This window comes from Streptomyces sp. ActVer (assembly GCF_027270795.1).
In the GTDB taxonomy this organism is placed as follows: domain Bacteria; phylum Actinomycetota; class Actinomycetes; order Streptomycetales; family Streptomycetaceae; genus Streptomyces; species Streptomyces umbrinus_A.
In genome coordinates this window covers 1-41,015 of record NZ_JAPWHT010000026.1, presented here as the reverse complement: position 1 = coordinate 41,015, position 41,015 = coordinate 1, and the positions used below count along the sequence as shown (strand labels likewise).

General features: G+C 69.9%; 38 protein-coding genes. 18 read left to right on the top strand and 20 right to left on the bottom strand.

The window, feature by feature from the left end; all coding sequences use genetic code 11:
• On the bottom strand, positions 1–432 hold a 432-nt coding region (locus O3Q52_RS07090; RefSeq protein ID WP_269647928.1), incomplete at its 3' end, for a PH domain-containing protein.
• 280 nt (positions 433–712) lie between these two features.
• Between O3Q52_RS07090 and deoC the strand changes: the two genes are divergently transcribed.
• From deoC to O3Q52_RS07075, 3 genes are read left to right on the top strand one after another with little or no spacing between them, the layout of a single operon-like run.
• Positions 713–1,669, top strand: a complete 957-nt coding sequence (deoC, locus tag O3Q52_RS07085) for a deoxyribose-phosphate aldolase (RefSeq protein WP_269647933.1) — start codon at positions 713–715, stop codon at positions 1,667–1,669.
• A gap of 5 nt (positions 1,670–1,674) precedes the next feature.
• Positions 1,675–3,135 (top strand): aldehyde dehydrogenase family protein, encoded by a 1,461-nt coding sequence (locus O3Q52_RS07080; protein ID WP_269647927.1) that lies wholly within the window; start codon positions 1,675–1,677, stop codon positions 3,133–3,135.
• Entirely contained in the window at positions 3,128–4,063 is a 936-nt protein-coding gene (locus O3Q52_RS07075) for an aldehyde dehydrogenase family protein (RefSeq protein ID WP_269647926.1), read from the top strand. Before O3Q52_RS07080 ends, O3Q52_RS07075 begins: the two co-directional genes overlap by 8 nt.
• Before the next feature lie 146 nt (positions 4,064–4,209).
• Here O3Q52_RS07075 and O3Q52_RS07070 read toward each other — a convergent pair whose 3' ends face one another.
• A complete protein-coding gene (locus O3Q52_RS07070) occupies positions 4,210–4,611 on the bottom strand; it encodes a hypothetical protein (protein ID WP_269647925.1) in 402 nt (133 codons plus the stop codon).
• Positions 4,612–4,738: 127 nt separating this feature from the next.
• On the opposite strand from O3Q52_RS07070, the gene O3Q52_RS07065 reads away from it, so the two are divergent.
• A complete protein-coding gene (locus O3Q52_RS07065) occupies positions 4,739–5,386 on the top strand; it encodes a uridine kinase (RefSeq protein WP_269647924.1) in 648 nt (215 codons plus the stop codon).
• 262 nt (positions 5,387–5,648) lie between these two features.
• Here O3Q52_RS07065 and O3Q52_RS07060 read toward each other — a convergent pair whose 3' ends face one another.
• Positions 5,649–6,407 carry a SigE family RNA polymerase sigma factor gene (locus O3Q52_RS07060; protein WP_269647923.1) on the bottom strand — a complete coding sequence of 253 codons (759 nt, stop codon included), beginning with the start codon at positions 6,405–6,407 and terminating at the stop codon, positions 5,649–5,651.
• Positions 6,408–6,682: 275 nt separating this feature from the next.
• Between O3Q52_RS07060 and afsQ1 the strand changes: the two genes are divergently transcribed.
• From afsQ1 to O3Q52_RS07035, 5 genes are all read left to right on the top strand, one after another.
• Entirely contained in the window at positions 6,683–7,360 is a 678-nt protein-coding gene (gene afsQ1 / locus O3Q52_RS07055; RefSeq protein WP_055611283.1) for a two-component system response regulator AfsQ1, read from the top strand.
• The gene (locus tag O3Q52_RS07050) at positions 7,357–8,940 is read left to right on the top strand and encodes a HAMP domain-containing sensor histidine kinase (RefSeq protein ID WP_269647922.1); all 1,584 of its coding nucleotides are present in this window, start codon (positions 7,357–7,359) and stop codon (positions 8,938–8,940) included. Before afsQ1 ends, O3Q52_RS07050 begins: the two co-directional genes overlap by 4 nt.
• Positions 8,941–9,005: 65 nt before the next feature.
• Positions 9,006–9,608, top strand: a complete 603-nt coding sequence (locus tag O3Q52_RS07045; protein WP_269647932.1) for a hypothetical protein — start codon at positions 9,006–9,008, stop codon at positions 9,606–9,608.
• Positions 9,609–9,721: 113 nt separating this feature from the next.
• The gene (locus O3Q52_RS07040; protein WP_269647921.1) at positions 9,722–10,291 is read left to right on the top strand and encodes a VanZ family protein; all 570 of its coding nucleotides are present in this window, start codon (positions 9,722–9,724) and stop codon (positions 10,289–10,291) included.
• A gap of 94 nt (positions 10,292–10,385) precedes the next feature.
• On the top strand, positions 10,386–10,592 hold the full coding sequence (locus O3Q52_RS07035) for a PspC domain-containing protein (RefSeq protein WP_269647920.1): 207 nt from the start codon (positions 10,386–10,388) through the stop codon (positions 10,590–10,592).
• 89 nt (positions 10,593–10,681) lie between these two features.
• Here O3Q52_RS07035 and O3Q52_RS07030 read toward each other — a convergent pair whose 3' ends face one another.
• Positions 10,682–11,035, bottom strand: coding sequence for an ATP-binding protein (locus O3Q52_RS07030; protein WP_269647919.1), 354 nt, complete (start codon positions 11,033–11,035; stop codon positions 10,682–10,684).
• Positions 11,036–11,160: 125 nt separating this feature from the next.
• On the bottom strand, positions 11,161–12,360 hold the full coding sequence (locus O3Q52_RS07025) for an adenosine deaminase (RefSeq protein WP_269647918.1): 1,200 nt from the start codon (positions 12,358–12,360) through the stop codon (positions 11,161–11,163).
• A 113-nt stretch (positions 12,361–12,473) separates the two neighbouring features.
• Here O3Q52_RS07025 and O3Q52_RS07020 point away from each other — a divergent pair, with 113 nt between their 5' ends.
• Positions 12,474–13,235: an alpha/beta hydrolase gene (locus tag O3Q52_RS07020; RefSeq protein WP_269647917.1), complete on the top strand. Its 762-nt coding sequence runs from the start codon at positions 12,474–12,476 to the stop codon at positions 13,233–13,235.
• 124 nt (positions 13,236–13,359) lie between these two features.
• On the opposite strand, the gene O3Q52_RS07015 is transcribed toward O3Q52_RS07020, so the two are convergent.
• Positions 13,360–14,313, bottom strand: a complete 954-nt coding sequence (locus O3Q52_RS07015) for a LysR family transcriptional regulator (RefSeq protein ID WP_269647916.1) — start codon at positions 14,311–14,313, stop codon at positions 13,360–13,362.
• 62 nt (positions 14,314–14,375) lie between these two features.
• Between O3Q52_RS07015 and O3Q52_RS07010 the strand changes: the two genes are divergently transcribed.
• On the top strand, positions 14,376–15,683 hold the full coding sequence (locus tag O3Q52_RS07010; protein ID WP_269647915.1) for an MFS transporter: 1,308 nt from the start codon (positions 14,376–14,378) through the stop codon (positions 15,681–15,683).
• A gap of 176 nt (positions 15,684–15,859) precedes the next feature.
• Positions 15,860–16,867: a sigma-70 family RNA polymerase sigma factor gene (locus O3Q52_RS07005; RefSeq protein ID WP_269647914.1), complete on the top strand. Its 1,008-nt coding sequence runs from the start codon at positions 15,860–15,862 to the stop codon at positions 16,865–16,867.
• Here the strand turns inward: O3Q52_RS07005 and O3Q52_RS07000 are convergent.
• A complete protein-coding gene (locus O3Q52_RS07000; RefSeq protein WP_269647931.1) occupies positions 16,760–17,146 on the bottom strand; it encodes an STAS domain-containing protein in 387 nt (128 codons plus the stop codon). The genes O3Q52_RS07005 and O3Q52_RS07000 overlap by 108 nt on opposite strands.
• A gap of 190 nt (positions 17,147–17,336) precedes the next feature.
• On the opposite strand from O3Q52_RS07000, the gene O3Q52_RS06995 reads away from it, so the two are divergent.
• The gene (locus O3Q52_RS06995) at positions 17,337–18,257 is read left to right on the top strand and encodes an AEC family transporter (protein ID WP_269647913.1); all 921 of its coding nucleotides are present in this window, start codon (positions 17,337–17,339) and stop codon (positions 18,255–18,257) included.
• Position 18,258: 1 nt separating this feature from the next.
• Here O3Q52_RS06995 and O3Q52_RS06990 read toward each other — a convergent pair whose 3' ends face one another.
• The 13 genes from O3Q52_RS06990 to O3Q52_RS06930 all read right to left on the bottom strand — a co-directional run bounded on the left by O3Q52_RS06990 (position 18,259) and on the right by O3Q52_RS06930 (position 34,887).
• Positions 18,259–18,843 carry a Uma2 family endonuclease gene (locus O3Q52_RS06990; RefSeq protein ID WP_269647912.1) on the bottom strand — a complete coding sequence of 195 codons (585 nt, stop codon included), beginning with the start codon at positions 18,841–18,843 and terminating at the stop codon, positions 18,259–18,261.
• 95 nt (positions 18,844–18,938) lie between these two features.
• Positions 18,939–20,222 carry a thymidine phosphorylase gene (locus tag O3Q52_RS06985; protein ID WP_269647930.1) on the bottom strand — a complete coding sequence of 428 codons (1,284 nt, stop codon included), beginning with the start codon at positions 20,220–20,222 and terminating at the stop codon, positions 18,939–18,941.
• Positions 20,223–20,313: 91 nt separating this feature from the next.
• The gene (locus O3Q52_RS06980) at positions 20,314–20,730 is read right to left on the bottom strand and encodes a cytidine deaminase (RefSeq protein ID WP_269647911.1); all 417 of its coding nucleotides are present in this window, start codon (positions 20,728–20,730) and stop codon (positions 20,314–20,316) included.
• A complete protein-coding gene (locus O3Q52_RS06975; protein WP_269647910.1) occupies positions 20,727–21,992 on the bottom strand; it encodes an ABC transporter permease in 1,266 nt (421 codons plus the stop codon). The genes O3Q52_RS06980 and O3Q52_RS06975 overlap by 4 nt, the downstream gene beginning before the upstream one ends.
• Complete coding sequence (locus O3Q52_RS06970) at positions 21,989–23,119, bottom strand: ABC transporter permease (protein ID WP_269647909.1); 1,131 nt, start codon at positions 23,117–23,119, stop codon at positions 21,989–21,991. Before O3Q52_RS06970 ends, O3Q52_RS06975 begins: the two co-directional genes overlap by 4 nt.
• The gene (locus O3Q52_RS06965; protein ID WP_269647908.1) at positions 23,119–24,741 is read right to left on the bottom strand and encodes an ABC transporter ATP-binding protein; all 1,623 of its coding nucleotides are present in this window, start codon (positions 24,739–24,741) and stop codon (positions 23,119–23,121) included. Before O3Q52_RS06965 ends, O3Q52_RS06970 begins: the two co-directional genes overlap by 1 nt.
• Before the next feature lie 255 nt (positions 24,742–24,996).
• Positions 24,997–26,046 (bottom strand): BMP family protein, encoded by a 1,050-nt coding sequence (locus tag O3Q52_RS06960; RefSeq protein ID WP_269647907.1) that lies wholly within the window; start codon positions 26,044–26,046, stop codon positions 24,997–24,999.
• 305 nt (positions 26,047–26,351) lie between these two features.
• The gene (locus tag O3Q52_RS06955) at positions 26,352–27,407 is read right to left on the bottom strand and encodes a BMP family protein (protein ID WP_266755644.1); all 1,056 of its coding nucleotides are present in this window, start codon (positions 27,405–27,407) and stop codon (positions 26,352–26,354) included.
• A gap of 302 nt (positions 27,408–27,709) precedes the next feature.
• Complete coding sequence (locus tag O3Q52_RS06950; RefSeq protein WP_269647906.1) at positions 27,710–28,978, bottom strand: amidohydrolase; 1,269 nt, start codon at positions 28,976–28,978, stop codon at positions 27,710–27,712.
• A gap of 898 nt (positions 28,979–29,876) precedes the next feature.
• A complete protein-coding gene (locus tag O3Q52_RS06945) occupies positions 29,877–31,115 on the bottom strand; it encodes a hypothetical protein (protein ID WP_269647905.1) in 1,239 nt (412 codons plus the stop codon).
• 51 nt (positions 31,116–31,166) lie between these two features.
• A complete protein-coding gene (locus tag O3Q52_RS06940) occupies positions 31,167–32,105 on the bottom strand; it encodes an N-acetylneuraminate synthase family protein (RefSeq protein WP_190229603.1) in 939 nt (312 codons plus the stop codon).
• A 14-nt stretch (positions 32,106–32,119) separates the two neighbouring features.
• Positions 32,120–33,433: an N-acylneuraminate cytidylyltransferase gene (locus tag O3Q52_RS06935; protein ID WP_269647904.1), complete on the bottom strand. Its 1,314-nt coding sequence runs from the start codon at positions 33,431–33,433 to the stop codon at positions 32,120–32,122.
• A gap of 62 nt (positions 33,434–33,495) precedes the next feature.
• Positions 33,496–34,887 (bottom strand): DUF6716 putative glycosyltransferase, encoded by a 1,392-nt coding sequence (locus O3Q52_RS06930; protein WP_269647903.1) that lies wholly within the window; start codon positions 34,885–34,887, stop codon positions 33,496–33,498.
• 198 nt (positions 34,888–35,085) lie between these two features.
• Here O3Q52_RS06930 and O3Q52_RS06925 point away from each other — a divergent pair, with 198 nt between their 5' ends.
• From O3Q52_RS06925 to O3Q52_RS06905, 5 genes are all read left to right on the top strand, one after another.
• On the top strand, positions 35,086–36,063 hold the full coding sequence (locus tag O3Q52_RS06925; protein ID WP_266755655.1) for a glycosyltransferase family 2 protein: 978 nt from the start codon (positions 35,086–35,088) through the stop codon (positions 36,061–36,063).
• Positions 36,060–37,394 (top strand): alpha-2,8-polysialyltransferase family protein, encoded by a 1,335-nt coding sequence (locus tag O3Q52_RS06920; RefSeq protein WP_269647902.1) that lies wholly within the window; start codon positions 36,060–36,062, stop codon positions 37,392–37,394. The genes O3Q52_RS06925 and O3Q52_RS06920 overlap by 4 nt, the downstream gene beginning before the upstream one ends.
• Before the next feature lie 241 nt (positions 37,395–37,635).
• Positions 37,636–38,754 carry an acyltransferase gene (locus tag O3Q52_RS06915; RefSeq protein ID WP_269647929.1) on the top strand — a complete coding sequence of 373 codons (1,119 nt, stop codon included), beginning with the start codon at positions 37,636–37,638 and terminating at the stop codon, positions 38,752–38,754.
• A 361-nt stretch (positions 38,755–39,115) separates the two neighbouring features.
• Positions 39,116–39,553 (top strand): hypothetical protein, encoded by a 438-nt coding sequence (locus tag O3Q52_RS06910; protein ID WP_269647901.1) that lies wholly within the window; start codon positions 39,116–39,118, stop codon positions 39,551–39,553.
• A gap of 440 nt (positions 39,554–39,993) precedes the next feature.
• Entirely contained in the window at positions 39,994–40,905 is a 912-nt protein-coding gene (locus tag O3Q52_RS06905; RefSeq protein WP_269647900.1) for a class I SAM-dependent methyltransferase, read from the top strand.
• Positions 40,906–41,015 lie beyond the last annotated feature (110 nt).

Here is a 41,015-nt window from a genome sequence, read left to right as displayed (position 1 = left end):
GGCCTCCCCGCGCGCCTCCCGCCGCGCCGCCCGCTTGCGGCCCCGCAGCGAGACGGGCACGGCCCACACCTGGTACTTGGCGCCGGCCTTGTCGAGCACCTCGTTCGAGTAGCCCGACCTGAACGTCTCGACCGTCCCCCAGGGCAGCACAATCACCCGGAAGGGGTTACGGACACGCAGCCGCTGCTCGTTGGCGTACACGGCCGGGCGCACGGTGAACGCGAGCACCAGCGGAACCAGAAAGAGCAACGCGGCCAGCGCCACCCACGGCGCCCGGCCCTCCCCGGTGACCAGCGCATCGATCCCGAGCCACCCCGCGATCGCGAGCAACAGCACCCCACCCGCAATACCGGAGGGCGACCGGTACACCCGATCCTTGAACTGGGGATCCGGTGTCTCCGGCGCGGTCGGCTGCTGGTCGGGCGTCGTCATACCCCCGATTCTGCCCGACGCGACCTGGGACCGATTTCCAGCCCCTCCGGCACGTGGCTTCCAGCCGCTGGGGCGCGCGTCCAATTCAGCCCCGCCGGCACTTGTCTTTTCAGCCCCTCCGGCGTTTGAGGAGCGGGGGTTCGGGGGCGGAGCCCCTGAGTAAGGGAAGGGAATGGGTAAGGGCGGCGGGGGCGAAACCCCACACACCCCCCACCCGCACCCTCACCCAACCCCAGGGCTGTACAGCCGCTACGCGCGTAGATATGCTCGTCTGGTGACCATGCCCACCACTGCACCCGCAGCACACGCACTCACAGACGTGACCGCGTCCGACAGCACACTGCGCCGCTTCCTCCACGGGCTCCCCGGCGTGGACGCGGTCGGTCTGGAGGCGCGCGCCGCCTCCCTCGGCACCCGTTCCATCAAGACCACCGCGAAGGCGTACGCCATCGACCTCGCCATCTCGATGGTCGACCTGACGACACTGGAAGGCTCGGACACCCCGGGCAAGGTCCGGGCGCTCGGCGCCAAGGCGGTCCGCCCGGACCCGACGGACCGCACGGCCCCGTCGACCGCCGCCGTCTGCGTCTACCCCGACATGGTGGCCACCGCCAAGGAGGCCGTCGCCGGCTCCGGCGTGAAGGTCGCCTCCGTCGCCACCGCCTTCCCGGCCGGCCGCGCCGCGCTCGACGTGAAGCTGGCCGACGTGCGGGACGCCGTCGCCGCGGGCGCCGACGAGATCGACATGGTCATCGACCGCGGAGCGTTCCTCGCGGGCAACTACGCGAAGGTGTACGAGGAGATCGTCGCCGTGAAGGAGGCCTCCGGGGCGGCCCGCCTCAAGGTCATCTTCGAGACGGGCGAGCTGTCGACGTACGACAACATCCGCCGCGCGAGCTGGCTCGGCATGCTGGCGGGGGCGGACTTCATCAAGACGTCCACCGGCAAGGTGGCGGTGAACGCGACTCCCTCGAACACCCTGCTGATGCTGGAGGCGGTCCGCGACTTCCGCGCCCAGACCGGTGTGCAGGTCGGTGTGAAGCCCGCCGGCGGCATCCGTACCAGCAAGGACGCCATCAAGTTCCTGGTCGTGGTCAACGAGACCGCGGGCGAGGACTGGCTGGACAACCACTGGTTCCGCTTCGGCGCGTCCTCGCTCCTGAACGATCTGCTGATGCAGCGGCAGAAGCTGGCCACCGGCCGCTACTCCGGCCCCGACTACGTGACGGTGGACTGATCACCATGACCACGGAAAACACCGAGAAGCGGTCGTCCGCTTTCGCGTACGCACCGGCGCCGGAGTCCCGCTCCGTCGTCGACATCGCGCCCTCGTACGGCCTGTTCGTCGACGGCGAGTTCGTGGAGGCGGCGGACGGCAAGGTCTTCAAGACCGTCTCCCCCTCCACCGAAGAGGTCCTCTCCGAGATCGCCCAGGCGGGCGAGGCGGACGTCGACCGCGCGGTGAAGGCGGCCCGCAGGGCCTTCGGGAAGTGGTCCGCGCTCCCCGGCTCCGAGCGCGCCAAGTACCTCTTCCGCATCGCCCGCGTCATCCAGGAGCGCAGCCGCGAACTGGCCGTCCTGGAGACGCTGGACAACGGCAAGCCGATCAAGGAGACCCGCGACGCGGACCTCCCCCTGGTCGCAGCGCACTTCTTCTACTACGCGGGCTGGGCCGACAAGCTCGACCACGCCGGCTTCGGCGCCAACCCGCGGCCCCTCGGCGTCGCGGGCCAGGTCATCCCCTGGAACTTCCCGCTCCTGATGCTGGCATGGAAGATCGCCCCGGCGCTGGCGACCGGCAACACGGTCGTCCTGAAGCCCGCCGAGACGACCCCCCTGTCCGCCCTGTTCTTCGCGGACATCTGCCGCCAGGCGGGCCTGCCCAAGGGCGTCGTCAACATCCTTCCGGGGTACGGCGACACGGGCGCGGCGCTCGTCGAGCACCCGGACGTGAACAAGGTGGCCTTCACCGGCTCCACCGCCGTCGGCAAGGCGATCGCCCGCCAGGTGGCGGGCTCCAGGAAGAAGGTCACGCTCGAACTGGGCGGCAAGGGCGCGAACATCGTCTTCGACGACGCCCCCATCGACCAGGCCGTCGAGGGCATCGTCTCCGGCATCTTCTTCAACCAGGGCCAGGTCTGCTGCGCGGGCTCCCGGCTCCTCGTCCAGGAGTCGATCCAGGACGAGCTGCTGGACTCGCTCAAGCGACGCCTGTCGACCCTGCGCCTCGGCGACCCGCTGGACAAGAACACGGACATCGGCGCGATCAACTCCGCCGAGCAGCTCTCGCGCATCACCACGCTCGTCGAGCAGGGCGAGGCCGAGGGCGCCGAGCGCTGGTCCCCGGCCTGTGAACTCCCCTCCTCCGGTTACTGGTTCGCCCCGACGCTCTTCACGAACGTCACCCAGGCGCACACGATCGCCCGCGACGAGATCTTCGGCCCGGTCCTGTCCGTCCTCTCCTTCCGCACGCCGGACGAGGCGGTCGCCAAGGCCAACAACAGCCAGTACGGCCTCTCCGCGGGCATCTGGACGGAGAAGGGCTCCCGGATCCTGGCCGTCGCGAACAAGCTGCGCGCGGGCGTGATCTGGTCCAACACGTTCAACAAGTTCGACCCCACGTCGCCGTTCGGCGGTTACAAGGAGTCGGGCTTCGGCCGCGAGGGCGGCCGCCACGGCCTGGAGGCGTACCTCGATGTCTGAGAAGCCCAAGAACACCGAGAAGCCCAAGAACACCGAGAAGGCGGAGCAGCAGCGCCTGAGCGTCTTCAAGACCTACAAGCTGTACGTCGGGGGCAAGTTCCCCCGCAGCGAGAGCGGCCGGGTGTACGAGGTGACGGACTCGAAGGGCGAGTGGCTGGCCAACGCGCCGCTGTCCTCCCGCAAGGACGCCCGTGACGCGGTCGTCGCCGCCCGCAAGGCCTTCGGCGGCTGGTCCGGTGCGACCGCGTACAACCGCGGCCAGGTCCTCTACCGCGTCGCGGAGATGCTGGAGGGCCGCAGGGACCAGTTCGTACGGGAGGTCGCAGACTCGGAAGGACTCTCGAAGTCCAAGGCCGCGGCGATCGTCGACGCGGCGATCGACCGCTGGGTCTGGTACGCGGGCTGGACCGACAAGATCGCCCAGGTCGTGGGCGGCGGCAACCCGGTCGCGGGCCCGTACTTCAACCTCTCCACCCCCGAGCCGACGGGTGTGGTGACGGTCCTGGCCCCCCAGGAGTCGTCGTTCCTCGGTCTGGTCTCGGTGATCGCCCCGGTGATCGCGACCGGCAACACGGTGATCGTGATCGCGAGCGAGAAGTCCCCGCTCCCGGCGCTGTCGCTGGGCGAGGTGCTGGCCACCTCCGACGTTCCGGGCGGGGTCGTCAACGTCCTCTCCGGAAGGACGGCGGAGATCGCGACCCCGCTGGCCGCGCACCAGGACGTCAACGCGATCGACCTCGCGGGCGCCGACGACGTACTCGCGAAGGAACTGGAGGTCGCGGCCGCGGACAACCTCAAGCGGGTCGTCCGTCCACAGGCTGTGGATTACTTTGCGGCACCGGGCATCGAGCGCCTGACCGCCTTCCTGGAGACGAAGACGGTCTGGCACCCGACGGGCGCACTGGGCGCCTCCGGCTCGTCCTACTGACGGCCACCGCGTCCGTCGCACCGACGGCCGCCGAAGACGGGAGAGGCGCGCTTCCCCACCGTCCGGGGGAGGCGCGGCTCTCTCTTCGGCCTTCGCGCGACTCGCCGCCGCACGGCCGCCTGTTGTACGACCGCCTGTTGTACGGCTCAGTGCAGCAGGCCCGTCACCTGTCCCAGTACCGGAACGGCGCCCAGCGACTGGGCCTGGGCGACCGGGGCCGTCAGCATGGTCGTGGCGAGCGGCGGGAAGTCGGCGACCTGGGTGGCGAGTCCGTTGTCGAGGGGGTCGACACCCGTGCCGGCCAGCGGGTTGGGCTTCAGGCCCGCGACCGGCCCGGTCACGTAACCGACGGTCCCGGTCAGTGCCTGGACGCCCGCCTGCGGGTTGACGTTGCCCACTGAGGTGGGCCGGGTGCGGACCACGTCGACGACGGGTTCGGTGTCCGCGGCCGCCGAGGTCGCTCCCACGCCCACCGCGATGCCCGCGGTCGTGAGGGCCAGCAACGCGCGCCGGGCGGTCGGGTTCTGGTGGGCCGGGAATCGTGCCATGGCTGCTGCCACCTTCTGCTGCGCAAAGTAATAAGGTCGACACGAAGGGTAGTTGAGGTGTGATGCCCGCTCCAAAGGCGACCCGCGGGGTCGGCCTGGGGCGCTCGATGCGTCAGACTGGTGTCTCGTGAGTTCACATCTCCCGAATTCCGCGACAACCGCCCGCGTCGTGCTGCTGTGCGGCCCCTCGGGCTCCGGCAAGTCCCTGGTCGCGGCCCGCTCCGGCCTTCCGGTACTGCGGCTCGACGACTTCTACAAAGAGGGCGACGACCCGACGCTGCCGCAGGTGGCGGGGAGTTCGGACATCGACTGGGACCACCCGCTGTCCTGGGACGCGGACGCCGCGGTCGCGGCGATATCCGAGCTGTGCCGGACGGGACGTACGAGCGTTCCGATGTACGACATCTCCCTCAGCGCGCGTACGGGCGAGGAGACCGTGGACATCGAGGGGTCGTCCGCCTTCATCGCGGAGGGCATCTTCGCCGCGGAGATCGTGGAGCGGTGCCGCGAGGCCGGAGTGCTGGCCGACTCGCTGTGCCTGAACCGGGGAGCGGTGGCCACGTTCCGGCGGCGGTTCCTGCGGGATCTGCGGGAGGGGCGCAAGTCCGTGCCGTTCCTGTTGCGTCGCGGCTGGCGGCTGATGCGGGCCGAGCGGTCGATCGTGACCCGGCAGACCGCACTGGGCGCGTTCCCCTGCGACAAGGACGAGGCCCTGGACCGGCTGGCCGCCGCGGCCGCCGGGCACTGCCCGGCACCACGACCGACGACGGCGTAGCGGCACTCCCCTCAAGCTCACCGCGGTGAACGAGCGCGCACACACGGCGCGAAAGACACAGGAAAAGGGGCCACAAACGAAAGAAGGCCCAGCCAGACCCCCCGGTCTGCCTGGACCCACTCTCGTTTTCCCCCGTGGTCCCCCGTGACCCCGTTGGTTCCCCCCGGTACTGCTCCCCCGTGCTGTCCGCCGCCTCCCCCCGGAGTGACGAACACCCTGCCCGCTACCTCCCCCCGGAGTGACGGGCATCCCCCCACACCCTTCAGGCGACAAGCTCCCCGAAGGACTCTTCCTCGTCACGGCCGAAGCTGAGGACCTGGTCCTCGCGCAGCCGGCGGAGCGACCGCCAGATGCTGGACTTCACCGTGCCGACACTGATGTCGAGGATCTCCGCGATCTCCGGGTCCGTGCGGCCCTCGTAGTAACGGAGGACCAGCATGGTGCGCTGGAGTTCGGGCAGCCGGGCGAGCGCCTGCCACAGGACGGCGCGCAGCTCGGTGCCACGCATCGCGTCCGTGTCGCCGGCCGTCTCCGGCAGCTCCTCGGTCGGGTACTCGTTCAGCTTGCGGCGGCGCCACGCGCTGATGTGCAGATTGGTCATCGTGCGGCGGAGGTAGCCCCCGACCGCGGCCTTGTCGCTGATCCGGTCCCACGCCCGGTAGGTCGAGAACAACGCGCTCTGCAGCAGGTCCTCGGCCTCGAAGCGGTCACCGGTCAGGTGGTAGGCGGTTGCGTACAGGGAGGCGCGGCGCTCCTGGACGTAGGCGGTGAACTCCGCCTCCGACACCGAACGACGCTCCCCCGTGACCTCCCCGTACGCTGCCCCCGTTCCCCCGTGGGCAACCCCCGTGCTGCTTCCCCCCGCATGTGCGTCGACCACCGTCATGTACCCGGTGTGCTGACGCCCGGTGCCGCGAGCGCACCCCCGCCCGCTCACGGCACCGGACTTCTCCGTGCTCCTCGTGACGTCGTGGAGCCGCGTGACAACTGCGCCAGTACTGGTGCTGTGCAGCGTGTTCATCTCGCGCCCCCCGTCGTGGAGTTCCGGTGATTCGGTACTTCGCTGTGGTGCTTCCTTGCCTGTGACCAGAAGCTTGCCGGGGCCACTTCATGACGGTGTCCGCCGACTGTCACAGACCTGTCACAGGGGCTTGCCCCAGCCGGCCCACAGACCGATCACAGAGAAGCGTCGTACGGCTACTCATCCGGCACACGGACCCCCACTCGTACGCGGGACATGTGTGGGAGCGCTCCAACAGTCGATACACGCCCATGTCATGGGACAGAATGACGTCCGTGCCTTCCCTGTTGCTGATCGAGGACGACGACGCCATCCGGACGGCCCTGGAGCTCTCTCTGACGCGCCAGGGACACCGGGTGGCCACCGCTGCCACCGGCGAGGACGGTCTGAAGCTGTTGCGCGAGCAACGGCCCGATCTGATCGTCCTCGATGTGATGCTGCCGGGCATCGACGGATTCGAGGTGTGCCGCCGCATCCGGCGTACGGACCAGCTGCCGATCATTCTGCTGACCGCGCGCAGTGACGACATCGACGTGGTGGTCGGGCTGGAGTCCGGCGCCGACGACTACGTGGTGAAACCCGTGCAGGGGCGTGTGCTCGACGCCCGTATCCGGGCCGTGCTGCGCCGCGGCGAACGCGAGGCGAACGACGCGGCGACCTTCGGTTCGCTGGTCATCGACCGTGCGGCGATGACCGTGACGAAGAACGGCGAGGATCTGCAGCTGACGCCGACCGAGCTGCGGCTGCTCCTCGAACTGAGCCGGCGGCCGGGGCAGGCGCTGTCCCGCCAGCAGTTGCTGCGGCTGGTGTGGGAGCACGACTACCTCGGCGACTCACGGCTCGTCGACGCGTGTGTGCAGCGGCTGCGCGCGAAGGTGGAGGACGTGCCGTCCTCCCCCACCCTGATCCGTACGGTTCGGGGAGTCGGCTACCGGCTGGACAGTCCTCAGTGACAAAACCGCAGGACAAGCTCCGCGGCTGGGCCGCGGCGCGCAAGACGATACTGGCGGGTCTGCGCTTCACCAGCCTGCGGCTGCGTCTGGTCGTGGTGTTCGGGCTCGTCGCGCTCACCGCCGCCGTGTCGGCGTCCGGGATCGCGTACTGGCTCAACCGCGAGGCGGTGCTCACCCGTACGCAGGACGCGGTGCTCGGCGACTTCCAGCAGGCGATGCAGACCCGCGCCAGCGCGCTGCGGCCGCAGCCCACGCAGGAGGAACTGCAGCGCGCCGCCGGGCAGATGGCGAACAGCAGCCAGCGCTTCAGCGTGCTGCTGATCGCCGAGGACGAGGCCGGCAGGACGGTCCGCGGGAACTCCGACCTGGACACCTTCACGCTGGAGGACGTACCGAAGTCCCTCCAGAAGGCGGTGAACAAGGAGCAGGAGATCTCCTCGAACAACAAGTACACGTACCACCTGTACTGGCAGCGGACAGTCCAGGGCGACAAGCCGTATCTCGTGGGCGGCGCGAAGGTCATCGGCGGCGGGCCCACCGGATACATGCTCAAGTCGCTGGAGCCGGAGGCGAAGGACCTCAACTCCCTCGCCTGGTCGCTGGGGATCGCGACCGGGCTCGCGCTGATCGGCTCGGCGCTGCTCGCGCAGGCCGCCGCGACGACCGTACTGAAGCCGGTGCACCGTCTTGGCACCGCGGCCCGGCGGCTCGGCGAGGGCAAGCTCGATACCCGGCTGCGGGTGTCGGGCACCGACGAACTCGCGGATCTGTCACGGACGTTCAACCGCACGGCGGAGTCGCTGGAGAAACGGGTCGAGGACATGAGCGCCCGTGAGCAGGCGTCCCGGCGGTTCGTGGCGGACATGTCGCACGAGCTGCGGACGCCGCTGACCGCGATCACCGCCGTGACGGAGGTGCTGGAGGAGGAGCTCGACGCGGAGACCGGCAGCGTCGACCCGATGATCGAGCCCGCCGTCCGGCTCGTCGTCAGCGAGACCCGGCGGCTGAACAACCTCGTGGAGAACCTCATGGAGGTCACCCGCTTCGACGCGGGCACGGCCCGGCTCGTCGTCGACAACGTCGACATCGTCGACCAGATCACCGCGTGCATCGACGCGCGGGCCTGGCTGGACGCCGTGGACCTGGACGCCGAGCGCGGCCTCATGGCGCGCGTCGACCCGCGCCGCCTGGACGTGATCATGGCGAACCTCATCGGCAACGCCCTCAAGCACGGCGGCTCCCCGGTGCGCGTGAGCGTGCGGGACGAGGGCAACGACCTGGTCATCGAGGTCCAGGACCACGGTCCCGGCATTCCCGAGGACGTCCTGCCGCACGTCTTCGACCGCTTCTACAAGGCGAGCGCCTCCCGGCCGCGTTCGGAGGGCAGCGGCCTCGGTCTGTCGATCGCCGTGGAGAACGCCCATATCCACGGTGGCGAGATCACCGCGGCGAACTCGCCCAAGGGCGGCGCGGTCTTCACCCTGCGTCTGCCGCGCGACGCCTCGGAGCTGGAAGACCCGGACAACCCCGGGGGCCCGGGTGCGGCCGTCGCCGACGGCCGCACCGAGGGGGGCGCGTGATGTCCGAACGCCACACATGGGGCGTACGCCGGACGCGTGCGGCCTACGAAGGGGGCGTACGCCGGATGCGTGCGGCTCGTGTCGCGCTCGCCGTGCCGTTGCTCGCCGTGACGCTCGCCGGGTGCGGGATCCGGGCGACGGAGGTGCCGACCGACTTCGGTCCCGCCCCCTCCCGGGTGCCGTGCACGCTCAACGAGCCCGACATCGGTACGCAGTCCTCGCGCGGGATCCTCGTCCAGGTCTTCCTGCTCTGTTCCTCGCAGCTGGCGCCGGTGGACCGGACCGTGCGCATCGAGGCCGGACCCGCCGCGACGGACCGTGTACGGGCCGCTCAGGCCCTCCTGGACGAGCTCTCCGAGTCCCCGTCGGACGCCGAGAAGCAAGCGAACTACACGACGGACGTGCCGCAGGGCCTCACGGTGAGCGGCCCGGGCCGCGGCGAACCGGACGACACGCTGCGCCTGAGCACCCCGCCCGCGGATCTGACGCCGTACGCGCTGGCCCAGGTCATCTGCACGTTCAGCGACTCGGCGGCCGCCTCGGACGGCGACTCGGTGACGCTCGGCGGGCCCGGCACGGACGCCCCGCGCCGCTACGAGTGCACGGAGTCGGTGCGCTCCCGCCCCGGCACGGAGACCCCGCCACAGTCGGAGGCCGAGGGGGCCTGAGCCCCCTGGCCCGACCCCTGCCGGACCCCGTCTGTGGCGCACGCCTCACCCGTGCGAGCCAAGCACCGCCGTCACACGGAACCGATCCTGCCGGTGCCCGCGTCTTGGGGATCGTGCAGCGTCAAGGCTCGAACGGCAGCAGCGCCGTGATCCGCTTTCGTGCGGCGGGGGGTGTCCTCCTCGTCGCACATCTCGCGCTTGTTGCCTGGGTCACGCTGCGGCCCCTGGACGTGCCGTGGGTGAGCGCCGCGAATCTGCGCCCGTTCGCGAGCATCCGGGCCGATCTGGCACTGGGCCCCGAGGCGGCCGCCCGCAACATCGGCAAGGGCCTGCTGCTGCTCGCCCCGCTCGGTGTGCTGCTGCCGATGGCGGGCGGCAGACTCGCCGTCTCCCCGCTGCTGTCCCTGATGCGTACGGTCGCCGCCGGCGCCCTGCTCTCGCTGGGCATCGAGCTCCTGCAGACCGGGGTGCCCGGGCAGGTCGTGGACGTCGACTCGCTGCTCCTGAACACCGTGGGCGTGGCGCTGGCCCATGTCGCCGTGGTGCCCGCCGCCCGGGCCCTGCTGCGCCGCCGGGCCGAGACCAGGCGCCGGATCGCCGCCGCCCTCCGCCGGAAACAGGCGGCCGAGGAGGCGACTCAGGGTCGGACCCCGACGATTCCCAGGGTCGGGATCGCCCCCTAGAGCGACGCTTTGCACCCTTCGTCTCCGTAGCGTTGACGACAGATGAGGCAGCCACACGGGAGGCCTCGGACCGACGCTCACGAAGGAGCCGTTCATGAACCGCCTTGCCCGCCCCACCAACGGCCGGATGATCGGCGGAGTGTGCGCAGCGCTGGCTCGGCGCTTCGGCACCTCCGCGACCACGATGCGGGTGATCTTCCTGGTGTCCTGCCTGCTGCCGGGCCCGCAGTTCCTGCTCTACATAGCGCTGTGGATCCTGTTCCCCTCCGAGGGCAAGGCCGGAGCCCGTACGGCCTGGTGACGCGCTCCGCACGCACAGACGCCGATGGGGCGCACCCGAGCGGGGTGCGCCCCATCGGCGCGTACGAGGATGGTGCTCAGGTGCCGGACTCAGCCCAGCGGAATCCCGTTCACCGGCAGGCCCTGCGTGGGCAGGCCCTGGAGCGGCAGACCCCCGAGCAGACCGGCGACCGGCGCGGCCGGACCCTCGGCGAGGAGGTTCGCGACGGCCGGCTGGGCGGCGGCGAGGCCACCGCCGAGCGCGTTCTGCCCCTGGGCGAGCGACTCGCCCGCGCCGGGCAGGGTCTTGGCGACCCCGTCCACCGGCAGCACGCTGGTGGCGGTGGAGAGCGCCGAGGAGGCATCCGGGACCGCCGGGGCCGCGTTGGCAGCACCCGCGCCCGCGGCGGCGAAGGCGGCACCGAGAGCGGCGACACCGAGGGTCTTGGCAGCAGACTGCTTCATCTTCGTCCTTGCATGCTGTGACGGGGATTTGAGCGGTCCGAAACGGTAATCACGTGCGAGCTCGCCCCGCAAACATCGAAAAGCGGCCGAGTCGTCATCACCCGGCCGCTTCCCGTCCTTCTTCCTCAGCCCTCCTCGCTCACAGAACCGCTGGTGGAAGCGGTCTGCTGGAACAGCCATTCGGACTTCAGCTCGGCATAACCGGGCTTGATGACGTCATTGATCATGGCCAGTCGTTCATCGAAAGGAATGAATGCTGATTTCATCGCATTGACTGTGAACCACTGCATGTCGTCGAGCGAATAGCCGAACGCGTCGACAAGGTGCTCGAATTCCCGGGTCATGCTGGTGCCGGACATCAGACGGTTGTCGGTGTTCACCGTCGCCCGGAAGTGCAGCCGCCGCAGCAGCCCGATGGGGTGCTCGGCGTACGAGTCGGCGGCGCCCGTCTGGAGGTTGGAACTGGGGCACAGCTCCAGGGGGATGCGCTTGTCGCGTACGTACGAGGCGAGGCGGCCGAGCTTCACGGAGCCGTCCTCGTGGACCTGGATGTCGTCGATGATGCGCACGCCGTGGCCGAGCCGGTCGGCGCCGCACCACTGGAGGGCCTGCCAGATGGACGGGAGCCCGAAGGCCTCGCCCGCGTGGATCGTGAAGTGGTTGTTCTCCCGCTTCAGATACTCGAAGGCGTCCAGATGACGGGTGGGCGGGAAGCCCGCCTCGGCGCCCGCGATGTCGAAGCCGACCACTCCGTTATTGGGGCCGGGGCCGCGGTAGCGGTTGGCGAGTTCGGCGATCTCCAGGGAACGGGCCGCGTGCCGCATGGCGGTCAGCAGGGCTCCGACGCGGATCCGGTGACCGTTCTCGCGGGCCAGCCGCTCGCCCTCCCGGAAGCCCTCGTTGACCGCCTCGACGACCTCTTCGAGGGTGAGCCCGGCTTCGAGGTGCTGCTCGGGCGCGTATCGCACCTCCGCGTAGACGACGCCGTCCTCGGCGAGGTCCTCGGCGCACTCGGCGGCCACGCGGACGAGCGCCTCGCGGGTCTGCATGACGGCGCAGGTGTGCGCGAAGGTCTCCAGGTACCGCTCCAGGGAACCGGAGTCGGCGGCCTCGCGGAACCAGATGCCGAGCTTGTCGGGATCCGTCTCGGGGAGGTTTTCGATGGGGGCACCTCCCGCGTCCTTAAGACTGCGGGGGACCGCCTCGCGGGCCAGGTCGACGATCGTCCCGGGGCGCAGGCCCCCGTCGAGGTGATCGTGCAGCAGGACCTTCGGCGCCCGGCGGATCTGCTCCGAGCTCGGGGTGTTCTTGGTCTGGCTCGTCATCTCCGCACTCTACCGCCTACGCGCGTAGATCTCCTGTTGTGCGAAACCGTCGATACGTAACGGTGACCGTGCGGACGGATGGCGTACACCATCGCTTCTGACACTGTTCTGTCATGGCACAGCAAGCGACGCCGGTTCGCACGGCCCGGCTCGGGCGGGCACTCGGAACGGAACCGACGGCGGTGAGCGGCGTGGTGCTGCTGCTGCCGGGCGGCGAGGAGACCTCGGCCCGCAGACCGTCACCGATGCTGGCGGCCGCGTCCGTACGGGCGTTGGGGCGCCGGCTGACCCGCGCGGGACGCGACGACGGCCTGGTGGTGCACGTGGTGCACTACCGGTTCCGGGGCTGGAACGGCACGCAGGCGGATCAGGCGCAGGACGCCTCGTGGGCCGCTGACGAGGTCGTACGGCGGTACGGGGACGTTCCCGTGTGTCTCGCGGGGATGGACATGGGCGGGCGGGCCGCTCTGCACTCGGGCGGGCACACCGCCGTCAACTCCGTGCTGGCGTTGTCCCCTTGGCTGCCCGAGGAGGATGTCGCCGCGCCGCCCGAACCGGTGAAGCAGCTTGTGGGGCGGCGGGTGTTGATCGTGCACGGCACGAACGACGAGCGGACCGATCCCGAGTTGTCGTTCCGGCTGGCGTCCCGGGCGAAGAAGGCGAACCGGGATGTGTGTCGGTTCGAGGTGCATTCCGACGGGCATGCGTTGCACGCGTTTCGCGATGAAGTGCACGCGTTGGCCGAGGACTTTGTGATGGGGGCGTTGTTCGGGCGGGCTTTTGCCCGGCCCGTGGAGGATGCGCTTGCGGCTCCGCCGCCTTTGGGGTTGCGGATGCCGCTTGCTTCTGGGTTTGGGCGGTCCCTTCGCCGTTGATGGTTGGGGGTTGTGGAGGGCTGCGGGTTCGTTGTGGCTGGTCGCGCCCACGCGGCGGAGCCGCATATCGACACAGCCCCGCGCCCCTGAAAGCCCACCGCTGGACCTGGTTGGCAAAGGACCCTCAGTTTGGGAGCAGGTTGCCTCTCCTTGACAGTAGGAATCTCTTGAACGCCGCCACCGGGGGCGTATCGGGATGCCCGTCCAGCCATGCCACGCCGATCTCCCGGGCCGCCCGTGGGGCCGTGACCGTCAGTTCGACAACTCCTGGGCGGGGTACGGCCGGTGGGGGCAGGAGGGCCACTCCCAGGCCCGCCGCCACCAGGCCCCGGAGGGTCTCCGCCTCCTCGCCCTCGAAGGCGACCCGGGGGCGGAAGCCCGCCTGTTGGCAGAGGTCGTCGGTGATGCGGCGGAGGCCGTAGCCGGGTTCCAGGGTGACGAAGGTTTCGTCGGCGGCCTCGGCCAGGCGGATGCGGCGGCGGGAGGCGAGGCGGTGGTCCGCGGGGACGACCAGGCGGAGTTTCTGTTCGTCGAGGCGGCGGGCGACGAGGTCGGGGGCGTCCGGGACGGGGGACGTGAGGCAGAGGTCCAGTTCGCCGGAGCGCAGGCGTTCGATCATGGCCTCGCCGTAGTTCTGGACGAGGCTGAAGCGGACGCGGGGGTGGTCGGCGCGGAAGGCGCGGATCAGGCCGGGGACCGTCTCGGAGCCCATGGTGTGCAGGAAGCCGAAGGCGACCTTGCCGGTGGCCGGGTCGGCGTCGGCGCGCACCTCGTCGGCGGCCCGCTCGATCTCGGCGAGGGCTCGCTCGACGGAGGCCAGGAACGTGCGGCCCGCCGGGGTGAGGGAGACCGTTCGGCCTCTGCGGGCGAACAGGTCCACGCCCAGGTCGTGTTCGAGTCGGACCATCGCTCGGGACAGGGTCGACTGCGGGACCTGCATCTCCTGGGCGGCCCGCGTGACGTGCTCGGTGCGGGCGACCCCGGCGAAGTACGCGAGGCGCGGGGCGAGGATCGCGACGATGTCTTCTGTGTCACTGGACGGTGACAGGCGAGGCTCCGACCTCTGCTGATGCATCACAGGAACGATTATGACGATTCCATGCATTGGACGGATGAGCGGGACGGTTTTAGGTTCGAAGCATGCCTTCCGCAAGTACCGGGGCGTCCACGATCGTGGGCGCCTCCGCAGCCACCGCCGTTCGCACCGAAGCCGCTCCCCTCGAAGTCGTTCCCGTCGATTCCCGTATGGCCCCCGGCGGGCCCGGCTACCGCCGGATGAGCCTCGCGCTCTTCCTCGCGGGTGTCGCGACCTTCGCGCTTCTCTACTCCACCCAGGCCCTTCTGCCGCTGATCTCCGGCGACTTCGGGGTCACGGCGAGCACGGCGAGCTGGACGGTGTCGGCGGCGACCGGAGCGCTGGCGCTGTTCGTCCTGCCGCTGAGCGCGCTCTCGGAGCGGTTCGGCCGGCGTACGTTGATGACGGTGTCCCTGGGGATCGCGGTGGCCGTCGGACTGCTGGTGCCCTTCGCCCCGTCGGTCGGCTGGCTGGTCGCGCTGCGGGCCGTGCAGGGTGCGGCGCTGGCCGGGCTGCCGGTCTCGGCGATGGCCTATCTCGCGGAGGAAGTACGGCCGAAGGCGCTGATCACCGCGATCGGTCTGTTCGTCGCGGGCAACAGCGTCGGCGGCATGAGCGGCCGGGTCATCACCGGCTGGGTCGCTCAGGAGTGGGGCTGGCGGGTCGCCCTCGGGACCATCGGGCTGATCGCGGTGGGCTGCGCGGTGGCCTTCCGGCTGCTGCTCCCGGCGCCGAAGCACTTCAAGGCCGGTTCGCTGCGGCCTGCGGTGTTGGTCCGCACGGTCCGCGGTCACCTCGCGAACCCGCTGCTGTGCAGGCTGTACGCGATCGGCGCGCTGTTCATGACGGTGTTCGGCGCCGTCTACACGGTGATCGGCTACCGCCTCACGGACGCCCCGTTCTCGCTGCCGCAGGGCGTCATCGGCTCGATCTTCCTCGTCTATCTGGTCGGCACGGTCTCGGCGTCGACCGCCGGAAAGCTGGTGGGACGGCTCGGCCGGCGCGGCTCCCTGTATCTGGCGGGCGGCACGACGACCGCGGGTCTGCTGGTCTCGCTGGCCGACTCCCTGCCGCTGATCCTGCTCGGCCTGGTCCTGATCACCGCTGGCTTCTTCGCGGGACACGCGGTCGCGTCCTCCTCGGTCAGCCACACCGCCAAGGAGGGCCGCGCGCAGGCCTCCGCCCTCTACCAGTCCGCCTACTACCTGGGCTCCAGCGCGGGCGGCACGCTCGGCGCGGTCGCCTTCCACGCCGGCGGCTGGGCCGGGACGGTGGCGCTCGGTCTGCTGGCGGTCCTCGGGGTCGTGACGATCACGGTGGTCGGGTCGCACGCGGCCAGGACGCAGCGGCGGCTGGTGGCCGTGCAGCACTGAGGCACGGCGGGTCGCCTTTCGACCGTACGGGTGCAGGTCAGGACAATAACTGTCCTGACCTGCACCTTTTTCATCTCGGGGGGTCATTGTCAGTGGGCTGCGGTAGCTTCCGAAGTGCCCGCATCGCAAAGAGGCGGTGAAGGTGACGACGAACATGCCACAGGGGTGGGTTGGCCATGAGCGACGGAACGACGACGGTGGAGGACCTCGACGTCCGGCTTGAGAAGCACCGGGTCGAGCTGACGGGGTACTGCTACCGCATGCTCGGCTCGTCCTTCGAGGCGGAGGACGCGGTCCAGGACACGCTCGTACGCGCCTGGAGGAGCTACGACAAGTTCGAGGGCCGTTCCTCGATGCGCTCGTGGCTGTACCGGATCGCGACGAACGTGTGCCTGGACATGCTGTCGGCGGGGAACAAGCGGGCCCGCCCCATGGACCTGACGGACTCGACACCGCTCACACAGGCGGCGCTGAATCCGCGCCCCGACCACACCTGGCTGGAGCCGATGCCCGACGCGCGTGTGCTGCCCGTGGTCGAGGACCCGGCCGAGGCCGCCGTCGCCAAGGAGTCGGTGCGCCTCGCCTTCATGGCCACCCTGCAGCAACTGCCGCCCAAGCAGCGGGCCGTGCTCATCCTGCGCGAGGTGCTGGCCTGGAAGGCGAGCGAGGTCGCCGAGCTGCTCGGCACGACGGTCGCCTCGGTCAACAGCGCGCTCCAGCGGGCCCGTGCGACGCTCGCCGAGAGCGACGGCGCCGCGGCCCGGGCCGCCACCTCCGACCCGCTCGACGAGGAGCAGCAGAAGCTCCTGGAGCGCTATGTGGCAGCCTTCGAGGGGTACGACATGACGGCCCTCACGGCGCTCCTGCACGAGGACGCCGTGATGACGATGCCGCCGTTCGACCTGTGGCTGTCCGGCCCCGAGGACATCACGGGCTTCATGACGACACTCGGCGCGCCCTGTGCGAACTCGCATCTGGTGCCGGTCGCGGTGAACGGCCTGCCGGGCTTCGCCCAGTACAAGCCGGACCCGGAGACGGGCGGCTACACGGCGTGGGCCGTGCAGGTCCTGGAGACGTCAGAGGGCCGGATCACCGGGTTCCACTGCTTCCTCGACACGAAGCGGTGGTTCCCGCTGTTCGGGCTGCCCCTCGACCTCGAAGGGGATGCCGACAAGACCGAGTAGCGCACGGAGGGCGGGGTCCGGGTCGCGCAGTCTGATCCGGCCCCCGGCGCGACGGGCGGCGAGCTGCATCCTGGCGAGCGCGTCGACGGTGGTCAGACCTGGTGGTCCGAGACCGGCGACGTCGCAGACCAGGACGCCGGCTCTGCTGCTCATCAGCCGTGCGCGCACGTCCTCGCAGAGCCTCGGCACCTCGTCTCGGGTGACGGGGCCGGGCAGTACGAGTACAGCAGGTGTCATGGCGTCCACGTGCGGTAGACCGGCGGGCGGCGCGGAACTCATCGCTGCGTGCTCACCGAGCACGAAGTTCAGGTGGCGCAAGGTCACATTGACCTGGGCAGGGCCTACCCAAGAGGGTTCGGTGTATGCCCCACGAATTGGCGCCCCTCCGCCTGCCCGCGCTGCTCCCCGACCGAATACGCGACCGCCTCCGCGCAGCCCCCGGCCACCCCCGGGAGCTCGGGGAGGTGCCGTGCAGGGGGTGCTGAACGGCTTCGCGGTGATCGCCGTCGTCATCGGCGTCGGCTATCTGATCGGCCGCCGCGGCCATCTCGGGGACAACGGCCGGGAGGTGCTGACCAAGCTCGCGTTCCACGTGGCCACCCCCGCGCTCCTGTTCACCACACTCGCTCAGGCCGACCTGTCGGTGATCCTCTCCAACCGGCTGCTGGTGACGGCGATCAGTACGTTCGCGGTGGCCGGGGTGTTCGTCGCGGTCGGTGCCGTACGCCGCTGGGGCGTGGGCCGTACGACGATCGGCGCCCTGTGCTCCAGTTACGTGAACGCGGGCAATCTCGGCATCCCGATCGCGGTCTACGTGCTGGGCGACGCCTCACTCGTGGCCCCCGTGCTCCTCTTCCAGCAGATCGTGATGACCCCGGTGGCCCTGACGGTCCTCGACCTCTCCGGCCCGGGCGAGAAGACCTCCCTGTGGCGGCGGGTGACCACTCCCGTCCGCAACCCGGTCGGCATCGGCTCCCTGTCCGGCGTCGCCGTCTCCGCGTCCGGCCTGACGGTCCCGGGCCCGGTCCTCGACCCGCTCACCCTGATCGGCAACATGTCGGTCCCGGCCGTCCTCCTGGCCTTCGGCATCTCCCTCTGCGGCAGCACGATGCCGGGCCGCGGCCCCGACCGGACCCCCGTCCTGCTCTCCGTCGCCCTGAAGTCGGTGGGCCAGCCCCTGGCGGCCTGGGCCCTGGCGGCGGGAGTCTTCGGCCTGCGGGGCGCCCCGCTGCTCGACGTGGTGGTGACCTCGGCGCTGCCCGCCGCGCAGAACCTCTTCACGTACGCGTCGCGGTATCGGGTGGGCGAGGTGCTGGCGCGGGAGTCGATCCTGCTGTCGACGATGGCTGCGGTGCCTGTGCTCGTGGTGGTGGCGGCCGTGCTTGGGTGATTCAACGTTCGGGGAACTCGCTGGTGTCGATGGCGAGGTCGAAGGGGGCGGGCAGCTTGATGGTCTCGCCGAACTTGGTGATGCTCAGAGGGCGGTAGACGTCGCCCATCGGTTCTCCGTAGAGCGTCGCGGTGGGGCCTTCGGGTGCCCAGCGGTCGACAAGGATGTACAGAGGGATGCCTGCGGTGGCGTAGGCGGCGGGCTTGCTGATGCGGTCGTGGCGAGCGTTGGACTTGGAGGTGACCTCGACGACGAGTTCGGCGAGAGCAGCCGGAATGTGAGTGTCCGACTCGGCGTCATCCCGCACAGGGGCCACCACGATGTCCGGGATGAGCATGCCCAGGCGCGACGGCACGGCGATGGCCAGTGTTTGGAAGACTCCCCAGTCCTCGGGGATCACTGAGTAGAGACGGCGCTGGATTCGTTCCGCGATCACGTTGTGACGGTAGGCGGGAGCAGGTGACACGGTGATGATCCCCTCGATGATCTCCACCTTGCTGCCCTCGGGCCATTCCATCTCCTCCCAGAACCGGACGAGGTCGTCCCAGCTCTGCTCGGGGTCGTGGCCGACGGTGAGTGCGCTCATGGCGGTCTCCATTCGTTGCGTCACCGAGTCCAGCATGCCGAACGGGACCGGCGCCGGTCCACCGGTCCCGTTCACCCGAACGATGAAAGTCCAGGTCAGGCGATACGTTCCAGCACCACCGGCGCGGCCGTGAAGTCCGTCCCCGGGGCCGCCACGTCGTACGAACCCTCGATCGCCTCCAGCGCGTACGCGAAGCGCTCAGGGGTGTCCGTGTGGAGGGTCAGCAGCGGCTGGCCCTCCGTCACCGTGTCGCCCGGCTTGGCGTGCATTTCGATGCCCGCGGCTGCCTGGACCGGGTCCTCCTTGCGGGCGCGGCCCGCGCCGAGGCGCCAGGCGGCGATGCCGATGTCGTAGGCGTCCAGGCGGGTCAGTACGCCCGTGGCCCCCGCCTTGATCACGTGCTGTTCCCTCGATGTCGGGAGCGGGGCGTCCGGGTCGCCGCCCTGGGCCGCGATCATGCGGCGCCAGGCGTCCATCGCCGAGCCGTCGGCCAGTGCCTTCGCGGGGTCGGCGTCCTTCACGCCCGCAGCGTCGAGCATCTCGCGGGCCAGGGCGAGGGTCAGTTCGACGACGTCCGCGGGGCCGCCGCCGGCCAGCACCTCCACCGACTCGCGGACCTCCAGGGCGTTGCCCGCCGTCAGGCCCAGCGGGGTCGACATGTCCGTCAGGAGCGCGACCGTCCTCACACCGTGGTCCGTGCCCAACCCGACCATCGTGGAGGCCAGTTCGCGCGCGTCCTCGATCGTCTTCATGAAGGCGCCCGTGCCCACCTTCACGTCCAGGACGAGCGAGCCCGTTCCCTCCGCGATCTTCTTCGACATGATGGACGAGGCGATCAGCGGGATCGCCTCCACCGTGCCCGTGACGTCCCGGAGCGCGTACAGCTTCTTGTCCGCCGGGGCCAGGCCGTCGCCCGCCGCGCAGATCACCGCGCCGACCTCGTCGAGTACGGAGAGCATCTCCTCGTTCGAGAGGAGGGCGCGCCAGCCCGGGATCGACTCCAGCTTGTCGAGGGTGCCGCCGGTGTGGCCGAGACCCCGGCCCGAGAGCTGCGGGACGGCCGCGCCGCAGGCCGCTACGAGCGGGGCCAGCGGGAGGGTGATCTTGTCGCCGACGCCGCCCGTGGAGTGCTTGTCGGCGGTCGGGCGGGACAGGGACGAGAAGTCCATGCGCTCGCCGGAGGCGATCATCGCGGCCGTCCAGCGGGCGATCTCGCCGCGGTTCATGCCGTTGAGCAGGATCGCCATGTTCAGGGCGGCCATCTGGTAGTCGGCGACCTCGCCGCGTGTGTACGCGTCGATGACCCAGTCGATCTGCTCGTCGCTCAGCTCGCCGCGGTCGCGCTTGGTGCGGATGACGGAGATGGCATCCATCGACAACAAAGCCATGGCCTTTCCTTCCGAAGTGCAGCGGCCCCTCCCGGTGCCCTGGAGGCACAGGGACTCCGAACTCCGAGGGGCCGACCGTGAATTACTTGCGCAGATGCCCCGGCCCGAAGGCCTGCGGAAGCATCTCCGAGAGCGGCAGGATCCCGGCCGGCGTCTCCAGGATCAGATCGGGGCCGCCGAACTCGTACAGCAGCTGGCGGCAGCGGCCGCACGGGACCAGGATCTCGCCGCGGCCGTCCACGCAGGTGAAGTGCGTGAGCCGGCCGCCCCCGGTGTTGTGGAGCTGCGAGACCAGTCCGCACTCGGCGCACAGCCCGAGCCCGTACGAGGCGTTCTCGACGTTGCACCCGGAGATCACCCGGCCGTCGTCGACCAGGGCCGCGACACCGACCGGGAAGCCCGAGTACGGGGCGTACGCACGGGACATGGCCTCGCGGGCCACCTCCCGCAGGGCCTCCCAGTCGACCTCGGCCGCGGATCCGGTTCCGGCGGACGTCACTTCCCCTGCCCCCGCCGGTACGGCATGCCGTCCGCCTTCGGCATCCGCAGCCGCTGCGCGGACAGGGAGAGGACGAGCAGCGTGATGACGTACGGCGTGGCGGAGACGACCTGGTTCGGCACCTCGTCGGTGAGTGAGTACCAGGTGAACATCAGCACGCCGACGGCAAAGGTGATCACGGCGGGCACGTACCTCTTCTTGACCAGCAGCCAGATCGCGCCGATGGCCAGCAGTATGGCGCCGAGCAGCAGCAGCGCGTGGACGTTCTCGGCGCCGCCGCGCAGGTTGAGGCTGTCGGTGTAGCCGAACAGGCCCGCGCCGATGGCGAGTCCGCCCGGCATCCAGTTGCCGAAGATCATCGCCGCGAGACCGATGTAGCCGCGGCCGCTGGTCTGGCCCTCCAGGTAGAAGGGGTTGGCGACGATGGAGAGGAAGACACCGCCGAGGCCGGCCAGACCGCCGGAGATGATCACGGCCAGGTACTTGTACTTGTAGACGTTGACGCCGAGCGACTCGGCCGCGACCGGGTTCTCGCCGCAGGACCGCAGCCGCAGACCGAAGGCGGTGCGCCACAGGATCCACCAGGTGGCCGGGATCAGCGCGATCGCGATCAGGGTCAGCCAGGACACGTTGGTGACCAGACCGCCGAGCAGACCGGCGAGGTCCGAGATGAAGAACCAGCCCTTGTCGTTGAGGTCGACGAGCGCGTCGGACAGTCCCGGCACCGTGAAGTTGCCGATCGACTCGACCGGCGGGGACTGCTTGGCCGAGCCGCCCTGCACGCCCTCGAAGGCGAGCGGGGCGAGGTAGCGGGTGGCCCCGAGGGCCAGGATGTTGATCGCCACACCGGAGACGATGTGGTTGACGTTGAAGGTGACGGTGACGATCGCGTGCAGCAGACCGCCGAGGCAGCCGCCGATGATGCCGATGATGACGCCGTTCCACGGGCCCCACTGGTAGCCGGCCCAGGCGCCGAACCAGGTGCCGAGGATCATCATGCCTTCGAGGCCGATGTTGACGACGCCCGCGCGCTCGGCCCACAGACCGCCGAGACCGGCCAGGCCGATCGGAACGGCCAGTTCGAGCGCGGTCGACATCTGGCTGACGTTGGTGATGCCGTCGGCGCCGGTGATGATGCGGACGATCGAGGTCAGCGCGAGGCCGCCCGCGATGACCAGCAGGAGGACGGGGAGCGTGAGCCGGCGGCCCTTGGGCGCCGTGGGCTGCAGCGAGGGCTGGTTGAGGTCGGTCACGGTGGTCATCGTCCGGCCACCTCCTTCTGGATCGAGTTGTCGGAGGTGGCGCCGAGCACGTGGCCCGCCGCGAGTTCGGCGCCGACGCGGCGCTGCTGGCGGCGCAGACCCCACTCGCGCACGGCCTCGTACGAGACGACGACCGCGATCACGATCAGGCCCTGCATGATGACCGCGATCTCCTTGTCGTACCCGTAGAAGTCGAGCTCGGGCGAGGCCTTGTCCAGCCAGGCCCACAGGAGGGCCGCGAAGGCGATGCCCGTCGGGTTGTTGCGGCCGAGCAGGGCGATGCCGATACCGAGGAAGCCGATGCCGGTCGGGAAGTTCAGGCTGTACGTGTGCGAGTCGCCGAGCAGGATCGGCAGGCCCGCGAGACCGGCGAGGCCGCCGGAGATCAGCATGGCGGTGAGGACCATGCGCTTGGGGTTCACACCGCTGGCCGCGGCGGCGGTCTCCGAGGCGCCGGAGGCGCGCAGGTCGAAGCCGAAGCGGGTGCGGTTGAGGACGACCCAGTAGCCGATGCCGAGCAGGACCGCGAGGACGACGAGGCCGTAGATCTCGCCGGCGTCGCCCATGTCGAAGCCGGGGATCCAGCCGGACTCGTGCATCTCGCCGGTGGTGTTGTTGTTGCCGACCTTGACGCCGAAGACGTTGGGCAGCCAGAAGTAGGCGATGACGGAGGTCGCGATCGCGTTCAGCATGATCGTCGCGACGACCTCGCTGACCCCTCGGGTGACCTTGAGGACACCGGCGATGCCGGCCCAGAAGGCGCCGGTGAGCACGGCGGTGAGGAGCAGCAGCGGGACCTGCAGGACCGCCGGCAGGCCGGCGTGGGCGCCGACCACCGCGGCCATCATGGCGGCGAGCTGGTACTGGCCGTCCACACCGATGTTGAACAGGTTCATCCGGAAGCCGATGGCCACCGCGAGCGCCGCGATGTAGTACAGCGAGGCCTGGTTGATGATCAGGACCTGGATGTCGGAGAACGTGGCCTGCTCGAACATGATCGAGTACGGCTCGAACGGGTTCTTCCCCGAGGCGATCAGCACGACCGAGGTCAGCGCCACGGCCACGACGAGCGCGATGACCGGTCCGGCCACCGCGAGGAGCAGTCGCTCCTTGTCGAACTTCTTCATCAGCGGGCCTCGTCTTCCGGGGCGTCTGCCGGGCCGTCCGCCGGCGTCTCGGCAGGCTCTTCGAGCTCTGCCTGCTCTTCTTCCAGCTGTTCCACGAGCTCTTCGTTCTCAAGGTGTCCGGAGGCGGCGCCGGTCATGGCCGAGCCGAGCTCCTCCGGGGTGATGGTCGCCGGATCGGCGTCCGCGACCAGCTTGCCGTTGTAGATCACCCGGAGGGTGTCGGAGAGGCCGATGAGCTCGTCCAGGTCGGCGGAGATCAGCAGGACGGCCAGGCCCTCGCGGCGGGCCTCGCGGATGTGGTCCCAGATCGCGGCCTGCGCGCCGACGTCCACACCCCGGGTGGGGTGGGCGGCGATCAGGAAGCGCGGCTTGTGGGTCATCTCGCGGCCGACGATCAGCTTCTGCTGGTTGCCGCCGGACAGCGAGGCGGCGGTGACGTCGATGCCGGGCGTGCGGACGTCGTACGCCTCGACGATGCGGCGGGTGTCGTCCTGGGCGCCCTTGATGTCGAGCCAGACACCCCGACTGCCGCGAGTGTTGGGCTTCTCGGTGACGTGGCCGAGGATGCGGTTCTCCCAGAGCGGGGCCTCCAGGAGCAGGCCGTGGCGGTGGCGGTCCTCGGGGATGTAGCCGATGCCCTGTTCGCGGCGCCTGCGGGTGGCCCAGGAGGTGATCTCCTCGGCGGCCAGCGCGATCGTGCCGGAGTCGGCGGCCTTGAGGCCGATGAGGGCCTCGATCAGTTCGGTCTGGCCGTTGCCCTCGACACCGGCCAGGCCGAGGATCTCGCCCTCGTGGATGGTGAAGCTGATGTCGTCGAGCAGGGCCTTGCCGCCCGGGGCGACCAGGCGCAGCTTCTCGACGGTCAGCACCGGCCGGTCGGTGACCGTGGACTCGGCGGTCTCCGGGGTGGGCAGTTCGCTGCCGACCATCAGCTCGGCGAGCTGGCGCGAGGTGGTCTCGGAGGGGACGGCCGTGCCGACCGTCGTGCCCCGGCGGATCACCGTGATGTCGTCGGCGACCGACAGGACCTCGCCCAGCTTGTGCGAGATGAAGATGACCGACAGGCCCTCGGACTTGAGCTCGCGCAGGTTGGCGAAGAGCGCGTCGACCTCCTGCGGCACGAGGACCGCGGTGGGCTCGTCCAGGATGAGGATCCGGGCGCCGCGGTAGAGGACCTTGAGGATCTCCACGCGCTGGCGGTCGGCGACACCGAGCTCCTCGACGAGGGCGTCGGGGCGCACGCCGAGGCCGTAGCGCTCGGAGAGCTCCACGATCCGGCGACGGGCCCTGGCGCCGATGCCGTACGACTTCTCGCTGCCCAGGACGACGTTCTCCAGGACGGTGAGGTTGTCGGCGAGCATGAAGTGCTGGTGCACCATGCCGATGCCGCGGGCGATGGCGTCGGCGGGCGACGAGAAGGTGACCTGGTCCCCGTCGACGGCGATGGTCCCCTCGTCCGGCTTCTGCATGCCGTAGAGGATCTTCATCAGCGTCGACTTGCCGGCGCCGTTCTCGCCGACGAGGGCGTGGACCGTGCCCTTGCGGACGCTGAGGTGGATGTCGTGGTTGGCCACGACGCCGGGGAACCGTTTGGTGATCCCGGCGAGTTCGACTGCGGTCACCGATCCGTTGACCGCGCCGGCCGGAGGACTGCTGGACGCGTTGATGGCGCACTCTCCTGAAGGGAAAGGGGGTCGTCTACGCGCGTAGCGCCCCTACGGCAACATGAGGGGCCGACGCGCCGCGAGAACGGGGTACGGGGAGCCAGGCTCCCCGTACCCCGTTGAGCGGACGTAACCCCGCGGTTACGAGCGGCTCCGGGGAAGATCGGTATCCGAACTTCCCCGGAGTGCCTAGCTGCTCCTGAGGTACTGCTGTCAGCTGGACTTGACCTTGATCTCGCCGCCGATGATCTTCTCCTTGGCCGCCTGAACGGCTTCCTGGATCGCGGTGTCGCTCTTGAACTTCGGGTTGGAGTCCGCGAGGCCGACCTCACCGGACTTCAAGTCGCCCCTGACGATACCGGTCTCGGGCTTGCCGTCCTCGACCGACTTCGCGAGGTTGTACACCGCCTTGGCGACGTCCTTCGTCGCGGAGGTGAGGATGGCGTCCTTGTACTTGCTCAGAGCTTCCTGCTTGTACTGGTCGGAGTCGACACCGATCGCCCACACCTTGTTGGCGGAGGCGGCCTCGATGACACCCTGGCCCGACAGGCCGGCCGCCGCGTAGACGACGTCGGCCTTCTTCTCGATCTGGCCCTCGGCGGCCGTCTTGCCCTTGTCGGGGCTGGAGAAGCCGCCCTCCTCGGCGGTCTGCGTCAGGTACTGCGAGAGGACCTTCACGCCGGGCTTGGTGTCCTTGACGCCCTGCGCGAAGCCCGCCCCGAACTTGTGGATCAGCGGGATGTCCACACCGCCCACGAAGCCGACGGTGTTGGTCTTGGTGGCCTTGGCGGCCGCTACACCGGCGAGGTACGAGGCCTCCTGCTCGGAGAAGACCAGGTCCGCGACGTTGTCCGCCTCGATGGTGGAGTCGTCGACGATGCCGAAGGTGGTGTCGGGGTACTTCTCGGCAGCCGCCTTGACGGCCGGCGCGTAGGCGTAGCCGATGCCGATGACCGGGTTGTGGCCCTGCTTGGCCAGCGAGACGAGGCGCTGCTCCTTGTCGGCGTCCGTCTCACCGTCGGTGGGCTCGATGTCGGCGGTCTCGTAGCCGAACTCGCTCTTCGCCTTCTTCAGGCCCTCGTACGCGGCGTCGTTGAAGGACTGGTCGCCCCTGCCGCCGACGTCGTACGCGATGGCGAGGCCCTTGTCGCCCTTCGACTCCGACGAACCGGAGGAGGTCGACGTACCGCCACAGGCGGAGAGGACGAGGGCGAAAGAGGCGGCCGCTGCGCCTGCGAGCGCGATGCGGGGAACCCGGCGCATGTGTTGTGCTCCTGTCGTACAAGCTTGTACAAGCGCCGGGCGGAACACCTTCGGCGCTGGCTTCGCCGCAGATTAACGCGCGTAGACCCGCGAGAGAACCCCCTCTGTCCACCTTGTTATGCGGCTGTGCCCGAGGGCTCCCGCGGACCGGCTGCGGGCTTGCCGACCGCAAAGGTCCGTCCATGGCGGATGACCTGCGAGGGGAACGCCAGAGCGGGCGGGCATCGAGGATGCCCGCCCGCTCTGCGTGAATTCGACTGCTTCGCCCGTTCGGGCGGTGACGGGCCCGGGGCCCGCCCTTAGGACTACTCGGTCTTCACCTTGATGGTGCCGTCGATGATGCTCGCCTTGGCCTTGGCCACCGCGTCGGTGAGACCGGCGATCTCGCCCATCTTCGGGTTGCTGTCGGCGAGGCCGACGCCGTTCACCTTCAGGTCGAAGGTCTGGACACCGGTGAGCGGCTTGCCGTCCTCGACCGACTTGGCGAGGGAGTACACCGCGCCGCCGACGTCCTTGAGCGCCGAGGTCAGGATGTAGTCCTTGTACGCGGCCAGCGCCTCCTGCTTGTACTGGTCGGAGTCGACACCGATCGCCCAGACCTTCTTCTTGGCCGCGGCCTCGATGACACCCTGGCCGGACAGGCCCGCGGCCTGGTAGATGACGTCCGCGTTCTTCTCCAACTGGCCCTCGGCGGCGGCCTTGCCCTTGTCGGGGCTGGAGAAGCCGCCCTCTTCGGCGGTCTGCGTCAGGTACTGCGAGAGGACCTTCACGCTGGGCTTGGTGTCCTTGACGCCCTGCGTGTAGCCGGCCTCGAACTTGTGGATCAGCGGGATGTCCACGCCGCCGACGAAGCCGACGGTGTTGGTCTTGGTGGCCTTGGCGGCCGCGACACCGGCGAGGTACGAGGCCTCCTGCTCGGCGAAGACGAGCGACGCGACGTTGTCGCCCTCGACCACGGAGTCCACGATGCCGAAGCTGGTCTTCGGGTACTTCTTGGCGGCGGCCTCCAGCGCGGGGCCGTACGCGAAGCCGACACCGACGACCGGGTTGTAGCCCTGCTTGGCCAGCGAGACGAGGCGCTGTTCCTTGTCGGCGTCCGTCTCACCGTCGGTGGGCTCGATGTCGGCGGTCTGGTAGCCGAACTCCTTCTTCGCCTTCTCCAGACCGGCGTACGCGGCGTCGTTGAAGGACTGGTCGCCCTTGCCGCCGACGTCGTACGCGATGGCAAGGCCCTTGCCGCCCTTGCTCTCGCTGCTGTCACTACTGCTGCTGTCGCTGCTGGTGCCGCCACAGGCGGTCGCCGCCAGTGCCAGCGACGCGACCCCCACCGCGACGCGGGTCAGGCTGGATATCCGACGCATCTGAAGTTCCCCATTCTCCAAGCCCCGCAGTGGGTGCTGAGTTCGGCGCACATTAACGCGCGTAGACCCTTGAGGGAACGGGGTAGCGCTTGGCCGTTATCCATTCGTGCCGATGGCCGGTTACGTCCTTGTGAACCCCGGGATCGAAAGGTGCACATCAGGACGCAGCACCCACCACGGCAGTCACGCTCCGCAACCGGCACGGTGGAGTCCGCGTGACGACACGAGTGGTTCTTGACAGTCCACCACGCTACTGCGCGGGGGTGGACGGCGCGACCGGAAGGACCGGCCGCGCCCGCCGCTCAGGCCCCGGCGTCGAGGAGGGCGGCCGCGGTGAAGAGCTCCACTCCCGCGGTGATCGCCGACTCGTCCGCGTCGAAGTCGCCCTGGTGCAGATCCCTCACGGTCCGCTCCCCCGGGGTGCGCACTCCGAGCCTGGCCATGGCCCCGGGCACGTGCTCCAGGTACCAGGAGAAGTCCTCGCCGCCGAGGCTCTGCTCGGTGTCCTCCACGGAGTGCAGCCCGCGCCGTGCGGCCATGGCGTCCCGCAGCAGGTCGGTGGTGTCCGGGTCGTTGACGACCGGCGGCACCCCTCGGATGTAGTTGATCTCCGACTTGGCCCGGTACAGGTTCGCGATCTCGTCGATGGCCGCGTGCACCAGATCGGGCGCGGCCCGCCAGGAGGCGAGATCCAGACACCGTACGGTCCCGGAGAGCTCGGCGTGCTGCGGGATGACGTTGCAGGCGTGGCCCGACTCGATCCGGCCCCAGGTCACGGCGAGGCCGGACCGTGCGTCGACCCGCCGGGCGACCAGGGCGGGCACGTCCGTGACGACGCGGGCGGCGGCGGTCACGAGGTCGGTGGTGAGGTGGGGGCGTGCGGTGTGCCCGCCGGCCCCGTCCAGCGACACCTCCAGGCGGTCGCAGGCGGAGGTGATGGGGCCGTGCCGCAGCCCGATCCGGCCCGCGTCGACCTTCGGGTCGCAGTGCACCCCGACGATCCGGCCGACGCCCTCAAGCGCCCCGCACTCGATGACGTCCGGAGCGCCGCCGGGCAGCACTTCCTCGGCGGGCTGGAAGATCAGGCGCACGGCCCGGTCGAGCAGGCCCTGCTCGTGCAGCTCGGCGAGGACGAGGCCCGCCCCGAGGACCACGGTCGTGTGGATGTCGTGGCCGCAGGCGTGGGCCCGGTCGGGCACGGTCGAGCGGTACGCGCACTCGGTCTTCGTGTCCGGGATGGGCAGGGCGTCGATGTCGGCGCGCAGGGCGAGCATCGGACGCGCGGGGTCCGGGTCGCCGATGTCACAGATGAGTCCGGTTCCGATGGCGAGCACGCGGGGGTGAAGGCCGGCCCGCTCCAGGCGCGCCTTGATGGCGGCGGTGGTGCGGAACTCCTGGTTGCCCAGCTCCGGGTGCATGTGCAGGTCGCGGCGGAAGGCTACGAGTTCTGTGCGGAGTGCCTCGGGCAGCGTGCCGGGGAGGGCGCCCGGGAGGGCGTCTGCGAGCGCACCCGGGAGCGTGCCGGGAAGCGCGGCTTCCCCGGGCTGGTCGGCCTCGGAATCTCGGGACATCAGTTGGTTCACCCTCTGAAGGGTAGGGCGACGCGACGGCCAACTGACCCACGATCAACAAAACTTCAACCCGTTCGGGAAGAAAACCTGGCCGCGTGGCGCATAGATATTGACTGAGATGGGTACACTCGCCCGGCTTTTCAGCCGTGTGGGTCCTGGGTGGCCGAATGGATCGTGCTCCAGGTCTCCTGATGGGAGAACCTCCGGGCGGCGACGCCCATTCCCGGGTCTCCGGGGAGGGGCTCTCTACGCATACCACGCATACGTGGCCGCGACCGGTTCTGTTCACCTGCCGGACGGGGCGGTCGTTGGATTGTGTGCCGACTGCAGCCCGCCGGGGGCTGATCGCGCAGTTCCCCGCGCCCTTGAAGATGCCGGTGTCGATGTCTGTTCGCCAGGTGCGGGCCGTCCTGGGTTGCTCGCGCAGTTCCCCGCGCCCCTTTCGGGGCGCTGTTGTCGCCCCACTTCCTCAAGCGCCACGGCGCGGTGGCGGATCGAACCCCCACCGGGCGGCAGTCGCGACTCCGCCGGAGGGGACGCGCCGGGATTTCCGACCGCAGCACGACCTCCGACGGGCAACTTGTGGGCGCGGGACGACACAGCTGCGGTCGGATGTCCCAGAGCGGCCCCGCCCCACGACGGCCGGCAGGCGCGCTTCTAAGGGGCGCGGGGAACTGCGCGACCAGCCCCCGGCGGGCCGCAGCCGACGAACGACAGGTCGGCCCACCCCCTAGGGGCGCGGGGAACTGCGCGACAAGCCACAGCCGGCCCGCACCCGACACACGACAGGTCAGCCCCCCCAGGGGCGCGGGGAACTGCGCGACAAGCCACAACGAACCCGCACCCACACCCACACCCACACCCACACCCACACCCGTGTGGAACCCCGTCGAGACCGTCAGGTCGCTGTCGTGACGGCTGAGAGCCGGTGGACGTCCCGGGCCGTGCCGGTGACGCCCGAGAGGAAACCCTGGGCCCGGGGAGAGGCACTCTCCGTGAGCCAGGCGGGATCGATGTCGCACACGGCGACCCTGACCTCCGTACCGACGAGCGCGAGCGGCAACGTGTGCACCACGGTCGACGGAAAGCTCAGGATCGTACGGCCGATGGGACCGCGGCGGGCGATCAGTTCGAGCGGGAGGTCCGGGCGGACGATCTCCAGACCGGTCTCGACGGCCAGCCGGTGCAGCTTGTCCGGGCTCTCCCGCCGGTGGGCGAAGTACCGGGTCGCGCCGTACGTCGTGGCGAGGCCCTGCACCGCCTCCAGGTAGCGGTCGGGGTCCACCACTCCCGTCTCCACCAGGGACGTCCCGACCAAATCGGCGCCCTTCGTGAGCCGGGGCGGGCCGAACCGGGACCGGGTCCAGGAGAAGTCGTTGGCGGTGATGGTGACACCCTCGGGCGTCTCGGTGATCGGCATGGAGGAGAAGACCTCCACCCGCCGTCCGTTCCCCGGCGTGAGCCGCCGGCGGGCCCGGGCCGAGACAGGTGCGAAGACCAGGTCCCGGGCCCCGGGACGACCACCGCGCCGGTGCCAGCGCACCAGCCGTTCACCCCGCGCGAGCTGGGAGACGAACTCCATCGTCGCGGTCCCGTCGTCGACGACGACGAGATCACTGGCCCGGGTGATGCTGAGCAGCAGTTGTACGTAGCGGGAGAAGGGGTCGCCCATCACGATCCGCTCGGCGCGCCGCAGGAGTGGGGCGAGCCCGCCGACCGTGTGGAAGGGGGCCAGCGCCCCGCCCCGCGCCTCCTCCCAACGCACCTCGTACCCCTCGTCGCGGGCCAGCTCGGCCATGCGCCGGAGCTGGCCGCGGGTCATCGGGTCGGTCGGCGAGAGGACGACGAGGATGAGCCCCGCCCCGGCCCCGTCGGGCCTGCTGACCCCACGGGTGCCGCCGCTCTTGCCGGCGCCACCCGGCCGGCCCGACCGGCCGAACCTGCCGGTCCCGCCGGGCCTGCCGGCTCCCAGTTCCGGACCCGGGGGTCCGGAGGGCTCGCCCGTGATCCTGAGGGCAGCCGCCCTCAGGGCATGCGCATGCGCCCACTCCAGGACGTTCAGGAGCTGCACCGGGCTCTCCACGAAAGCCAGGGTGGCGGGTGACTGGGGGCCGGTGGACCCGGCACGGGGACTCATCGACGTACGACCGTCGCTTTCCCTTGATCCTGATCGGGATTCGGAGGTGACTCAGACCGCGACCGGCTCGCCCGCCGCCGCCGCGATCTCGGCCTCGGCGACGACGCCCGGGACGCGGCGCAGCTTCTTCATCGGGCCGAGCTCGGACTCGTAGACCTTCTTGACGCCGTCGCCGAGGGAGGCCTCGATGGTGCGGATGTCGCGGACGAGGCGGGTCAGGCCCTGCGGCTCGACGGAGGCGGCCTGGTCGGAGCCCCACATGGCGCGGTCGAGGGTGATGTGACGCTCGACGAAGGTGGCGCCCAGGGCGACCGCGGCGAGGGTGGTCTGCAGGCCCGTCTCGTGGCCGGAGTAGCCGATCGGGACGTTCGGGAACTCGGCCTGGAGGGTGTTGATGACGCGGAGGTTGAGCTCCTCGGCCTGCGCCGGGTAGGTCGACGTGGCGTGGCACATCAGGATGTTGTCGCTGCCGAGGACCTCGACCGCGTGGCGGATCTGCTTCGGCGTCGACATGCCGGTGGAGAGGATGACCGTGCGGTTGGTGGCGCGCAGGGCGCGGAGCAGCTCGTCGTCCGTGAGGGAGGCGGAGGCGACCTTGTGGGCCGGGACGTCGAACTTCTCCAGGAAGGCGACGGCCTCGGTGTCCCACGGGGAGGCGAACCAGGCGATGTTCTTCGACTTGGAGTACTCGTCGATCTGGCGGTACTCGTCCTCGCCGAACTCCACGCGGTGGCGGTAGTCGATGTAGGTCATGCGGCCCCAGGGGGTGTCGCGCTCGATGTCCCACTGGTCGCGCGGGGTGCAGATCTCCGGGGTGCGCTTCTGGAACTTCACGGCGTCGCAGCCGGCCTCGGCGGCGGCGTCGATCAGCTTGAAGGCGTTCTCGAGGTCGCCGTTGTGGTTGATGCCGATCTCGCCGACGACGTAGACGGGGTGACCCGGGCCGGCGGTCTTCGAACCGAACTGGCGCAGACGGGAGTTGGTGCTCATGGTGGAGAAGTTCCTTACCTGTCGAGGGAGTCGAGAGAAGGGCCGAGGATCCAGCTGGCGATCTCTCGGATCGCGCCGTCGCCGCCGGGAACGGTGGTGACCGCGCGTGCGGCGCCGCGTACGACGTCGTGGGCGCTCGCGACCGCCACGGGCCAGCCCACGAGGGCGAAGCACGGGAGGTCGTTGACGTCGTTGCCGACGTAGAGCACGCGCTCAGGCGCGATGCCCTGCTCCTCGCACCACTGCTTCAGTGCGAGGTCTTTCCGGTCGATGCCGTGGAGCACCGGGATCTGCAGCTTCCGGGCTCGGGCGGCGACGACCGGGTTCTTCTCCGAGGACAGGATCAGCATCGTGAGGCCGCTCTTGCGGAGGGCCGCGATGCCGAGTCCGTCTCCGCGGTGCACGGAGACCAACTCCCGTCCTTCGGAGTCGATCAGCACCCTGTCGTCCGTCTGGGTGCCGTCGAAGTCGAGGACGACCGCGTCGATGTCATCTGCGGTCGGGAGGGTGCCGGGCCGGTTCGCGTCGAAGAGCGGCGCGAGGGCCCGGGCACGGGCGAGGTCGTGCGGGTCGTCGATCTCCAGGACCCGGGCGGGGTCGGTGCGGACGAGTTCCGTACGGCCGAAGAAGCGGTGCTTGTGCTCGCGCAGCCCCGCCGCGTTCATGGCGTAGGCGGCGCCGGTCTCCAGGAGGTCCTGGGGGCGGTCCTGGCGGCGCGGGCGGAAGGACTTGTCGTGGTTGACGCCGTAACCGCCGTCCGTGGCCGTGGTGTTGGCGACGGTCGTGCCGCCGCCGACGGCCCGGGTGCGCTCGGTGTCGACGGCGGTCGGGTCGTCGTCCGCGTCCCGCCAGATGAAGCCGTGGAAGGGCGCCACGGTCAGCGCGGTGTCCGCGCCGTTCTCGACGACCGCGCCGGCGACCCCGTCGATGTCCTCGCGGATGATGAACGGGCTGGTGCACTGCACGAGGAGTACGGCGTCGACGACGGAGCCGTGCAGCGCCTCGTGGGCGTCCATGGCGTGCAGGACGGCGGCCTCGGAGGTGGCGGTGTCGCCGGCGATGGCGGCGGGGCGCAGCACGACCTCCGCGCCTGCCTCGCGGGCGGCGGCGGCGATCGCCTGGTCGTCGGTGGAGACCACGACGTCCGTCACGAGCCGGGCCGCGACACACTCGCGCACCGCACGGGCCACCAGGGGTACGCCGCCGACGGGGAGGAGGTTCTTGGCGGGGACGCCCTTGGAGCCGCCCCGCGCGGGGATCACCGCGAGCACCCGGCGCACCGGCTTCGCCCGGCCCGCTGTCGCCTGGCCCGCTTGCGAGTTGGTCATTGGCTGTACTCCTTGAGGAGGGTTCTGGACGCCCGCGGCTCGCGGATCCGTCGGGTGGGCGGTCACAGCTCGCCCATGCGCCGGATGACGGGCGCCACGCGCTGCACGCCGTGCCGGTAGGCGCCGCGCGCCGCCCGGCGCACGATCTGCCGGACCGGGCCCGGTTCCTTGTCGGCGTCGGGGGCGCGGGGCAGCGGGCTGCCGTCCGGGCCGAGGTGGTGGCGGGCGAGGATGCCGGGCAGATAGCCGGGCGCGGTGGCGGGGGTGTAGTAGGGGGCGAGGGCGGTCAGTCCGCCCTGGCCGAGCAGCTTCGCGATGCGCTCGCGGGCCGTGTCGAAGGCCGTCTCGTACGAGCCTCCCCCAGACTCCGTCCGGGAGGTGCCCCCAGCGGCCACTCCCTGTCGGGCCACCCACTGTTCGTCGGGCGACGGCTCGTGCCCGGCGTCGAGTTCGTCCCAGGAGGCGAGGCACCCGGAGCCCACGAAGTGGTGGTTGCCGAGCGACTCGCGCACACCGAGGTCGGTGAGGACGACGGTGGGGATCCGGCGGTGCAGGGACTCCAGGGCCGCCGTGGAGCTGATGGTGACCAGCAGGTCCGTACGGTCGAGGACCTCGCCCATGTGCCCGTACACGAGGCGGAAGTTGGCGGGCAGGCCGCCCGGGATCCGCTCCGCGAGGCGCTGGTAGGGCTGCTCCTCGATGTGCGTGGTGTGCTCGCCCGGCTTGGACCGCAGCTTCAGCAGGACCTCGCGGTCCGGGTGCAGCCGGGCGTGCTTCACCAGCCGGTTCAGCAGGTACGTACGGTCCTTGCGGCTCTCCGGGACGGAGGGCTGCGCGGCGAAGACGACCGTGTACGGGTCGTGCTTCTCGTAGGCGGCGCCGCCGAGGAAGGGCAGCGCGACCTCGGTCACCGAGGAGGCGTCGGCGCCCACTCCCTCGTACACGGCGGTGAAACGCTCCGCGTCCTGGCGGGAGTTGGCGAGGACCAGGTCCGCGCCGTGCCGCAGCAGCAGACCGTCGGCGAGCTTCTCGTAGACGACCCCGACATAGCCCGTGACGACGACGGGCCGCTTCACGCGCCCCGGTCCGAAGCGCTCCCGCCACTGGTACGAGAGTCCGTGCAGCATCGCCTGGACGGCCCCGCCGACGAGCGAGAGCACGACGAGGTCGTACGCGGGCGCCCCTTCTTCAGTCCCCTCGGCCCCCTCGGAGGCGCGGGCCATCTCCCGCAGGAACTCCACGGCGGTGACCTCCCGGAGGGAGTCCGCGCGCACGCCGACCTCTTCGAGCTGTCGGGCGGTGGGGGTCGCACGGCCGCGCAGGAGGTAGCCGTCGAGCCTGATGTCCGAATCGGCCGGTGCGATGCGGTTCGCGGTGAGCGAGCCCCATTTCCACCGGGTGTCGGAATCGGCGAGGACGGCGACTCGCAGGGACTTCGAGGTACTTGCTGGCACGTCCAAGACGCTAGGAAGCGATTCCGATGCGCGGCCCAACCAGAATGCAACAAAGGGTTAACAGCACAGAGCCGAATGGCGAATCGGCCTCGGATCGGCAGCAGAAAAGACCTGATTCACCAATCCGCCACGCGTCGTTCACCTTGCATCTCACCGGCGGTCAAGACGAATGCCGGGCCGCCGCCTAACGTCACTCGGGTGGTCAAGCTCTCCGTCATCGTGCCGTTCTACAACGTGCAGCAATACGCACCCGACACCCTGAGGAGTCTGCGTGCGAACGCACGCGAGGACTTCGAATTCATTCTCGTCGACGACTGTTCACGCGACGAGACCCCGGACATTCTCGCGCGCGCGGAGCGCGAGCTCCCGGGCGCGGTGCATGTCAGACACGAACAGAACGGAGGGCTGGCCACCGCGCGCAACACAGGTATCGACGCGGCGAGCGGCGAATATCTCACGTTCCTCGACGGGGACGACTGGCTGGCCCCCGGCTACTACGAGCAACTCCTGGCCGCCATAGAGGACTTGGGGTGCGACTTCGTCCGTACCGACCATGTCCAGTGCACCGCGCGGGCCCGCGCCATCCACCGGGTTCCGCACGGCAGGCGCGGTGTCGTGCTGAACCCGCGCGAGGCGATCCTGCCCGCCGACCGGTCCACCTCCGTCGACTACGCGTACGCGTGGGCGGGCATCTACCACCGCCGGCTGGTCGACCGGGGCCTGCTGCACTTCACCGACGGGCTGCGCACGGCCGAGGACCGGCCGTGGATCTGGAAGCTCCACCGGGAGGCCGAGTCGTTCGCCACGGTGGGGCTGCTCGGTGTGTTCTACCGGCGTGGTGTCGCGTCCTCGCTGACCCAGATCGGTGATGTGCGCCAACTCGATTTCATTCGCGCGTTCGACCAGGTCGTCGTGGAAACCGCGCAGGACCCGGACGCGGACAAACTGCTTCCCAAGGCCGTGCGCACATATTGCGCGATTATTTCCCATCATCTGGGATCCATCGAAAGGTTCGAGCCACAGGTGGCACGGAAACTGAAGTCGATGAGCGCCGCGGCATTGCGCCGTATGCCGCAGAACGTCCTCGACGAGGCCCTCGACTCCATGGACATCCAGCGCGCCACCCGGCTGCGCAGGCTGCGCCGCCGCCCGGCCGCCGCGGGGGTCGCCGCGTGACCACGCAGATCTTCCTGGCGTCGACGCTGTACGGCACGGCCACGCTCGCCGCCGCCCTCGACTCCGACTGTTTCGCGCCCGCGGACCGCCGCATCCTGCTCGTCTGCAACAACACGGCGACGCCCGAGACGACGCCCGGTGTGGACGAGATGCCCGGGTTCGAGCGGCTGCGCGAGCGGTTCGACGACGTGGTGTCGTGGAACGAGACCATCTCCCCCTTCCACCCGGGCGGCTGGGCCCCCCGGCTCGACGACGTCCCGATCTGGGAGCGGCACCTGCGGCTCGCGTGGGGGCTGGGCGACGACCCCGTGGAGCTCGCGGTCGAGTCGATCCAGGTCAATCCGGCTCTCGGCGTCACGCAGATCTTCACCGGCGCGCCCGTCACCGTGTACGCCGACGGCCTGATGAGCTACGGCCCCACCCGCAACAAGATCGACCCGCTGGTCGGCACCCGCGTGGACCGGCTGCTCCACCTCGACCTGGTTCCGGGGCTCCAGCCGCTCCTGCTCACCGAGTTCGGTGTGGAGTCGGAGATCGTGCCGACGGACGCCTTCGTGAAGGTGCTCGCCGAACTGGTCGACACGGGCGACTCGTTGCCGGTGGTCGACGAACCGGCCCTGCTCCTCGGCCAGTACCTCTCCGCGCTCGGCATCCTCACGCCCGAGCAGGAGGAGGACCTCCACGTCCGGATGCTGAAGGGCGCCGTCGAACTCGGCCACACCCGCGTGGTGTTCAAGCCGCACCCCTCCGCGCCGGCCCGCTGGACCCGTGGCCTGGAGAAGGAGGCCGAGAAGCTGGGCGCCGATCTGACGGTGCTCGACACCCCGGTCCTCGCCGAGGTCCTCTACCAGCGGATGCGTCCCGCCCTGGTGGTCGGCTGCTTCTCCACGGCACTGCTCACGGCCTACGCGCTGTACGGCCTGCCGGTCGCCCGCGTCGGCACCGCCACCCTGCTCGACCGGCTGACGCCGTACGAGAACAGCAACCGCGTTCCGGTGACGGTCGTCGACGCGCTGCTGCCGGACCTGACCGACCGCAAGGCGGTCACCGAGCAGCGCCGGGGCACGGACGAGCAGGGTCTGACCGACCTCGTGCGGGCCGTCGGCTACGCGATGCAGCCGAAGATCTACCCGGACCTGCGCCCGGCCGCCGAGGCCTATCTGACGAAGCATCTGAACACCCACACCTGGCGGTACTTCAAGCGCAAGCGCCTCACCTCACTGGCGCTGCCCGGCGCGGTCCCGGCGCAGTTGGCGTTCCTTCCGCGCAACGCGACCGTGCGCCGGGTGGCCCGCCGTGCCCGCTCTCTGAAGAAGGCAGTGGGCCGCTGAGTTCCTGCGGGAATTGAGAACAAACAGACGGTGAATTATTGGGGTCCGGTCAGGGAATGATCAGTTCTTCAACCGGGCCCCACCTGTGAGTCGGACTAGTGTGCTGTGAATTAGCTGAGGCCCTCGGAGGCCCCGGGTCACGGAATCCACGGCCCGCAGTGCGCACGACTTCACAGAACGGCCGTTGAGGGGACCCGTGACCGACTTTCCCGAGGACACACGTACGACGTCCGTGGGCACGGTGGTCCGTGCCGTCCTCCCCGCGGCCGACAGGCCCAGCCCCCCGCAACCGAAGAAGCCTCGGGAGAACCGGCTGCGGGCCCTGGACGGGCTGCGGCTGATCGCCGCGCTGATGGTGGCGGCGTACCACTACGGCGGTCGTGGCGGCGAGGTCACGCAGGCCTGGGGGACCTCCGCAAAGGCCCAGTTCCCGACGCTGCACTCGTGGTTCGCGTACGGCTGTCTGGGTGTGCAGGTCTTCTTCGTCATCAGCGGCTTCGTGATCTGCATGAGCGGCTGGGGAAGGCCGCTGCGCTCGTTCTTCGCCTCCCGGGCGTCCCGGCTGCTGCCGTCCTACTGGGCGGCGATCGTCATCGTGACGGTGGTGTTCGCGCTGCCCGTGGTGGCGTACAAGACGGTCTCGCCGAGCGACACGCTGGTGAACCTGACCATGATGCAGCAGCCGCTCGGCGCGGACCGGGTGCTCGGGGTCTGCTGGACGCTCTGGGCGGAGGTCCGCTTCTACGCGCTGTTCGCGCTGTGCGTCGTGCTGCCGGGCGCCACCCGGCGGCGCGTGATCATGTTCTGCGCCGGCTGGACGCTGGCCGCCGTGCTCGCCCAGGCGGCGAACGAGCCGCTGCTCAACCTGGTCCTGATGCCCGAGTACGCGCCGTTCTTCATCGGCGGCATCGGCCTCTACCTGGTCCACCGCGACCGGCACGACGCGTACGCCTGGGGCATAGTGATCGTGAGCTGGCTGATCGGCCAGAACCAGGCGGTGCGCGGGCTGTGGCACGCACCGAACCCGGACTTCTTCTCCTACCGCACGTCGTTCGGAATCGTCCTCGTCGTCACGTTCGGCTTCGTCGCCGTCGCCGCCATCGCCCTGGGCTGGCTGAACTGGGCGAACTGGCGCTGGCTGACGGTCGCGGGCGCCCTCACGTATCCCTTCTACCTGGTGCACGAGCACCTGGGCTGGGTGGTCATCGAGGCGTACCACCAGAAGCTGGGCATCCCGGCGTACGCGACCCTGCCCCTGACGGTTCTGACGATGCTCACCCTGGCCTGGCTCCTCAACCGGTTCGTCGAGGACCCGCTGACACCACGCATGCGCTCCCTGCTGAACAAACCGAAACGCTAGCCACTGCTCCGGTCAATTCCCCGAGGGCCGCCGCCGGGTCGTTCCAACCGGGCGGCAGCGGCTGAGAGAAGCCCCCGGCGGCTACGGGTTGCCCGCCGAGGTCCCAGACGTCCGGCTGCGGGACGCAGCCGAGGACAGCAGCGAAATCCACAAGACTATTCGCCGTTTCCCTCCCGGCCGGTGAAGCAGTCGAAAAGAAACGGAAAGTGACGTGGAGTCGAAATCCGCCACCATGCTTCGCGCACGGAGGAAATCGACCGACTTTTGAAGGGCGGCCGAAAACGCGCTTGCATGATTTTCCTGGGCCTCCATAGCGTTCGATCCGAAAGAGTCAGCACAGCCGAATCGAAATGGAGAGAACGTGAAGTATCGATTCCGTTTGTCGGCAGCTGCCGCCGCCGTGTCCCTTGCGGCATGCGGCGCAATCGCGGTGTCCGCCTCGCCCGCGGCCTCGTCCACAGCCTCGACCTCGTCCACAGCCGCAGCAGCTGCCACCTGTTTCGGCTACACGGGCAGCCTGAACGGATATGGCGCGGACCTCGTCGACTGGCAGTACGGGCCGGACGAATGCTTCGGTGTGGCGCCGTCAGGATCCATATGGCACACCTGGTCGGGTGCCGGCAGCTGGAAAGAGATGCCGGGCAACGGCAGAGCCCTCCGCTTCGTCGACTATTTCGAGAATTCCGCGGGCAAGGCCGTGAAGGTCGTGACAGAGACCGGAAACTACTACTGCAACTACGACGACTACGCGACCAACACATGGGGTGGTTGGTACGGCACGACCACCAACGGCTGCTGAGTCGGAATCAAGTCGGTTCCCGGATGGTGTACCAACCGTCCGGGAACCCTCTGGCTCCCCTGGCCTGGCTCCTCAACCGGCTCGTCGAGGACCGGCCGGCGTGGGACCAGGAGAGCGAATTCGGCTCTTCGGTTAACTCGTGGCGACGGTTGTGAGAACTGTGGCTCTGTCAGGCACGGTTGAGCTGTGAATCGAACCCGGTGTGCTGTGTGCTGGTGAGGCAGAAAGCGTGCGGCCGTGTTCGGGCGTGTGCGGCCTCGGCTCCTCAACCATGTCATGGGGAATCCGAGTAGTACTGCCATTGCCCGACGGGGGGAAGCGGGCGTAGCCGCGGTGCGTGGGGCGTTGACTCCCCGGCACATCGGATGCGGTCCGGCCACCGGGTGATGCCCAGGGTCATCCATACCTTCCCTTCCGATATCTGTGGGGGTCACAGAGCCATGCGAACGTTGCTCACCACCAGGGTCGCCCGGCGCGCCCTGCGTCCGATCGCCGACCTCATCGATCAGCGCATCGATCGGCAGATTCGACGCTCCGTCGGTGGCGGTTCCGACAGCACACTGCACGAGCTGGCGACACTGAGGAACCGCCAGCGCCCCCTGGAACTGCTGCTCGACGGGACTGGGCGTGGCGTGTCCAGGCTCCCGGCGGAGGTCCATCTCAACCGCGCGATAGCCGAGTTGGCGTCGGTGACCGGGGACAAGGACGGCGCCGAGCGCAACATCGCCCAGTCGTTCCGACTGCTCATCGCTCTGGAGTCGCTCGGGGTCGGCCGCATAGCGGGCGGCACCATGAACATCTGCGGCAAGCTCTCCGCCGTGCCCCTGCTGGATCCGCCGAACGACGAGATCCTGGAGATCGGCACCCTGTACGGGATGTTCGGCGCGGCTCTGATCCGGATGATGGAGCGCGCGGGGCGCGACCCGCGTCTGACGATCGTCGACCCGCTGGCGGGGCTGCAGCTGCAGCCCGGCACGACCGAGGGAGCCGATCCGACGGGTGTCCCCGTGCGCGGGGCCGCCGTGCGCACCAACCTGGACCTGGTCGGCTCGGCCGGGGCCGCGGCCCGTGTCCAGCAGGGCTTCTCCGAGGACCCCGAGGTGCGCGCCAAGGTCTCCGACCGCAGCTACGGAGTGATCATCGTCGACGGCGACCACTCCGCCGCGGGAGTCAAGGCGGATCTGGAATGGGCTGAGCAGATCGCCGCGCCCGGCGGCATCGTGGTCCTCGACGACTTCGGGCACGCCAAGTGGCCCGGGATCAAGGAGGCCTTCGAGAAGCACATGGCCACGGACACCCGGCTGAGCTTCCTCGGCCAGGTGGCGAACTCGGGCTATCTGCGCGCGGCCTGAGGGCAGCGGCCGTGCGCCCCGGCGTGGCCCTGAGCGCCTGGACACCCAAGGGTGACGAGCCGGCGTTCGCCGCTGTGTGACGGTCGTGGGCCCGGCGGGGCGAGCGGAGC

Coding starts and splice junctions, on each gene's coding strand:
- O3Q52_RS06975 (WP_269647910.1), bottom strand. CDS start 21,992: ATGACCACCGTGACCGACCTCAACCAGCCCTCGCTGCAGCCCACGGCG.
- O3Q52_RS07080 (WP_269647927.1), top strand. CDS start 1,675: ATGACCACGGAAAACACCGAGAAGCGGTCGTCCGCTTTCGCGTACGCA.
- O3Q52_RS07025 (WP_269647918.1), bottom strand. CDS start 12,360: ATGACGAGCCAGACCAAGAACACCCCGAGCTCGGAGCAGATCCGCCGG.
- O3Q52_RS07045 (WP_269647932.1), top strand. CDS start 9,006: ATGCGTGCGGCTCGTGTCGCGCTCGCCGTGCCGTTGCTCGCCGTGACG.
- O3Q52_RS07060 (WP_269647923.1), bottom strand. CDS start 6,407: ATGAACACGCTGCACAGCACCAGTACTGGCGCAGTTGTCACGCGGCTC.
- deoC (WP_269647933.1), top strand. CDS start 713: ATGCCCACCACTGCACCCGCAGCACACGCACTCACAGACGTGACCGCG.
- O3Q52_RS06945 (WP_269647905.1), bottom strand. CDS start 31,115: ATGAGTCCCCGTGCCGGGTCCACCGGCCCCCAGTCACCCGCCACCCTG.
- O3Q52_RS06960 (WP_269647907.1), bottom strand. CDS start 26,046: ATGCGCCGGGTTCCCCGCATCGCGCTCGCAGGCGCAGCGGCCGCCTCT.
- O3Q52_RS06970 (WP_269647909.1), bottom strand. CDS start 23,119: ATGAAGAAGTTCGACAAGGAGCGACTGCTCCTCGCGGTGGCCGGACCG.
- O3Q52_RS07010 (WP_269647915.1), top strand. CDS start 14,376: ATGCCTTCCGCAAGTACCGGGGCGTCCACGATCGTGGGCGCCTCCGCA.
- O3Q52_RS06940 (WP_190229603.1), bottom strand. CDS start 32,105: ATGAGCACCAACTCCCGTCTGCGCCAGTTCGGTTCGAAGACCGCCGGC.
- O3Q52_RS07035 (WP_269647920.1), top strand. CDS start 10,386: ATGAACCGCCTTGCCCGCCCCACCAACGGCCGGATGATCGGCGGAGTG.
- O3Q52_RS06955 (WP_266755644.1), bottom strand. CDS start 27,407: ATGCGTCGGATATCCAGCCTGACCCGCGTCGCGGTGGGGGTCGCGTCG.
- O3Q52_RS07070 (WP_269647925.1), bottom strand. CDS start 4,611: ATGGCACGATTCCCGGCCCACCAGAACCCGACCGCCCGGCGCGCGTTG.
- O3Q52_RS07005 (WP_269647914.1), top strand. CDS start 15,860: ATGAGCGACGGAACGACGACGGTGGAGGACCTCGACGTCCGGCTTGAG.
- O3Q52_RS07075 (WP_269647926.1), top strand. CDS start 3,128: ATGTCTGAGAAGCCCAAGAACACCGAGAAGCCCAAGAACACCGAGAAG.
- O3Q52_RS07020 (WP_269647917.1), top strand. CDS start 12,474: ATGGCACAGCAAGCGACGCCGGTTCGCACGGCCCGGCTCGGGCGGGCA.
- O3Q52_RS07030 (WP_269647919.1), bottom strand. CDS start 11,035: ATGAAGCAGTCTGCTGCCAAGACCCTCGGTGTCGCCGCTCTCGGTGCC.
- O3Q52_RS06905 (WP_269647900.1), top strand. CDS start 39,994: ATGCGAACGTTGCTCACCACCAGGGTCGCCCGGCGCGCCCTGCGTCCG.
- O3Q52_RS06935 (WP_269647904.1), bottom strand. CDS start 33,433: ATGACCAACTCGCAAGCGGGCCAGGCGACAGCGGGCCGGGCGAAGCCG.
- O3Q52_RS06990 (WP_269647912.1), bottom strand. CDS start 18,843: ATGAGCGCACTCACCGTCGGCCACGACCCCGAGCAGAGCTGGGACGAC.
- O3Q52_RS07000 (WP_269647931.1), bottom strand. CDS start 17,146: ATGAGTTCCGCGCCGCCCGCCGGTCTACCGCACGTGGACGCCATGACA.
- O3Q52_RS06950 (WP_269647906.1), bottom strand. CDS start 28,978: ATGTCCCGAGATTCCGAGGCCGACCAGCCCGGGGAAGCCGCGCTTCCC.